General features: G+C 36.3%; 62 protein-coding genes and 2 pseudogenes (1 of these 64 running past the window's edge). 23 read left to right on the top strand and 41 right to left on the bottom strand.

From position 1 onward, the window contains the following. The 5 genes from rpoC to VJJ03_RS09230 form a co-directional block, all read right to left on the bottom strand. Positions 1-472: the 5' portion of a DNA-directed RNA polymerase subunit beta' gene (gene rpoC / locus VJJ03_RS09250; RefSeq protein WP_040358753.1), read on the bottom strand. Its footprint begins 3,812 nt before the window's first position; the window shows 472 of its 4,284 coding nt (coding positions 1-472); the start codon lies at positions 470-472; its stop codon lies off the left edge, out of view. 304 nt (positions 473-776) lie between these two features. Then, positions 777-2,435, bottom strand: coding sequence for a gamma-glutamyltransferase (ggt, locus tag VJJ03_RS09245; RefSeq protein ID WP_323975173.1), 1,659 nt, complete (start codon positions 2,433-2,435; stop codon positions 777-779). Between the two features lie 417 nt (positions 2,436-2,852). Then, positions 2,853-3,611: a hypothetical protein gene (locus VJJ03_RS09240; RefSeq protein WP_323975165.1), complete on the bottom strand. Its 759-nt coding sequence runs from the start codon at positions 3,609-3,611 to the stop codon at positions 2,853-2,855. Positions 3,612-3,670: 59 nt separating this feature from the next. After that, positions 3,671-4,423 carry a triose-phosphate isomerase gene (tpiA, locus tag VJJ03_RS09235; protein WP_323975163.1) on the bottom strand — a complete coding sequence of 251 codons (753 nt, stop codon included), beginning with the start codon at positions 4,421-4,423 and terminating at the stop codon, positions 3,671-3,673. Between the two features lie 132 nt (positions 4,424-4,555). After that, positions 4,556-6,301 (bottom strand): peptide MFS transporter, encoded by a 1,746-nt coding sequence (locus VJJ03_RS09230; protein WP_009401290.1) that lies wholly within the window; start codon positions 6,299-6,301, stop codon positions 4,556-4,558. A gap of 289 nt (positions 6,302-6,590) precedes the next feature. Between VJJ03_RS09230 and VJJ03_RS09225 the strand changes: the two genes are divergently transcribed. Continuing rightward, positions 6,591-7,688, top strand: coding sequence for a CapA family protein (locus VJJ03_RS09225; RefSeq protein WP_323975161.1), 1,098 nt, complete (start codon positions 6,591-6,593; stop codon positions 7,686-7,688). Positions 7,689-7,832: 144 nt separating this feature from the next. Then, positions 7,833-8,657 (top strand): dihydropteroate synthase, encoded by an 825-nt coding sequence (gene folP, locus VJJ03_RS09220; protein ID WP_323975159.1) that lies wholly within the window; start codon positions 7,833-7,835, stop codon positions 8,655-8,657. A 60-nt stretch (positions 8,658-8,717) separates the two neighbouring features. On the opposite strand, the gene VJJ03_RS09215 is transcribed toward folP, so the two are convergent. The 3 genes from VJJ03_RS09215 to VJJ03_RS09205 are packed head-to-tail and all read right to left on the bottom strand — an operon-like array spanning position 8,718 to position 9,952. After that, positions 8,718-8,975: a DUF6952 family protein gene (locus tag VJJ03_RS09215; RefSeq protein WP_323975157.1), complete on the bottom strand. Its 258-nt coding sequence runs from the start codon at positions 8,973-8,975 to the stop codon at positions 8,718-8,720. Beyond that, positions 8,956-9,270, bottom strand: a complete 315-nt coding sequence (locus tag VJJ03_RS09210) for a thioredoxin family protein (protein WP_323975155.1) — start codon at positions 9,268-9,270, stop codon at positions 8,956-8,958. Before VJJ03_RS09210 ends, VJJ03_RS09215 begins: the two co-directional genes overlap by 20 nt. 46 nt (positions 9,271-9,316) lie before the next feature. Further along, positions 9,317-9,952, bottom strand: a complete 636-nt coding sequence (locus tag VJJ03_RS09205; protein ID WP_009401296.1) for a peroxiredoxin — start codon at positions 9,950-9,952, stop codon at positions 9,317-9,319. Between the two features lie 241 nt (positions 9,953-10,193). On the opposite strand from VJJ03_RS09205, the gene VJJ03_RS09200 reads away from it, so the two are divergent. The 3 genes from VJJ03_RS09200 to VJJ03_RS09190 all read left to right on the top strand — a co-directional run bounded on the left by VJJ03_RS09200 (position 10,194) and on the right by VJJ03_RS09190 (position 12,803). Beyond that, positions 10,194-10,643, top strand: a complete 450-nt coding sequence (locus VJJ03_RS09200; protein ID WP_323975153.1) for a DUF2271 domain-containing protein — start codon at positions 10,194-10,196, stop codon at positions 10,641-10,643. A 137-nt stretch (positions 10,644-10,780) separates the two neighbouring features. Beyond that, positions 10,781-12,409, top strand: coding sequence for an acyl-CoA carboxylase subunit beta (locus VJJ03_RS09195; protein ID WP_009401298.1), 1,629 nt, complete (start codon positions 10,781-10,783; stop codon positions 12,407-12,409). Positions 12,410-12,485: 76 nt separating this feature from the next. Then, complete coding sequence (locus tag VJJ03_RS09190; protein ID WP_009401299.1) at positions 12,486-12,803, top strand: barstar family protein; 318 nt, start codon at positions 12,486-12,488, stop codon at positions 12,801-12,803. Between the two features lie 159 nt (positions 12,804-12,962). On the opposite strand, the gene recA is transcribed toward VJJ03_RS09190, so the two are convergent. Further along, positions 12,963-14,111, bottom strand: coding sequence for a recombinase RecA (recA, locus tag VJJ03_RS09185; protein ID WP_009401300.1), 1,149 nt, complete (start codon positions 14,109-14,111; stop codon positions 12,963-12,965). A gap of 84 nt (positions 14,112-14,195) precedes the next feature. After that, on the bottom strand, positions 14,196-14,708 hold the full coding sequence (locus tag VJJ03_RS09180) for an inorganic diphosphatase (protein ID WP_323975151.1): 513 nt from the start codon (positions 14,706-14,708) through the stop codon (positions 14,196-14,198). A 121-nt stretch (positions 14,709-14,829) separates the two neighbouring features. Between VJJ03_RS09180 and VJJ03_RS09175 the strand changes: the two genes are divergently transcribed. Further along, positions 14,830-15,783 (top strand): DUF438 domain-containing protein, encoded by a 954-nt coding sequence (locus VJJ03_RS09175; protein WP_323975149.1) that lies wholly within the window; start codon positions 14,830-14,832, stop codon positions 15,781-15,783. Between the two features lie 69 nt (positions 15,784-15,852). Beyond that, a complete protein-coding gene (locus VJJ03_RS09170) occupies positions 15,853-16,791 on the top strand; it encodes a polyprenyl synthetase family protein (protein ID WP_323975171.1) in 939 nt (312 codons plus the stop codon). Positions 16,792-16,807: 16 nt separating this feature from the next. On the opposite strand, the gene VJJ03_RS09165 is transcribed toward VJJ03_RS09170, so the two are convergent. The 3 genes from VJJ03_RS09165 to VJJ03_RS09155 are packed head-to-tail and all read right to left on the bottom strand — an operon-like array spanning position 16,808 to position 18,345. Next, on the bottom strand, positions 16,808-17,398 hold the full coding sequence (locus VJJ03_RS09165; protein ID WP_323975147.1) for a Maf family nucleotide pyrophosphatase: 591 nt from the start codon (positions 17,396-17,398) through the stop codon (positions 16,808-16,810). A 6-nt stretch (positions 17,399-17,404) separates the two neighbouring features. Beyond that, positions 17,405-17,746, bottom strand: coding sequence for a DUF2149 domain-containing protein (locus VJJ03_RS09160; protein ID WP_009401305.1), 342 nt, complete (start codon positions 17,744-17,746; stop codon positions 17,405-17,407). Then, complete coding sequence (locus VJJ03_RS09155) at positions 17,743-18,345, bottom strand: MotA/TolQ/ExbB proton channel family protein (protein ID WP_323975145.1); 603 nt, start codon at positions 18,343-18,345, stop codon at positions 17,743-17,745. Before VJJ03_RS09155 ends, VJJ03_RS09160 begins: the two co-directional genes overlap by 4 nt. Positions 18,346-18,560: 215 nt before the next feature. Between VJJ03_RS09155 and VJJ03_RS09150 the strand changes: the two genes are divergently transcribed. Both VJJ03_RS09150 and VJJ03_RS09145 read left to right on the top strand, forming a co-directional pair. After that, positions 18,561-19,298: an MlaE family ABC transporter permease gene (locus VJJ03_RS09150; RefSeq protein ID WP_040358757.1), complete on the top strand. Its 738-nt coding sequence runs from the start codon at positions 18,561-18,563 to the stop codon at positions 19,296-19,298. Beyond that, positions 19,299-20,063 carry an ABC transporter ATP-binding protein gene (locus tag VJJ03_RS09145; protein ID WP_009401308.1) on the top strand — a complete coding sequence of 255 codons (765 nt, stop codon included), beginning with the start codon at positions 19,299-19,301 and terminating at the stop codon, positions 20,061-20,063. Here VJJ03_RS09145 and gcvH read toward each other — a convergent pair. From gcvH to VJJ03_RS09110, 7 genes are all read right to left on the bottom strand, one after another. Further along, positions 20,060-20,446 carry a glycine cleavage system protein GcvH gene (gcvH, locus tag VJJ03_RS09140; RefSeq protein WP_323975143.1) on the bottom strand — a complete coding sequence of 129 codons (387 nt, stop codon included), beginning with the start codon at positions 20,444-20,446 and terminating at the stop codon, positions 20,060-20,062. The two genes, VJJ03_RS09145 and gcvH, sit on opposite strands and share 4 nt — an antisense overlap. Before the next feature lie 50 nt (positions 20,447-20,496). Next, positions 20,497-21,000 carry a hypothetical protein gene (locus VJJ03_RS09135; protein ID WP_323975141.1) on the bottom strand — a complete coding sequence of 168 codons (504 nt, stop codon included), beginning with the start codon at positions 20,998-21,000 and terminating at the stop codon, positions 20,497-20,499. 26 nt (positions 21,001-21,026) lie between these two features. After that, positions 21,027-22,718 (bottom strand): D-lactate dehydrogenase, encoded by a 1,692-nt coding sequence (gene dld, locus VJJ03_RS09130; protein ID WP_009401311.1) that lies wholly within the window; start codon positions 22,716-22,718, stop codon positions 21,027-21,029. A gap of 43 nt (positions 22,719-22,761) precedes the next feature. After that, positions 22,762-24,729 carry a protein-disulfide reductase DsbD family protein gene (locus VJJ03_RS09125; protein ID WP_323975139.1) on the bottom strand — a complete coding sequence of 656 codons (1,968 nt, stop codon included), beginning with the start codon at positions 24,727-24,729 and terminating at the stop codon, positions 22,762-22,764. A gap of 10 nt (positions 24,730-24,739) precedes the next feature. After that, entirely contained in the window at positions 24,740-25,432 is a 693-nt protein-coding gene (locus tag VJJ03_RS09120) for a porin family protein (RefSeq protein WP_009401313.1), read from the bottom strand. Positions 25,433-25,438: 6 nt separating this feature from the next. Continuing rightward, positions 25,439-26,176: a bifunctional demethylmenaquinone methyltransferase/2-methoxy-6-polyprenyl-1,4-benzoquinol methylase UbiE gene (gene ubiE / locus VJJ03_RS09115; protein ID WP_009401314.1), complete on the bottom strand. Its 738-nt coding sequence runs from the start codon at positions 26,174-26,176 to the stop codon at positions 25,439-25,441. Positions 26,177-26,319: 143 nt separating this feature from the next. Further along, complete coding sequence (locus tag VJJ03_RS09110) at positions 26,320-27,663, bottom strand: DUF5723 family protein (protein ID WP_009401315.1); 1,344 nt, start codon at positions 27,661-27,663, stop codon at positions 26,320-26,322. Positions 27,664-27,895: 232 nt separating this feature from the next. Here VJJ03_RS09110 and VJJ03_RS09105 point away from each other — a divergent pair, with 232 nt between their 5' ends. From VJJ03_RS09105 to VJJ03_RS09090, 4 genes are all read left to right on the top strand, one after another. Then, positions 27,896-28,495 (top strand): nitroreductase family protein, encoded by a 600-nt coding sequence (locus tag VJJ03_RS09105; RefSeq protein WP_323975137.1) that lies wholly within the window; start codon positions 27,896-27,898, stop codon positions 28,493-28,495. Between the two features lie 133 nt (positions 28,496-28,628). Then, on the top strand, positions 28,629-30,524 hold the full coding sequence (locus VJJ03_RS09100) for an ABC-F family ATP-binding cassette domain-containing protein (protein ID WP_323975135.1): 1,896 nt from the start codon (positions 28,629-28,631) through the stop codon (positions 30,522-30,524). Positions 30,525-30,591: 67 nt separating this feature from the next. After that, positions 30,592-31,683, top strand: coding sequence for a DNA polymerase III subunit gamma/tau (gene dnaX, locus VJJ03_RS09095; protein ID WP_009401318.1), 1,092 nt, complete (start codon positions 30,592-30,594; stop codon positions 31,681-31,683). A 254-nt stretch (positions 31,684-31,937) separates the two neighbouring features. Then, positions 31,938-32,255: a hypothetical protein gene (locus VJJ03_RS09090; RefSeq protein WP_009401320.1), complete on the top strand. Its 318-nt coding sequence runs from the start codon at positions 31,938-31,940 to the stop codon at positions 32,253-32,255. A 10-nt stretch (positions 32,256-32,265) separates the two neighbouring features. Here the strand turns inward: VJJ03_RS09090 and pepE are convergent, their stop codons facing one another. The 6 genes from pepE to VJJ03_RS09060 all read right to left on the bottom strand — a co-directional run bounded on the left by pepE (position 32,266) and on the right by VJJ03_RS09060 (position 36,303). Beyond that, positions 32,266-32,973 carry a dipeptidase PepE gene (gene pepE / locus VJJ03_RS09085; protein ID WP_040358759.1) on the bottom strand — a complete coding sequence of 236 codons (708 nt, stop codon included), beginning with the start codon at positions 32,971-32,973 and terminating at the stop codon, positions 32,266-32,268. A gap of 198 nt (positions 32,974-33,171) precedes the next feature. Then, positions 33,172-33,831: a spermidine synthase gene (locus VJJ03_RS09080; RefSeq protein ID WP_323975133.1), complete on the bottom strand. Its 660-nt coding sequence runs from the start codon at positions 33,829-33,831 to the stop codon at positions 33,172-33,174. Between the two features lie 10 nt (positions 33,832-33,841). Further along, complete coding sequence (locus VJJ03_RS09075; protein ID WP_009401323.1) at positions 33,842-34,459, bottom strand: 7-carboxy-7-deazaguanine synthase QueE; 618 nt, start codon at positions 34,457-34,459, stop codon at positions 33,842-33,844. A gap of 118 nt (positions 34,460-34,577) precedes the next feature. After that, positions 34,578-34,886, bottom strand: coding sequence for a preprotein translocase subunit YajC (gene yajC / locus VJJ03_RS09070; protein ID WP_009401324.1), 309 nt, complete (start codon positions 34,884-34,886; stop codon positions 34,578-34,580). A 13-nt stretch (positions 34,887-34,899) separates the two neighbouring features. After that, positions 34,900-35,340 carry a DUF1573 domain-containing protein gene (locus VJJ03_RS09065; RefSeq protein WP_009401325.1) on the bottom strand — a complete coding sequence of 147 codons (441 nt, stop codon included), beginning with the start codon at positions 35,338-35,340 and terminating at the stop codon, positions 34,900-34,902. A 30-nt stretch (positions 35,341-35,370) separates the two neighbouring features. Next, on the bottom strand, positions 35,371-36,303 hold the full coding sequence (locus tag VJJ03_RS09060; protein ID WP_009401326.1) for a transcription antitermination protein NusB: 933 nt from the start codon (positions 36,301-36,303) through the stop codon (positions 35,371-35,373). A 267-nt stretch (positions 36,304-36,570) separates the two neighbouring features. Between VJJ03_RS09060 and VJJ03_RS09055 the strand changes: the two genes are divergently transcribed. From VJJ03_RS09055 to VJJ03_RS09030, 6 genes are all read left to right on the top strand, one after another. After that, a complete protein-coding gene (locus VJJ03_RS09055; protein WP_009401327.1) occupies positions 36,571-37,137 on the top strand; it encodes a hypothetical protein in 567 nt (188 codons plus the stop codon). A gap of 94 nt (positions 37,138-37,231) precedes the next feature. Then, positions 37,232-38,191 carry a ribonucleotide-diphosphate reductase subunit beta gene (locus tag VJJ03_RS09050; RefSeq protein WP_009401328.1) on the top strand — a complete coding sequence of 320 codons (960 nt, stop codon included), beginning with the start codon at positions 37,232-37,234 and terminating at the stop codon, positions 38,189-38,191. Positions 38,192-38,227: 36 nt separating this feature from the next. Beyond that, positions 38,228-38,485 (top strand): hypothetical protein, encoded by a 258-nt coding sequence (locus VJJ03_RS09045; RefSeq protein WP_323975129.1) that lies wholly within the window; start codon positions 38,228-38,230, stop codon positions 38,483-38,485. 93 nt (positions 38,486-38,578) lie between these two features. Continuing rightward, positions 38,579-39,193 (top strand): 50S ribosomal protein L21, encoded by a 615-nt coding sequence (gene rplU / locus VJJ03_RS09040; protein WP_323975127.1) that lies wholly within the window; start codon positions 38,579-38,581, stop codon positions 39,191-39,193. Positions 39,194-39,234: 41 nt separating this feature from the next. Beyond that, a complete protein-coding gene (gene rpmA, locus VJJ03_RS09035) occupies positions 39,235-39,498 on the top strand; it encodes a 50S ribosomal protein L27 (protein ID WP_009401331.1) in 264 nt (87 codons plus the stop codon). Between the two features lie 106 nt (positions 39,499-39,604). Next, entirely contained in the window at positions 39,605-41,734 is a 2,130-nt protein-coding gene (locus VJJ03_RS09030) for a S9 family peptidase (RefSeq protein WP_009401332.1), read from the top strand. An 87-nt stretch (positions 41,735-41,821) separates the two neighbouring features. On the opposite strand, the gene VJJ03_RS09025 is transcribed toward VJJ03_RS09030, so the two are convergent. After that, positions 41,822-43,090 (bottom strand): O-acetylhomoserine aminocarboxypropyltransferase/cysteine synthase family protein, encoded by a 1,269-nt coding sequence (locus tag VJJ03_RS09025; RefSeq protein ID WP_009401333.1) that lies wholly within the window; start codon positions 43,088-43,090, stop codon positions 41,822-41,824. Between the two features lie 182 nt (positions 43,091-43,272). Between VJJ03_RS09025 and VJJ03_RS09020 the strand changes: the two genes are divergently transcribed. The 4 genes and pseudogenes from VJJ03_RS09020 to VJJ03_RS09005 all read left to right on the top strand — a co-directional run bounded on the left by VJJ03_RS09020 (position 43,273) and on the right by VJJ03_RS09005 (position 46,064). Then, positions 43,273-44,361 (top strand): YARHG domain-containing protein, encoded by a 1,089-nt coding sequence (locus VJJ03_RS09020; protein ID WP_323975124.1) that lies wholly within the window; start codon positions 43,273-43,275, stop codon positions 44,359-44,361. Positions 44,362-44,369: 8 nt separating this feature from the next. Continuing rightward, complete coding sequence (locus VJJ03_RS09015; protein WP_253908289.1) at positions 44,370-44,612, top strand: hypothetical protein; 243 nt, start codon at positions 44,370-44,372, stop codon at positions 44,610-44,612. Positions 44,613-45,189: 577 nt separating this feature from the next. Then, positions 45,190-45,780, top strand: a pseudogene (locus tag VJJ03_RS09010) (DUF2911 domain-containing protein). Next, the gene (locus VJJ03_RS09005) at positions 45,768-46,064 is read left to right on the top strand and encodes a hypothetical protein (RefSeq protein ID WP_323975122.1); all 297 of its coding nucleotides are present in this window, start codon (positions 45,768-45,770) and stop codon (positions 46,062-46,064) included. Before VJJ03_RS09010 ends, VJJ03_RS09005 begins: the two are co-directional and overlap by 13 nt. A 57-nt stretch (positions 46,065-46,121) precedes the next feature. On the opposite strand, the gene VJJ03_RS09000 is transcribed toward VJJ03_RS09005, so the two are convergent. The 14 genes and pseudogenes from VJJ03_RS09000 to imm9 all read right to left on the bottom strand — a co-directional run bounded on the left by VJJ03_RS09000 (position 46,122) and on the right by imm9 (position 57,360). Next, positions 46,122-46,523, bottom strand: a complete 402-nt coding sequence (locus tag VJJ03_RS09000) for a DUF4279 domain-containing protein (RefSeq protein WP_323975120.1) — start codon at positions 46,521-46,523, stop codon at positions 46,122-46,124. A 7-nt stretch (positions 46,524-46,530) separates the two neighbouring features. Further along, positions 46,531-47,334, bottom strand: a complete 804-nt coding sequence (locus VJJ03_RS08995) for a hypothetical protein (protein ID WP_323975118.1) — start codon at positions 47,332-47,334, stop codon at positions 46,531-46,533. Positions 47,335-47,363: 29 nt separating this feature from the next. Next, positions 47,364-48,338 carry a hypothetical protein gene (locus tag VJJ03_RS08990; RefSeq protein ID WP_323975116.1) on the bottom strand — a complete coding sequence of 325 codons (975 nt, stop codon included), beginning with the start codon at positions 48,336-48,338 and terminating at the stop codon, positions 47,364-47,366. A gap of 29 nt (positions 48,339-48,367) precedes the next feature. Further along, positions 48,368-49,141 carry a hypothetical protein gene (locus VJJ03_RS08985; RefSeq protein WP_323975114.1) on the bottom strand — a complete coding sequence of 258 codons (774 nt, stop codon included), beginning with the start codon at positions 49,139-49,141 and terminating at the stop codon, positions 48,368-48,370. Continuing rightward, entirely contained in the window at positions 49,138-49,641 is a 504-nt protein-coding gene (locus VJJ03_RS08980; protein ID WP_323975112.1) for a hypothetical protein, read from the bottom strand. The genes VJJ03_RS08985 and VJJ03_RS08980 overlap by 4 nt, the downstream gene beginning before the upstream one ends. 8 nt (positions 49,642-49,649) lie before the next feature. Then, positions 49,650-50,660 carry a hypothetical protein gene (locus VJJ03_RS08975; protein ID WP_323975110.1) on the bottom strand — a complete coding sequence of 337 codons (1,011 nt, stop codon included), beginning with the start codon at positions 50,658-50,660 and terminating at the stop codon, positions 49,650-49,652. 243 nt (positions 50,661-50,903) lie between these two features. Further along, the gene (locus tag VJJ03_RS08970) at positions 50,904-52,571 is read right to left on the bottom strand and encodes an RNA-binding domain-containing protein (protein WP_323975108.1); all 1,668 of its coding nucleotides are present in this window, start codon (positions 52,569-52,571) and stop codon (positions 50,904-50,906) included. 62 nt (positions 52,572-52,633) lie between these two features. After that, on the bottom strand, positions 52,634-53,653 hold the full coding sequence (locus VJJ03_RS08965) for a hypothetical protein (RefSeq protein ID WP_323975106.1): 1,020 nt from the start codon (positions 53,651-53,653) through the stop codon (positions 52,634-52,636). Between the two features lie 94 nt (positions 53,654-53,747). Further along, positions 53,748-55,031, bottom strand: a complete 1,284-nt coding sequence (locus VJJ03_RS08960; RefSeq protein ID WP_323975104.1) for a hypothetical protein — start codon at positions 55,029-55,031, stop codon at positions 53,748-53,750. A 228-nt stretch (positions 55,032-55,259) separates the two neighbouring features. Further along, positions 55,260-55,430: a hypothetical protein gene (locus VJJ03_RS08955; protein ID WP_323975102.1), complete on the bottom strand. Its 171-nt coding sequence runs from the start codon at positions 55,428-55,430 to the stop codon at positions 55,260-55,262. 94 nt (positions 55,431-55,524) lie between these two features. Then, positions 55,525-56,154, bottom strand: a complete 630-nt coding sequence (locus VJJ03_RS08950) for a hypothetical protein (protein ID WP_323975100.1) — start codon at positions 56,152-56,154, stop codon at positions 55,525-55,527. Positions 56,155-56,245: 91 nt separating this feature from the next. Then, positions 56,246-56,440, bottom strand: a pseudogene (locus VJJ03_RS08945) (IS982 family transposase); the annotation flags it as partial. 43 nt (positions 56,441-56,483) lie between these two features. Further along, on the bottom strand, positions 56,484-56,888 hold the full coding sequence (locus tag VJJ03_RS08940) for a hypothetical protein (protein ID WP_323975098.1): 405 nt from the start codon (positions 56,886-56,888) through the stop codon (positions 56,484-56,486). Further along, positions 56,869-57,360 carry an Imm9 family immunity protein gene (gene imm9, locus VJJ03_RS08935; protein ID WP_323975169.1) on the bottom strand — a complete coding sequence of 164 codons (492 nt, stop codon included), beginning with the start codon at positions 57,358-57,360 and terminating at the stop codon, positions 56,869-56,871. The genes VJJ03_RS08940 and imm9 overlap by 20 nt, the downstream gene beginning before the upstream one ends. Between the last annotated feature and the right edge of the window lie 68 nt (positions 57,361-57,428).

Here is a 57,428-nt window from a genome sequence, read left to right as displayed (position 1 = left end):
TCTGTAATGGATCTCCATCAATAGTTTTGGCAATACCTGGCTGGATTACTACATAACGCTCATAATAGATAATCATATCCAACTTCTTGGAAGGGAGTCCCAGCAAGTAACCTATTTTGTTAGGCAATGAACGAAAATACCAGATATGTGCAATAGGCACAACCAAGCTAATATGCCCTACACGTTCTCTACGTACCTTCTTCTCAGTAACTTCCACCCCGCAACGATCACACACAATTCCTTTATAACGAATACGCTTATACTTCCCACAAGCACACTCGTAGTCCTTTACAGGACCAAAAATACGCTCACAGAAAAGCCCATCACGCTCAGGCTTATGTGTACGATAATTAATCGTTTCAGGTTTGGATACTTCTCCCCTAGAGACCGCTAAAATACTCTCAGGTGAAGCTAGTCCGATAGAGATTTTATCAAATCTCATTACTGCATTTTTCTCTTTTACTCTTGCCATAGCATTTTTTAATAACAAATTTGTTCCCATTTGGACAAACACACGAAAAGAGGAGGCTACATAATCACTCGACTACGTTACCTTCTCCATCACGTTCCTTCCTCCTAAAGAGAAGGAAAACAAGTGTTTGTATGTGTTAGGAAAGTCAAAATAACTTCTATTGAACACTTTACCAAATTGCGGGCAAAGATACAAAAACTTTTTTATATTACAATTTTTTTGATGATTTTTCTTTAAAAACAAAATCATTAAATATTGTTAAAATCAGCTCTCTTCTCAAGAAATATCTTTAACCATAAGATCATTAAAACCCTATTGCCGTATCATCGCCACGAGGATCAGCACCTCCCTCTAAGGAACCGTCTCTTTCAACCAAGATAGCATCTACCTTACCGATAATCACAAAATTCTCTTCCTTAGGTTTATAACCCTTTGCCTTGAGCTTAGCTACCACTTTGGGATCAAAACCATTAGGTTCAAACATTACATCATCAGGAAGCCATTGATGATGAAAGCGAGGTTTACTTACAGATTCTTGCATGGTCATTCCATATTCGAAGACATTTAAGAGACATTGCAGTACTGAGGTAATAATAGTAGAACCTCCTGGTGTACCAATAACCATACGAAGTTTCCCGTTCTCTTCCACTATGGTAGGTGTCATAGAACTAAGCATACGTTTATTGGGTGCAATCGCATTTTTCTCAGAGCCTACCAATCCGTATGTATTAGGTTCTCCTGGCTTTATACTGAAATCATCCATCTGATTATTAAGAAAAAAACCTCCTCCTTTTACATACACTTTTGAGCCATAATTTGTATTAAGGGTAGTGGTTACGGCTACTGCATTCCCTTGTGCATCTACTATAGAATAATGAGTAGTTTCATCACTCTCATAACCTACTATCTTCCCATGAGCTATTTCAGCAGATTTGCTTGCCTTATCCCAAGAGAAACTTCTCATGCGTTCCTTAAGATATTCAGGAGAGAGGAGAATTTCTGTAGGAACTTTTACAAAATCAGGGTCTCCCAAGTAATAGGCTCTATCGGCATAAGCACGACGCTCTGCCTCTACCAAGAGCTGTATGTATTTTTCTCCATTATGAGGATATTTTCCTATGTTATAAGGAGCTACCGATTTTAGAATTTGTGCTAAGCAAATTCCACCACTAGAAGGTAGTGGCATAGAGGAAATAGTATAATTCTTATAATTAAAAGTAATAGGAGTACGCCACTGAGAATGGTAATTCTTTAGATCCTCAAGGGTTAGGATTCCTCCTAATTCTTGTACATAACTGACAATTCGCTTAGCCGTTTCTCCTTCATAGAACTCAGCACGACCTCCATCACGAATACGTTCTAAGGTTTGTGCTAACTGTTCATACTTAAAGCGCTCACCTGCTTTCCACCCTTTATCAAAAGGAGTTACATAGTTATTGGCTTTTCTAATTTCATCAACATTTTTCCCCATATAGAAATCAGCTTGCAAGGGCGTAATAATAACTCCCTTACGAGCCAAATCAATAGCTGGCTGTATGAGTTCTGCCATTGGAAGCGAACCAAATCTCTTATGTACCTCAAAGAGGGCATCAATAGTTCCTGGCACCCCTATTGCCAATGCCCCAAAAGTGCTCTTATCAGGAATTACCTTGCCATTGGCATCCAAGTACATATCACGATGTGCCTTACTAGGTGCTTTTTCACGATAATCTAGAGCTCCTTTTTCTCCATTGGCAAGACGATAGACCATAAAGCCTCCACCTCCAATATTTCCTGCATTGGGGTAAGCCACAGCTAAAGCAAGTTCAGTAGCTACCATAGCATCAAAGGCATTACCTCCCTTTTTTAGAATAGAAAGCCCTATCTGAGAGGCTTCCTCCTTGGCACTAACCACCATCGCATGTTTAGCTATTACTCCCTTTGCGGACTGCTGGGATATTTTTGAGGTAGTGCAAGCTCCCATGAGGAGAAGCACAAGAAAGAACAAAAATTTTTTCTTGAAAATCATATCCATTATATTTAAATTGATTGTGCAAATATAATGAATTTATCCATAATTCAGACAAAAGAGTATTATTTTTTATTTCAAAGGAGATCTTTTCTAGTTAATTCTTTATTCCAAGCGACACGGAATCTTACAGGCCTACTTTCCTTAAAAGAAAATTCAAATGGATCCACTGCAAAATAGCAATTTTCCTTAGTTTAAGAGGTTTTTAAGTAATTACCCTTAAGAGAGCAAGAGCAGATGTCTTTTCGAAATAGTTGTCTTATTATCCTATCTTCTTCTTTGATAATCATCTCTTTCTCATAGAATTTTGTCACTTCCTCTCTGGAGAAAGGAGTACAAAAATGCAGTGAATAATAATGATTTCACCACTAATTAATCTTTAAAAGCGTTTGGATATTTAGCTTTTATTTCTTTGATATATTCGCCCCAACCATACTTATAGTACTGAGGTGCAGGAGAGAATTCCCCAGCTCCCATATCCAAATCTCCTGCACAAGGAACACGATAATGACCCCAACTTACTTGCTGAGACTTATGTGTTTGCTTACTTGTCCAAGTTCCTATATAGGCATTATTCAGGTAAGGGTCTGCCATGAGATAGCCATCGTTATATTCTATTTTTCCCTTTTTGGAAAGAAACCACCATAGGAGTACTTTTCCCTTGAATATGCCCGTAGCGGGAAGATCTTCGTATTCGTCCAAAGTAAAATCCCCTACAGCCACGCCTTCCTCCTGTACACCACTATTTTTCGTATTGAGTTCTCCACTTGCATCCTCTGATTTACCTGAGACAAACTGGGTTAGGATTATACGTCCCTTGAATTGACGTATGTTCTTTCCTACACGTGTTTTCCCAGCTACTTCATACACCAAAGGATGCTTTGGGTCACGCTTAGCGGAAGAGAATATGACTACTAATCGTTTTTTATGGACCCCTATAGCTCCTAAATAATCCGTACTTTGGTCAAGAATAAGTGAAGAAAAATCCGCCTTTTGAATATCTATCTTAGAAGGATAAGTCTTATCATAGAACATCGTCATTTTCTGCAATACCTGCTCATAGGCACAAGGTTGTGCTATAGCACAAAAAGGGAGCAAACTTAACAGTAGTGTAAAAATCACTTTCTTCATATCTAAAAGTTAAAAAGGGACAGAGTTTTCTCTATCCCTTATGATAAGTCTTTCTTGAACTATTTCATAGCCTGAATAATAGTGATAAAATCATCTACTATGAGGGCAGCTCCTCCTATGAGTCCACCATCTACATCGGGGTTAGCAAAGAGAGAAGCAGCATTCTTAGCATTACAACTACCTCCGTAGAGGATGGAAAGATCATCAGCTACTGTTTTTCCATATTTATCAGCTACAATCTTACGTATAAAGGCATGTATTTCCTGTGCTTGTTCAGGAGTAGCTGTCTCCCCTGTACCAATTGCCCATACAGGTTCATACGCAAGTATGATACTTGTCCATGCTTGTTGTGGAAGATGAAAGAGAGCTTTTTCTATTTGACCTTTCACCACTTCAAAGTGCTTACCTGCCTTACGTTCAGCAAGCTTTTCCCCTATACAGAAAATAATACGGAAATGATGTGCTAAGGCTGTATCTACTTTCTTGGCAAGGCTCTCGTCAGTCTCGTTAAAGTATTCACGACGTTCGGAGTGCCCTAAAATGGTAGTCTTTATCCCAATAGCTTCAAGCATAGAAGCGGAGACCTCTCCAGTGAAAGCTCCTTTTTCAGCAAAGTGCATATTCTGCGCTGCTACAATAATGGGAGAATTTTTTGTTTTTTCCACTGCCAAAGCCAAATTCACAAAGGAGGGCGCAATAACCACCTCCGCATGAGTTTGCGGAAGCTTTTGTAACAAGGTATTAATGAGCTGAACAGATTGCTCGGCATCATTATTCATCTTCCAGTTTCCTGCGATTACTTTTTTTCTCATAAGTCTGTTATTAAAATAAATTGTTTGTTAGTCCTATCGTAAGGAGGTGTAAAGGTAGGATTTTTTTATTGAAAATGCAAAAAGAATAAGGACGAATTTTCATTCGTCCTTAATTCTCATTTAATTAAAAAATTATTTCACACCATGCATGAGTTTCTTAATCATAGGATGCAGAAGTATTACCAATATCCCTGCTGCTGTTGCTATCACAGCAAAGATAAGGAAGAAAGAACTTAATCCATAGTTCTGTTTTACATACTCTATTTGTCCTCCTAAGGTAGCGGCTATCTTCTGAGCAATGGCTATACCTAAGTACCACATACCAAACATGAAGGCAAGCATCCTTGCGGGTACTAATTTGGAAACATAGGAAAGTCCCACAGGAGAAATAAACAACTCACCTAAAGTATGGAACAAATAGGTAAGGATAAGGAATACTACAGAAATCTTAGCTCCATCACCCAAATCCACTGAACCTAACCATATTGCTAAATATCCAATAGCAACAAAGAACAAGCCAAAGCCATATTTATAAGCTGCAGGTGGATTGAACTTAGATTCCCATATCTTGGACACCGAAGAGGCTAAGGTAATAACAAAGAATGGATTTAGCACAGAGAACCATGATACAGAGATTTCAGAATCTGTTTTAGCAAACTCGCTCTTAAGCATATATACCACTACTACCCAAATCAAAAAGAAGCAAAGAAGAAGAATCATATTGGTAATAGGAATGCGTTTCCATGTAGCTATAGCAAGTTGCATCAGCACATAAGAAATAATAATCAATGGTACTACTATAATAAGACTATTGATAATATTAAAGGTAAGCAATCCACTACCACTAAGACTCCTATCCACATGATCACGAGCAATAATAATCAAAGAAGAGGGTGCCTGATCAAAGGTAATATAGAAGAACATAATAAAAATTGCTAAACTCACTACCGCTAACATTCTGCTACGTACAACCCCTTCGTAACGCATGATACGAGAGAAAAGTACATAGATAAATAAGACTAAAGTAATGATAATAAAGAGTGTTTGCCCTCTCATAAAAGAGCTATCCGCCCACTTGAAGACATCAAATATCCCATTCTTAGACAAAGGGTCATTGAAAGCATAGGTAAGTCCTAATATAGTAACAACAACAATAAGAATACTATCTACAAGAGTAAAAGGATTACGTTTATCAGTATCTACTTTTTGTTCCTGTTTATGAGGTTCTTCCTTCTTAAGTACCCCTAAATCACCCATAAGGTTCTTAGCAAAGATAAACTGAAGAGTACCCAATGCCATAAAAATACCAGCTAAGCCAAAGCCCCAACTCCAACCTTGAGTCATGGCAAGATAACCACAAAGCATAGTACCAAAGAAAGAACCAGAATTCACGCCCATATAAAAGATAGTATAGGCACTATCCTTCTTATCGGCATGCTCCTTGAACATTTCCGAAAGGATAGAAGGTACATTAGGTTTAAAGAACCCTACCCCAATAACAAGGCAGGTAAGTCCCAAAAAGAACATAATAGGGGTTGATAGGAATAGACATAATTGTCCAAAGGTCATCACTACTGCCCCCGTAATTACGGCATTACGTGCTCCAATATACCTATCGGCGATAATACCTCCCAAAACAGGAGTAAGGTAAAGAAGCATCGCATACGTACCATAGAGTGATGCCGCTTGTTCAGGGGTCCAGCCCCAACCTCCCTTGGGATCACCAAAGAGAATTTCGGCAGTTAAGAATTGCACCAAGAGTACTCGCATCCCATAAAAAGAGAAGCGCTCCCACATCTCAGTAAAGAACAAAAAGAAAAGCCCTGAGGGTTGCCCCAGTACTTTTGTGTCAAAATAATGTTTCTTTTGCTGTTCCATAGTATTTATAATAAATAATTTGCTGTTTCTTATCTTTTACTGATTTATCTGCAACACTTTTGCCTAAAAATCCCTTATGACAGACTTATTCTTTGCATTTTTGATAATATTCCTTTTCTGTAAGAAGCTGTCAATTACCACTTTGCTATTAAAAATAAGTCTTTCAAAAACGGTTATAAAATTAAATCTTTTTTTTGAATTTTCCTAATCTTTATCTGTAAAATTTATTCTTTTACCTTTTAAGAAAAAATTGTACCTTTGCACATATTATCTAAGTCATCCTTTTCTGATGAAAAAAATAATTTATATTTTTCTCCTATTCTCCTATTCTCCTCTCTTTCCTCAAGAGAAAGATACACTTTCATTACTCTTTGTGGGAGATATCATGGGACATTCTCCACAAATCCACTCAGCTTACAATAACCAAACTGGACGTTATGAGTATGACCCTGTTTTTGCTAAGGTAGCCCCCATTTTTAAGGAAAATGACTTTGTCATTGCTAATTTAGAGGTTACTCTTGGAGGAAAACCCTATACAGGTTATCCTACTTTTTCCTCTCCAAATGCATTAGCAGCAGCTTGTTATAATAGTGGGATCAATGTAATGGTAACGGCTAATAACCATTCTTGCGATCGTGGTCTGAAAGGGATTACTAATACCCTTTACCAATTGGATTCCTTAGGTATCAGGCATACAGGCACCTTCTATGACCTAATGGACAGGGCTCGAAGAAACCTCCTTGTCCTAGAAAAAAACCACATCCGTATAGGTATTCTTAACTATACCTATGGTACTAATGGTTTACCTATCCCCAATCCTACTCAGGTGAACCTGTTAGATACGTTACAAATTAAGAATGATATTTATCATGCCCAGAAATTAAACTTGGACAAGCTCATCACGGTAGTACACTGGGGTATTGAATATGCTAATAAGCCTAATAAAGCTCAAAAAGATATGGCTGATTTCCTCTTCAAAAATGGTGTAGACATTATCATAGGAGGACACCCTCATGTACTACAACCCATGGAAATACGTCCCTGTAAAGCCCCTTACTCTGACCAATTTATCACCTATTCTATAGGAAACTTTATCTCCAACCAGCGAAAACGTCACACCGATGGAGGAGTAATGGTCAAACTTACTTTAATAAAGAATCAACACAAACAAACCTATTTCTCTGCTCCTAAATACTACCTCACTTGGGTACATATTTATAACAAAGAAGGAAAAGCCCACTATGAGATTCTTCCTTGCACTCAAGTAGAAAAGGAAAATTTTAAAGGTATGTCCTTAGAAGCTATAAAGCAAATGAAAATTTTTATAGAAGATTCTCGAAAGCTATTCAAAGAGAATAACTCAGGGGATATTTTTGAAAAAAAATAGTCTTTAATGACCCTTAATAGAAGTTTACAAGGAGAAAAAACACTACATTATATATAGATTTATAAAACTACATATCAAAAAAGATATCTTTCAATAACTTCACAATCTTACACATCTGTTTGAATTAAAACTAAATACTAAATAATGCAAATTAATTGTAAGGGTGAATTAATCACCTTTGATACTCCTAAAGTAATGGGAATACTGAACATAACCCCAGATTCTTTCTATGCAGGGAGTCGTACCCAAAGTACAGAAGTACTCAAAAGAACAGAAAAAATGCTTTTAGATGGGGCTTCTTTTATAGATATTGGTGGATATAGCTCTCGCCCCAATGCACAAGAAGTTTCTCAAGAGGAAGAGATCCAACGGGTAATCCCTGTAGTGAAAATGCTTGTGGAACATTTTCCTGATATTCGTATTTCGGTAGATACCTTTCGTAGTGAAGTAGCACGACTAAGTCTTGAGACGGGAGCCTGCATCATCAATGATATTGCTGCTGGACAAATTGAGGCTACCATGTGGGAGGTTATACAGAAATATCAGGTACCCTATATAGCTATGCACATGCGAGGTACACCACAGACTATGCAAAACTATACCCAATATGAAAATCTTACTAAGGATATTCTCTTCTATTTCTCCCAAATAAAGGATAAAGCACGTAAGTTGCAGATCAATGATTTAATCATTGATCCAGGTTTTGGTTTTTCTAAAACTCTTGCCCAGAACTATGAACTTATGCAACATCTGTCTCTTTTTAGGGAACTGGATTGCCCTATCTTGGTAGGTATTTCTCGCAAATCCATGATATACAAGCTCTTCAATTCTTCTCCTGAAGAGGCTCTCAATGGAACTACTGTATTGAATACTTTTTCTTTGCTTCAAGGAGCAGATATTCTCCGCGTGCATGATGTAAAAGAGGCTATAGAATGCATAAGAATTATAGAAGAACTAAGAAAAAAATAGAAAAGAGGCTGTCCCAAGAAAAAGTCTGGGAAGCCTCCTGTAAAGAACTAATTTTTAAATTTATTTATCTATGGTACCAAGTACCCGCCGCATAAAAGCATTAAGAGCATCCTTCTGAGGAGTACCTTCTTTGATAAGCTTTTGTACCTCCAAAGCTCCATACATATTAGAGAGAAGTTCTCCGATAACATCTACCTCTTCCTCTTTAAGGGAAGAAAGCTCAGTGAGATACTCTAATACTTCTATTGTTTCTATCAAATAATCCTCATCATTAACCTCAATAAACTGAGTAAGGTGCTTAATTACTGGTAATTTCATCAATCAATTCATTTAGTACCTCTTGTTTATTGGTTTGTACGTCTCTGACAAGCTGTCCATCTACAAAAATAGCAAAGGTAGGTAGGTTAGTTACATTAGCGAGTTTACGAGATTCTGGAAATTGCTCTGCATCTACAATCACAAAGGTAATATCCTCTCTCTCTGAGGCAAGTTTCTTAAATTTGGGCTTCATAATACGGCAATTCCCGCACCACGAAGCGGAGAATTGTACCGCCACTTTTTTAGTAGCTTGTACTATTTCTCCTAAAATATCAGTGGTGAGTTCTACTAACATAATTTAATAAAGAGATATAATATTTTTTTGTTTTTAGATGTGAGAACTAATGTTTAGCTAAGTATTCTGCTGTGCTCTTCCTATCGGCAGTCATAGCATCTTTGCCTTCTTCCCAATTAGCAGGACATACTTCTCCAAACTTTTGTACATGTGTATAAGCATCAATAAGTCGTAGGTATTCTTTAACATTACGTCCTAAAGGCATATCATTCACACTTTCATGGAATATTTTCCCTTGTTCATCAATAAGGTAAGTAGCCCGATATGCTACATTAGAACCTTCAATAAGATAAGTTTCTTGTTCTTGGTTATATACATGCTCTGCGTCCAGAATCCCCAGAGCATTAGAAAGATTACGAGTAGTATCGGCAAGGAGAGGATAAGTAACTCCTTCTATTCCACCTTGATTTTTCGGGGTATTAAGCCAAGCAAAATGTACTTCACAGGTATCCACGGAAGCACCTATAATAATTGTATTACGCTTTTCAAATTCAACTCGTAACTCCTCAAAAGCATGTAGCTCTGTAGGACATACAAAGGTAAAATCCTTAGGATACCAGAAGAGAACTACTTTTTTATTCTTCTTAGTGGCTTCTTCTAAGATATTAATTCGAAGATTATCACCCATTTCTGACATAGCGTCAACGGTAATATTTGGAAATCTTTTTCCTACTAATGACATATTTCTCTTAATTTAAAATAAACTATATTTCTACTTTTTTTCAGTGGCAAAAGTATAAAGAAAAACTATAGTATGTCTACTATCTTAATCGTTTTTTTCTATAGTAGAATAAGTTTTCACAATACTTGAAACTCTTGAAATTGTTAAAATTCATCATTCCTAATTCTCATTAAACAAGAATTACTATCTTTGTACTTTTAATTTTTTAAACCTTTATATTATGATAAGGAAAATATGCTTTATGTTATTTACATTTCTTTCGCTATCTCTTTTAGCACAGGATAAGTACAAGTGTATGATACAGATGACCAACTATACAGGAGAATCCGCTTATATGGTAGTTTCTTTGATTGATCCAGAGGGAAATTATCAAAAGACTCTTCATATTTTTGGAGACAATGGTAAGTATTATGACTCTCTTAAAAAGTGGTTTGGTTTTTATTCTTCCAAGAAAGAAAAAGTAGATGCTATTACAGGAGCTTCTATTACTCAAGGTGATCGTAAGACTATTGTACTAAACCTTGAGAGAAGCCTATTGGACAAGGGATACAAAATTCGTTTTGAGTCCGCCGTAGAAGACCAATATTACTACACTACTGATGCGGAAGTACCCTTTTCCTCAGAGGGTTTGAAAAGTAAAACAGAAGGAACTGGATACATACGCTATGTACGCTTTATTGAAGTCAAGTAACTCCTTCTCTTAACCTATTGAAAATAAAATATTTGATTTTCATTTAGAAAATAGAGCATTTTTTAACAAAAAAAAGAGACTTAATCACTTGCAAAAACAATAAAAATTCCTAATTTTGCAATCTCTAAAATTTCCAAATGAATATAGCCTTTAATAAGAATGAAGATTATAACAAGCTTGCTCGTGACCAAGTTCGTCAACGATGGGAGCAAATAAAACTTGGAGGTGGAGAAAAAGCTATAGAGAAACTTCATTCACAAGGTAAGCTAACTGCACGCGAGCGTATTGATTACCTATTGGACAAAGATAAATCACGTTTGGAAATAGGCGCTTTTGCAGCAGAGGGCATGTATAAGGATTATGGAGGTTGCCCTTCTGCAGGAGTTATTGTAGAAATCGGTTATGTGAAGGGTAGGCAGGTGATTGTCGTTGCTAACGATGCTTCAGTGAAGGCAGGTGCTTGGTTCCCAATGACTTGCAAAAAGAATCTTCGCGCACAAGAGATATCAATAGAAAATCGCTTGCCTATCATCTATTTAGTAGATAGTGCAGGCGTTTTTCTTCCTTTACAAGATGAAGTCTTCCCTGATAAGGAACACTTTGGACGTATTTTCCGTAACAATGCACAGATGAGTAGTATGGGAATTGTTCAGATAGCAGCCATCATGGGAAGTTGTGTAGCAGGAGGCGCTTATCTGCCTATTATGAGTGATGAAGCTCTGATAGTTAACAAAACAGGAAGCATATTCTTAGCAGGAAGTTACTTAGTGAAGGCTGCCATAGGAGAGAATATTGATAACGAAACACTTGGAGGAGCAACTACACATTGCCAAATTAGTGGAGTTACAGATTATCAATGTGAAAATGATTATGATGCCTTAAAGGTTATTAAAAATCTTGTTGACAAATTAGGAGACGCTCCTAAAGCCGGTTTCAATAGAATAAAGAGCGCAAAACCCAAACTCAAAGAAACGGATATCTATGGTATTCTGCCCTATGATAGGTCTCTTCCTTATGATATGAAAGAAATTATCCTTCGCATAGTGGATGACTCCGAGTGGGAGGAATACAAAGAAGGTTATGGAAAAACAATCCTTACAGGTTATGCCCGCATAGATGGCTGGGCTGTAGGGATTGTAGCTAACCAACGAAAGGTGGTAAAAACAAAAAAAGGAGAGATGCAGGTGGGGGGAGTTATTTATTCCGATAGTGCTGATAAGGCAACTCGCTTTATAGCTAACTGTAACCAAAAGAGGATTCCTTTGGTATTTCTACAAGATGTTACCGGCTTTATGGTGGGTAGTAAGTCCGAACATGGAGGAATTATTAAGGATGGAGCAAAGTTAGTAAATGCAGTTGCTAATTCTGTGGTTCCAAAATTCACTATTATTATAGGCAACTCCTATGGTGCTGGTAACTATGCCATGTGTGGCAAAGCGTATGACCCTCGCCTTATTGTTGCCTACCCCACAGCTCATATAGCAGTAATGGGAGGGGTACAAGCTGCTAAAGTACTCCTACAGATAGAAACAGCAACCCTTAAGCGTAGAGGAGAGAGCCTTTCACCTGAGAGAGAAACTCAGTTATTGGAGGAGATACAATCAAAATATGAAGCACAAACCACACCCTATTATGCCGCTGCACGCTTGTGGACAGATGCTATCATTGATCCTTTAGATACACGAAAATGGATCTCCCAAGGGATAGAGGCTGCCAATAACGCCCCTATTGAGAAGAATTTTAACTTAGGAGTAATTCAAGTATAATAATTAGAATAAATAAGACAACACAACATTTTTCTAACATAAAAACACTTTTTTATAAAAATACTAATTAATAAAAATGAGTACCTACATTAGAAAAAATGCTTTGGAATTTCACATTGATTTGCGAAATGTACATGATGAACGCACTTTTTTGATGAGAATGAAAGAAGGCTTCTCTTTTCCGGATTATTTCGGATACACTTTGGACTGTTTGGATGATTGCATGCAATCCTTAGACTGGATAGAACATAAGCATGTATTGGCAAAGTTCTATCACCTGGAGGATGTGAAAAAGCACAATGAAACCTTGTATGGGGAAATCGTCAATAGTCTTAATCTTTATCGTTCTTATTGGACTGGGAATAAAGAAAAGAACGTTCAATTTGAATATTAATCCTTACGAGAGATCGCTATCCAAAAAGTATAGTTAACAATAATCCTTACCTCCTGTAGGAGGTAAGAGGAAGAGTATTTGCAGTTTTTTGGACAGTTTTTTTCTTCAAATAGAACTAACTACTTAAAAATAAAGCAACCTATATAGGTTGCTTTATTTTTATTTATCATCTTCTTCCTCGTCAAAGGCTTCATCATCAGGTTCATCATATTCAGATTCATCTTCCTGATCTTTACTCTTGGATTTTGTCTTTGTTTTTTTCTTAACAACTACTTTTCCTTCCCTAACAGCTTCTTTAATTTTATTTTCTATCTCTTCTGCCATTTCAGGATTATCCAAAAGTACTGTCTTCATAGCCTCTCTCCCTTGAGCCAAACGTGTACCTCCATAGCTATACCATGCCCCACTTTTAGAAAGAATATCATAATCCGTTCCCCAATCTATAATTTCTCCTGTTTTTGAAATTCCCTCTCCGTATATAATTTCAAATTCAGTATTTTGGAAAGGAGGGGCTACTTTGTTCTTTACTACTTTTACTCTGGTAAGGCTTCCATAGGCTTCTCCTTCTTTATTTTTCAAAGGAGAAGGTTGTCGGCGTACATCCACTCTTACAGATGCATAGAATTTTAAGGCATTTCCTCCAGTAGTGGTCTCAGGATTTCCAAAGGAAACCCCTATTTTTTCCCTGAGTTGATTGATGAACATCACCACACAATTAGCCCTACTAATACTCCCTGTTATTTTACGAAGCGCCTGAGACATAAGGCGTGCATGTACCCCCATCTTGGATTCTCCCATATCTCCTTCAATTTCCACTTTAGGAGTAAGGGCTGCTACAGAGTCCACCACAATAATATCCACTGCTCCTGAACGAATAAGATTGTCCACAATCTCCAGAGCTTGCTCTCCATTATCAGGTTGTGAAATAATGAGATTATCTATATCTATTCCTATTTTCTTAGCATACCCTGGATCAAAAGCATGTTCTGCATCAATAAAGGCAGCTGAACCTCCTTTTTTCTGAGCCTCTGCAATAGCATGCAAGGTAAGGGTAGTTTTCCCTGAAGATTCCTGACCGAAAATCTCAATAATACGTCCACGAGGATAACCTCCTACCCCTAAGGCTATATCCAACCCTAAAGAGCCAGAGGGGATTACCTCTACCTTCTCAGCAACCTTATCGCCTAAGCGCATTACGGTTCCCTTTCCAAAGGTTTTATCAAGTTTCTCTAAAGCAAGTTTTAAGGCTTTGGCTTTAGCTTCTTTATCCTTGATTTCCTCTACTTTTTCTTTTTCTTTTTTTGCCATTGATTTTTAATTTTTTAATAACCTTAAGGCAATCTTTAAGCTAATTATCTTCTGTAGCAAAGATTTCCATACATTATGAGGAAGTTATAATACAAACTTCTTAGCAGATTGCCTTTGATAACGTTCTATGCATGCTTCGTATACTTCAAGTGCTTTTTCTGCATTTCCCCATCCTCTTACCTCTACCTTCTTGTTTTCAAGGTCTTTATACACCTTAAAGAAATGTTCTATCTCCTTAGTCAGATGAGGGTTTACTTCATTAAGTTCATTAAGAAATCTTACCATGGGATCCGCCTTAGGAACACAAAGAACCTTTTCATCTCCTCCTTTTTCATCGGACATATAAAGGATTCCTACAGGTTTAACTTCTACTACACAACCAGGAAAAAAAGGGATAGTAGAGATAACAAGTACATCCAAAGGATCTCCATCATCGGCAAGGGTCTCTGGGATAAAACCATAATCCGTAGGATATACCATAGAGGTATGGAGCATTCTGTCAAAACGCATTTTGCCTAACTCAAAATCATATTCATACTTATTTCTACTTCCTTTCGGGATTTCAATAAGCACATCAAAAGTTGTCTCTTTTGTCATCTTTTATATTTCTTTGAAAATTAAAGAGCAAAGGTATATATTTTTTTTTTATTATCAAAACAAATATTATGTTTCTTTGCCCAGAAAAAAGTTGTATATTTGCCCCATAATTTTGTAAGATATGTATTCAGAACTTTCAGAAGGACACCCCATACGCACCTACTTACATGAGACAGAACTTATTGAAAACCTATTAGATGAGATCATGCGTACTGATCCCTCTGAGGATTATCAGAAGTTCTACAACCTTTTCAATCAGCTTTCCACTGTTGAAAAGCGCTTCCAGCGTAAAGAAAATCAACTCTTTCCTTTCTTAGAGCAACGCGGTTGGACAAATCCTTCACAAAATATGTGGTCATTCCATGATACTATTCGTGATATGTTTCGTTTAGTACGTAAGAACTTGGAGGAAAAGGACCTTGTAGGCGCTAAAAACAATATGGTATATGTAGAAGAAAATTTGCAACGCTTACTCAATATAGAATATAACATCCTTTTTGCACGTGCTTTGGATATTCTTTCTGAAGATGATTGGATAAAAATGAGACAAGGAGAAGAGGAAATTGGTTGGATGCTCCCGACCCCTCCTCCTCCCTACCCTAATGAATCCACCTATATACATCCTTCTATGGACACCACTCTACGTACTGATGTTGTCTTTGATGAAAAGGCACAGCATTATAATGAAGGATATATGACCATAGAGCAGGTAAACTTACTGCTAAAGACTCTTCCTGTTGATATTACTTTTGTAGATGAGCATGATAAGGTTATCTTCTATAATCGTGGAGAAGAGCGCGTGTTCCCTCGTAGTGCAGGTATTATAGGTCGTGAAGTCAAGTTCTGTCATCCTCCAAAGAGTGTAGGAACTGTACTCAAAATAGTAGAAGCTTTCCGTAATGGCACTCAGAATGAAGCTAATTTCTGGTTTAACTATCGCGGCAGGCTTATTTATGTGCGCTATTTTGCTGTACGTGATGCACAGAAGAATTATAAAGGGGTGATAGAGATGTCTCAGGATATTACTGATATCAAAACCATCGAAGGAGAAAGGCGCCTTTTAGAGTGGGAGTAAATAATCTTTTTTATATTTTCAACCTTGGCAAAAATCATAGAACAAATAAAAGAACCCATCGCTCAGGAGATGGCTACCTTTGAGGACAAATTCAGACAATCTATGTCCTCACGGGTTGCTCTACTGAACCGTATTACACACTATATCGTAAATAGAAAAGGAAAACAAATGCGCCCCATGTTTGTTTTCTTAGTAGCAAAACTCATCTCCAATGGTATTATAAACGAACGCACTTACAGAGGGGCTGCTGTAATAGAACTTATTCATACCGCAACCTTGGTGCATGATGATGTAGTAGATGATAGTAATAAACGACGCGGTTTCTTCTCTATCAATGCATTATGGAAAAATAAAATTGCTGTTCTGGTAGGTGATTATCTTCTTTCTAAAGGACTTCTGTTATCAATAGATAATAATGATTTTGACCTGTTGAAGATTATTTCCGTCGCCGTACGTGAAATGAGCGAAGGAGAGCTCCTTCAAATGGAAAAAGCCCGCCGGTTGGATATTACTGAAGAAGTATATTATGAAATCATCCGACAGAAAACAGCCACTCTTATTGCTGCTTGTTGTGCTATGGGTGCCTGTTCTGTTGCTCCTGAGGATACTACGCTAATAGAAAAGATGCGACTCTTTGGAGAATGTGTGGGCATGGCTTTCCAGATAAAAGACGACCTTTTTGACTATACAGAAGAGGCTATTGGAAAACCTACAGGTATTGATATTAAAGAGCAGAAAATGACCCTCCCCCTTATTTATGTATTGAATACAGTGAAAGAAAAAGATCGCCACTGGCTCATTAATAGTATTAAGAACCATAATACAGATAAGAAACGGGTAAAAGAAGTCATTGCCTTTGTAAAAGCTCATGGAGGTATAGAGCGGACTCAAGAGAAAATGAGAGCTTACCAAAGAAAAGCACTTGCTATTTTAGATGATTTTCCTACTTCTCCCTTCAAAAAAGCTCTCTTACAAATTGTGGACTACGTAATTGAACGAACAACATAATATAACCCTCACATTTTCAATTTTCTATCATATCCATTAGTTCTCTGTAGAACAAATAGGTGGGGAATCCTACTACATTATTATAGGAGCCTTTAATTTGAGTGATTCCTACGGCTCCTATCCATTCTTGAATTCCATAACTACCAGCCTTATCAAAAGGATGATAATTAGTTAAATAGTAGTTAATCATCTCAGAGGTAAGAGGAGCAAAAGTTACCTCAGTAGTATCACAAAAGATTTTCTGTTTGTCCTTCATCGTAAGGCATACAGCCGTAATTACCTCATGTGTTTTCCCAGAAAAAGCAGTAAGTGTCGCCAAAGCATCTGCATAATCCCTAGGCTTACCGATAGCTTCACCTTCAAACCAAATAAGCGTATCAGCAGTAATCAAAACCTCCTTATTCCTAAGTTCCTTAAGGAAGGGTACTGCCTTACTCCTAGCTATATAGAGGGGAATTTCTTCTCTACACAATTCAGGAGGATAATGTTCCTCAATTTCTTTGATGCGTACTTGAAAATCAAGCCGTAACTCTCTTAAAAACTGTTGTCTACGAGGAGAGGAAGAAGCTAAAATAAGTGTATAATCCTTTAATTTATCTAATAACATGATGCATTAATCTGGAACAAAAATATTTTCACCATCCTCATTTTCATAAAGTATTCCCAAGCGTTTACCCTTTTCTTTAGAAGAACCATCAGAGGGAGAGCCCCCCTTAGTTGTCTTGTATTTAGTAATTTTTTCTCCTTTTTTCTGAATAATTTCCATATCATCTCCGTTCTTATTCACAATCGTAAAATCTCCTCCGGTAAAGAAAGCCGAGAGATTTAGGTTCATTACCATGGAAACCATCAATGCTACAGAGAAGACCATAGCTACATCAAAGAGATTTACTACCACACTTAGGGGATCTGCATCATCATCCTTGAAAGGCATTGTTCTACGCGTATTTCTCATTTCTCAATAAGTTGTTGGTTATAGGTACGAGTAATATAATCCAATTGGTTCACCTCCTTAGCATACCAGCGTTGCTTGAACTGAAGGGTTATCAGCCCTACCAGGCTCACAACAAGCCCTACTACAGTAGTGGCAAAAACCACCTGCATATTGGATGCCATCTTGGAAATATCCCCTTGAGAAAGTCCTGTAAGAGCAGGGCTCATAGCAATAAGCGTCCCGATAAGCCCTAATACAGGACCTACTTTTGCTAATAATTTGGAAGTAACTATATCTTTTTCCGCTTCATTCTCAAAATTAGTTATCATATAATCAGTATAAGCATCATCCGCAGGATGTTCTAATATTTTACGCAAGTACTTTACAAACAATGAATTATCCTTCTTTGGTAGTACCTTATGTAATTCAACTACCGACTCAGGAGTAAGACTCTGAAGTACAGGGCGAAGCTGCCTCTCATTCTTATACTTAGTAATATACTGATTGTAAAAGCTGCCTACCAATAGTAAAGCACGTACAAAAAGTACCAATAGCACAATAATATCAGGAATAAGGAGGCTATCGGAAACCAAAAAGAGGATTTGTGAAATCTGATCCATATCTATCATTTTTTTGCGGAGCAAAGATACGAAATTAATTCTATTTTTTGTTTTTACTTATTCTAAAAAAATATTAACTTATCTCTTTTTTTACAATAGGATGTAATAGCTATGAAAGCATTTGTAACTTAATGAAAACAAGAGAAAAGGAAATTTTTCACTTTTCATTTTTCACTATTCACTTTTTTTGTACCTTTGCCCTTTCAAAGAACAAGATGAAACACTTAGAAGCTATCGGGCGCTATTTCCTGATGATATATGAAATATTTCGTAAGCGAACCAAATGGTCTATAATGAAAAAGCTCATTATGAAAGAGATAGATGACCTTATGTATAGTTCATTGGGGATTATTGCCTTTATTTCGCTATTTGTAGGAGCTGTAATTGCTATACAAATGGCACTGAATATTGATAATCCTCTTATTCCTAAGAGTTTGATTGGTTTTGCTACACGTCAGACCATTGTACTGGAGTTTGCTCCTACTTTCACCTCTATCATTGTAGCAGGGAAAGTAGGTTCCTTTATCACTTCCAGTATAGGTACTATGCGGGTTACCGAACAGATTGATGCTCTAGATATTATGGGGGTCAATTCACTGAATTATCTAATCTTCCCTAAAATTATTGCTTTGCTTTTGTATCCCTTTGCTATTACTATGGCAATGGCTTTAGGTATCTATGGAGGATATATAGCAGCTACTGTAGGACACTACGCCACTTCAGCAGAATTTTTAGAAGGTTTAAAACTTCAATTCCGTTCCTTTGATATTACCTACGCACTAATTAAGAGTGTTATCTTTGCCTTCGTGCTGGCGACTATCCCTGCTTATCATGGCTATTATATGAAAGGAGGTGCCTTGGATGTAGGAAAGGCTAGTACAGTATCCTTTGTATGGACAAGTGTTGCCATTATTATTATTGATTTTATCATCACTCAAATACTTCTTACATAAATGATTGAAGTACAGAATATAAAAAAATCCTTTGACGGAGTGGAAATTCTCAAGGGAATCTCTGCAACCTTTCATAAAGGAAAAACGAACCTCATCATCGGACAGAGTGGTTCTGGGAAGACTGTTTTTCTTAAAACTCTTTTGGGACTTTATGCACCTGATAGCGGAAACATTATTTATGATGGGGTCAAATACACCGATATGAACAAGGAGCAGCGCCGGAAGTTACGACAGAAAATGGGCATGGTTTTCCAAGGAAGTGCCCTCTTTGACTCCATGACAGTGGAAGAGAATGTAATGTTTCCCTTACAGATGTTCTCCTCCCTCTCCTCAGCAGAGATGAAAGACAGGGTGGATTTCGTTCTGGATAAGGTAAATTTAGTAGATGCCCATCACAAAAAACCTTCTGAAATATCAGGAGGAATGCAAAAACGTGTGGCTATTGCTCGTGCGGTAGTCAATGAGCCCAAATACCTATTCTGTGATGAACCCAACTCAGGATTAGATCCCAAAACAGCCATTGTAATAGATAACCTTATCCACACAGTAACCGAGGAGTTCAATATCACCACCATTATTAATACCCATGATATGAATTCAGTGATGGAAATAGGCGAACAGATTATCTTCCTTAAGAATGGCTACAAAGAATGGGAAGGCAGCAAAGATACTATCTTCAAGACAGATAATGAAGCGGTTACCGACTTTGTATATTCCTCTGAACTCTTTAAAAAAGTACGGAAGATGTATTTAGATAATGATTAATCATTATTAGCGTTAATTATTGCCTGGTATGCCTCCGCTGTAAGAAGGGTATCCCACTGCTCTATTTGGGTAGGTTTTATTTGGAGAATCCATGCTTGGTAGGGAATCTTATTAATTTGTTCAGGCTTGCGGACGAGTTCTTTGTTGAAGGCAACAATCTCCCCAGAGAGGGGCATATACAGGTCAGAGAGGGTTTTTACCGCCTCTATAGTGCCAAATATCTGATCCTTTTCGAGTGTTTGCCCCTCTGTTTCTACCTCTACATATACGATATCACTGAGTTGTTCTTGAGCAAAATCAGTAATCCCTGCATAATACACTTCTCCTTCTTGTCGCACCCATAAGTGCTCCGGAGTATAACGAAGATCTTTAGGAAAAAACATATTAATTTTAGTTTTTAAGTTTTGAATTATTTAGTCATGAAATAAGTTCTTTACTTCTTATAATTATAGTTTCTTGTATATACCCAAAGAAGAGAATTGTTTTCATTGGAGACTCCTACTTCTATGAAAACATCCTCCCTTTGAAGTTCTTTGCTCAGAAAAAAAGGTTTTGCTTCTTCCCACTTTTGGGTTAAAATAAACTGTTCTCCCTTGCCCTTGTAAGAAAGACTATACTGAATATTGTTTGTAAGACGGAATTCTTGAATCTCATCAGAGATACATTGTACCGATTCCTCTTCATATTCTCCCTTTTCGCTTTGCACATAAGCTCTTAGTATATCACAACAATTTCCTTGTATGAAATAATCATTTCCCTCTTTACGTAATCGAATATGTGTTAACACTATATGTCGGGTTGTCCTGTCCATAGCTATATCTTTATCACAATAACACTCCTGGTGGATAGCCTGTTTGTTTTGCGGTAAGAGATTCTTTCTTTGCGCATGACAAGAGAAGAGTAACCCAAATAATAAGAATATTATTCTTTTTTTCATAAGTATTAATCATTGATAATTAATCCCTATTTCCAATCTTTTTTCTTAGAGGTCTTCCCAATACCTGAGTTAAAGCTATTGGTAGGATCCAGTTCCTTATAGAAGTTCTTAAGGGAATCCTTGGCGTGATATAGGTGACCGACATTATGTTCGGCGGGATATTCCGCTCCTCTCCTATCAAGTATCTTAAGCATTTCTTCCTCTATCTCCTCACAATTATAGCCTTTCTTAATCACATAATCCTGATGGAAAACATGACACATAAAATGTCCATAGTAGAGTTTATGTAGGATCTTGTTGTCTAATTCGGCAGGGAGTTGTTCAAACCAGTTCTCCTCATTGCGCTTAAGAGCTATGTCCAAAGCTACAATATCCTCTACTTCTTTTTCATGTACGGAGCGGTAACGAATGGCTGCTGATGCTACAGCAAAACGCAAGAGCATAGCTGCTTGGGCAAGCTTAGCATCACACTCAAAATAAGCTCCTTTATTCTTATCAGCAAAGTATTCCTTAAGGTATTCTCGAGCTTCTTCTACCCCTTTTCCACCCATTTTTAGAATAAGGTGGTGTTCATATTGATTACGATAATCCCACATAATCTGAGGTAAATGCTTAGGCATAAGTTTAGAGGTACCCTGTAGGAATTTTTCACTAAAATGATGTGGCATAAAAGGGAGTTTTTTTGCCACACGGTCTGCCCATGCTTTAAGAGAAAAGAGTTTAGGTAGGTACTCAGTACCTACATGCTTGATGTACCAGAAAGTATCCTTACCATATTTAGCAGCAATGTCAAATGCTGTACGGTGAATATACTCTCCGGAGATAGGAATCTGCTCAAAGGTTCCAAGCATGTGTCGGCGTAGCTCAGTGAGTACCTTAGTGTCATTAGTACCAATGTAGAACACTGCTGTATGCTCTTCGGCAGGGAAAGTATCTACACGCACGGCAAAGATCGCAAGGCGACCTGCACTTCCTGAAGCTTCATATAGACGAGCAGGGTCAGCGTTAAAGCGAGCAGGAGTATCAGCATCTATCTGACGAACATGATTACAATATTCATGATCATGCCCTCTTTTCCCAGTGTCCTTGATATCCTTATTTTGGTATTTCCCCTCCTGTAGGTTAGTGAGTATCTCCTTAGGAGTCTCCCCTAAATCAATTCCCAAATGATTGATAAGCTCCAGTTTCCCATCAGCATTACGCTGAGCATAGAGCGCCATCTCAGTATAGGCAGGACCTCTCTGTACAAGAGAGCCTCCTGAGTTATTACATACTCCACCAATCACTGAAGCTCCTATACAAGAAGAGCCAATCACCGAATGAGGTTCTCTCCCATAAGGCTTAAGTTCCTGTTCTAAATGATTCAATGTAGAACCAGGTAAGCATACCGCTTGTTCTCCATTGAGGATAAGTTGAATATTATCATTACGCATAGTATTGATAATCACTACATCACGGTCATAATCATTTCCAAAAGGATTAGACCCTCCTGTAATTCCTGTATTTGCAGCTTGAGAGATGACAATTACATCTGCATCCATACAAGCTTCAAGGATTTGCCATTGTTCCCACAGAGTAGCAGGGCGCACCACCGCCAAAGCATTTCCTGTCCCAAATCGGTAACCAGTGCGATAGCGTTCTGTCTGTGAAGGGTTTGTAATCACATACTTACTCCCCACAATCTGACGTAGTCTTTCTAATAAATTTTGTGTATTCACAATTTACAAATTGTTAACAATGTAATATTTAATAAATTGATAATTAATTAACCATTGATTTAATTCCTTTTTCAAGCCATTCTTTATAAGTTTCTGTATCCACATATTGTACTGGGGTAGAGAGAAGTTCTGTATTAGGTGAAAGGAGGACATAATATGGCTGGGAAGCCGTAGAGAAATTCACCTCTTGAAAAGTTGCCCACTTATCCCCTATAGTCTTTATATACTCCACACGACCGTTGCGATGCTTAAAATCAAATTGCTGTTCCTTAGGGAGTTCCTCCTTATCATCCACATAAAGAGAGATAAGAACATACTGTTGCATAAGTTGCTTCACTTGAGAGTCCGTCCATACATGTTCCTCCATTTTACGGCAATTCACACATGCCCATCCTGTAAAATCCAACATCACTGGCATATTATGTTCCTTAGCATACGCCATTCCTTGATAATAGTCCTTAAAGACAATCTGTCCACTACTTTGCTCTTTAGGGAAGAAGGCATAAGATTCTGGGGGAGGGAAACCACTAAGTATACGCAAGCTATTCTTTCCGAAAAGTCCTAAAAGCAGATATATAGAAAATAATCCCGAAAGTACCCCTATAAACAAACGACCTTTGGAGTATTGTAGCAATGATTTTTTAGGTCCATCATGAGGAAAACGAATAAAACCAAAGAGATATAAGGTGAGTAAGGCAAAAAGAATAAACCAGAGCCCTACAAATATTTCTCTTTTAAGCAATCCCCAGTGCTCTACCAGGTCAGCATTAGAAAGGAACTTAAGTGCAAAAGCCAATTCTAAAAAGCCCAAAAATACTTTAGCAGTGGTCATCCAACCTCCTGATTTGGGTAAAGAATTCAACCAAGAGGGGAAAAGAGCAAAGAGTACAAACGGTAAAGCCAAGGAAAGCCCAAAACCTGCCATTCCTAAAGTTAGTTGAGTAGCTCCTCCTGAGGAGAGTGATCCCGCCAAAAGTGATCCTAAAATAGGTCCCGTACAAGAGAAGGAAACTATGGCTAAAGTTAGTGCCATAAAGAAAATTCCAATAATTCCCCCTATATTAGAAGCATTATCCATCTTATTCCCCCATGATGCAGGCAACGTAATTTCATAGAATCCAAAGAAGGAAAAAGCAAAAAATACAAAAATTACAAAGAAAATTACATTCAACCATACATTGGTAGAAATAGTATTGAGAATTTCGGGATCTATATTATCCAAAAAGTGAAAGGGAATACTTAAAAGCACATATATCAATAGGATAAAAAGCCCATATAGAAAAGCATTGAATATACCTTTTCTACGTGTTTTGCTCTGCTTAGTAAAGAAAGAGACTGTAAGAGGTATCATAGGAAATACACAAGGAGTAAGTAAGGCTATAAAGCCTCCTAAGAAGCCTAAGATGAATACTGTCCAGTTGGATTCTTTTTTTGTTTCCTCAATAAGTTCTTTGTTCTTGAGAGGGAGCTCGAGATTTTTTGCCAAATCCTGACTACGTGCATCTATGTGTTTTTCTTCTACTTGAGCCACAGATCCATCCAAAGAAAAGGCAAAATCCTCCTTGAGGTTGATACATACATCTATACAAGCTTGGCAGAAGATTTCCCCTTTGATATACTTTACATTAGGATCAGTAAGCTTAACTTTTTGAGTGATTTTTATATTTTTCTCAAAGAAAAGTTCGTTCGCTCCAAAAACATCATTAAAAGCTTTCTGTAGACCTTCCTCTTGAGATTCTCCCATAAGCTCTATTCCCTGTGTTGTATAGGTAATGACCATAGGAAGGGCTCCTCCTTCTGGATTTTTCTGAGAATAAACATGCCATTTTGGAGCAATTTTCCCACTAAAAGTAAGCAAATATTCTGTATCAGAAAGTCTCTCCTGAGAGAAAGACCATTGTACAGGATTTTCATCACGTTGTTCAAAGGGTTTACTCCCAAAAGAAATTTGGGCTTTAGCCATAAAACTCCATAATATGGAAAAGAATAAAACAAAACTACTTTTTTTCATATAAATTAAGTTATTCAAATGTAAGATTAATCATTATCCCTCGTGTATAGAGTCCCTTTATATTACTTGTCCAGGGACTGGCAGGGTCATTATCCCAAATAAGTTCATTATTAATAGAAAATAACCCACGTATAGAGGGGGTAAAACGAAAATGAGGTGTATAAAAATCAATTCCGAAACCCAACTCATAAAAGAATATTGTGGGATTCACCCGAAACTTTCCTTCACTATTATCTGCATGAGATCTGTTATTAGCACTAAGATTCAAAGTCATAGAAGCTCCAGCGGTTATATAAGGCTTAAAGTTATACCATCTCTTAGCACCATATTTCAAGAGAACAGGAACATAGATATAAGTAGAATTAATATCCCTTATACGTTCATTATCATTGGTAAAATTAGGAAATTCCAAATGCCGCTTATTATAGATAAGACCCGGTTCAAAACGTAGGCTCAAGTGATCCACAAGACGTAAATCCCCTGTAAGTCCCACATTAAAACCTGCTGATTTTTTCGTTTGGATATCTATAAGATTATTAGTAGTATAGTCCAATTTCTGATAATCCAAACGGAAATCTAATGAGTTAAGTCCAAAATAATAACCCCATTGGAATTTTTGATAATCAAAATCCTCTAAATTAGTAATAGGTTGTGCCTTTGCAAAGAAAGGTATTACAAATAATATTCCTATAATTTTCTTCATATATACTTATTTATCAGCTATATATATAGTAGCTACGCCTAACGTTTGGGGCTTGTAGATAACCTTTGAAAAGCCTATTTCTTTAGAAAGAATCTGTGACAATCTTTCTCCAAAGGGAAACTTAGCAGCGGACTCTGAGAGATAAGCATAAGCATTTTGGTTCTTTGCTAAGAATTTTCCCATGAGAGGGACTATAAATTTTGTATATAACTTATATCCCTGTTTGTAAGGAAAACGAGTGGGAACAGAGGTCTCCAAAATAACCAATCGTCCTTTAGGACGGAGTACTCGCTTAATCTCAGTAAGTCCTTTTTCAAGATTCTCAAAATTACGAATTCCAAAAGAAACTGTTACAGCATCAAAACTCTCATCAGCAAAAGGTAGGTTTTCGCTATCGGCTACCTGCATAGTAATACGATCTGATAAGTTCAACTCTTTTACCTTCTTCTCTCCCACTGAAAGCATTCCTTGAGAGATATCTACAGCAATAATATGTGCTTTAGGAATCTTAGAGAGTTCTATAGCCAGATCTCCCGTTCCTGTAGCTACATCAAGTATTGTGCCAGGTTTTATTTGAAACACTTTTTCTCTCACATGTTTTCGCCAAGAAATGTCCATACGCAGGGTCATTACCCTATTGAGCCCATCATAGGAAGAAGAAATAGTATCAAACATTTCTTGTACCTGTACTTTTTTCCCTTTATCTGAATTCTTATCTGGAGTTACTATCTCTTCTTGTTTCATAAATTTCAATTTAGGCGCAAAGATACAAATTAATGATTAATTGTTAATTATCAATTATTAATTTTTTAGGATAAAGAAAAGGAGTACTCTAAGAAAGAGCACTCCTTGAGTTTTTAATTATGCCGAAAAAAATAAAATTTTCACTATTCAAAAGCTCCACCAAAACGAATACCAAAAAAGAAATTCAGCTCTTTAGCATTGTTCTTAGCTATCAAATTAGTCAAAATACTACGAGATCCGAAGAACAAAGGTCCTAAACGAACCGCTGTTCCTACATTAAATTTAGATACTGAATTAATACTCATAGGCAAATAAGCGCCAAAAGTATTATTTTCCCAACGAGGAGTTAGCACAAAGTCATTTGCATAACGTGCATTATACTCATTTTTCTTTACTACATTGAACTGGCTGGAAAGGTTCAAATATACTCCTTCTATAAAGCGGTAATCCAAATTGATATTCAGTGTAGTAGGCAAAGAAGAGGCAAAAGATTCTCCCTCTTGTGTTCTTTTCAAAGCATCTGACATTTTATCAAAACTATCTTGCATATTTTCAAGATTAATATCTTGATTATGAAGAGTGTATGTAAAAGAGTTTTTATTTGTCTTGTACTTGAGACGTCCTAAATCTAACAAGGAAACCCCCACCTTAAAATCGTAAGGAATATGTCCGTCGCAATTAGGACAACCATCTTGGCTATATTCATACACAAAACCGAGGTCAAGTCCTACAGTAGAAGCCTCTGATTTAAAGAGGTCTCCTAACGAACCATCATTAATTACATTCAGACCACCACTCCTTACCTCTGCATATCCATTCCCTACATGCATAATAACATCACCATTCTCTCTGCGAAGAGTTACATTATCACTGTTAATTCCTGAAAATCCCATACGGAAACTACCTGAACCTTGTACATACTTAAGAGTTGCTCCCACACGCATAAGATTATAACCATCATTATATAGGGTATAAGCATAAGTGGCTCCTATCTCCATAAAGGCATTGACCAATAAGTTCATATCATTAATACTCTTCACCTTATAGTAATCCGAAGGATTGGTAGGTAGTTCTAAATTCTTAGCTGATAAAAATGCCTGTAACATCTTAGCATCTACGCCATCGACACTTGCCATAGCTCGTGCACGAGAGAAAAGCCCTACTGCATGTTTCTTATTGATACGATATAGAAAGGAAGGACCTAAAATATCCGCTTTAATGTTAGCATCAATTACATTATTCAACCCCTTAGAGAAATCCTCAAGGGACTTTGTCAAATTTGGAGAAAATCCCATAGTATTATTTCCCATATCAGCATCTACAGATATCAGATTGGCATCCCAAGGACGTGCTCCAAGTACATTAGCGGGATTAGAAATGGGAGTTAGTGTGCCTCCATATACGCTGGTTCTTAATCCCGAAAAAGATTGTTGTGCAAAGCCCTGATAAGTGGCTAAAACAAGCAACGAAAGACAGATTCTTTTCATATTTATAATCTATTTTTTCACGGGGCAAATGTACAAAAATAATGATTAATTATTAATTTTTAATTATTATTTAACGTTTATGGTTGTTAAAATCCAAATATAATAATTTTACCATGTTTATTATACATTCTGGAAAAATTAATGCTTAAAGATATTTATTAAGAAATAAATCTATTTAGCATTGAAAATAGAAAATATTTATTACCTTTGCCTATTCTTAAATTGATTCAATATGAATTTCTTAAAATTAGCACAAACTCGCTATACTACTAAAACTTATAGCAATCAACGCATTCCAGAGGAAAAAATCCAAGAATTAAGAGAAATTCTACGACTTTGTCCTTCCTCTATCAATAGCCAACCATGGCAGTTTGTATTTGTGAGTGATGAGAAACTTAAGAACGATGCTTTTGCCAAAGTTTCTTTCATCAATGAACAACGTGTAAGAGAGGCAAGCCATCTGGTAGTATTCAGGGTAATAGCCAGTGAAGAACTCTTTGAGGAAAAATCTAAAAGTTTCCTTTCCGAGACAGGAGCCAATTTCTACCGACAAACAATAAAAGCTAAAGGAGAAGCTTTCGTTCGGTCATGGCTTGCCCACCAAGTGTATATTGCCTTAGGTTATTTCCTTTCTGCTTGTGCCTCTATAGGGATTGACTCCACTCCTATGGAAGGTATTCTTCCTGAAGAATATGACAAGATTCTCCAAGAGAACGATTATCGTACGCTTTTTGCTGTAGCTATTGGCTATCGTAACCCTGAGGATAAAAATCAACCTTCTTTTACCCCTAAGAAACGATTACCTTTAGAAGAAGTAGTAAAAAATAAATAAAATTAAGGTTAGTACAATAAGGCTGTTTTTTTATCAGCCTTATTTATTTTTGTCCCAAAGAAATATACTTAATATTCATTAGCCTTTGATAATTATTTCCTATCTTTGCCCCTACTTTTTAATCTTATAATAAATGTTGAATGTCAGTGGCTTATCTATTTCATTCCAAGGAGAAACACTCTTTTCGGAAGTAGCTTTTATGCTCAATGGAGGCAATCGTGTAGGAATCATTGGAAAGAATGGAGCTGGAAAATCCACTTTGCTTAAAATTCTCTCCGGTCAGTTACATCCCGATACGGGAACTATAGCCTTGGAGAAAAACACTAAAATAGGTTACTTAAGGCAAGATATTGACTTTGTTGCAGGGCGTACCGTCCTTGAGGAGGCATACCAAGCCTTCTCCAATCTCATTGATTTGGAAGCAGAAATGGACGCTATCCATTTGGAGATGGCAGAGCGCACCGATTATGAAAGTGAGAGTTATAATAAACTGCTCATACGCCTACATGACATCACTCATGAATATGAAATTCACGGAGGTTACTCCTACAAAGGGGATACGGAACGTATCCTGACGGGCTTAGGCTTTTCTAGAAAGGATTTCACCCGCCTAACCGATAGTTTCTCAGGAGGTTGGCGCATGCGAATAGAACTTGCCAAACTCCTTTTGGAAAAAAATGACATTCTTCTCTTGGACGAACCTACCAACCACCTGGATATAGAATCCATTATATGGTTTGAAGGATTTCTTAAGACTTTTCCTGGAGCAGTGGTGATCATCTCCCATGACAAGATGTTCTTGGATAATGTAACCAATCGTACTATTGAAATAGTAGCAGGACGTATCTATGATTATCCTAAACCTTACTCTGCTTTCTTGGAACTAAGAAAGGAGATGATAGCCCAACAGCTTTCCGCTCAGAAGAATCAAGAAAAAATGATTCAACAAACGGAAAAACTTATTGATAAATTTCGTGCCAAAGCCTCTAAAGCTTCCATGGCACAATCACTCATCAAAAAATTAGAGCGTATTGAACGCATTGAGGTAGATGAGCAGGATAATTCTGTAATGTCCGTACATTTTCCTATTTCCCAACAACCAGGCAAGGTAGTTCTGGAGATAAACCATGTGAGCAAGAGCTATGGAGCAAAGAATATTTTAAAGGATGTAAATCTCCTGGTAGAACGAGGAAGTAAAATAGCCTTTGTAGGACAAAATGGTCAAGGGAAGACCACTCTTGCCAAAATGATTATAGGAGAGATTCCCTTTGAGGGTAATATTCGCTTAGGTCACAATGTGGAAATTGGTTACTTTGCTCAAAACCAAGCCCAGTATTTGGATGGTGAACTCACCTTACTTGATACAATGCTCAATGCTGCCAATGACTCCAATCGCACTAAAGTACGGGACATATTAGGGGCTTTTCTTTTCCGTGGCGATGAAGTGGAGAAGAAAGTAAAAGTCCTCTCCGGGGGCGAACGTAACCGTTTAGCATTGGCAAAAATGCTCCTTTCTTCTTTCAATGTTCTGGTAATGGACGAACCCACTAATCACTTGGATATTGCCTCCAAAAGTGTCCTCAAACAAGCCTTACAACGCTTTGAGGGAACACTGATTATTGTTTCCCATGACCGTGATTTTCTTACTGGACTCACTGAAAAAGTATATGAATTCAAGAATCATAATATCAAAGAGTATTTAGGAGATATTGACTTCTACTTAGAGCAAAGAGCCGTTTCCTCCTTCCGAGAAATAGAAAAAGGTGAAGAAGTGAAAAAAAATGCTTTGGTAGATAAGGGAAAAACTTTATCCTATGAAGAACAAAAAGAACGAAAAAAACTCACAAATCAACTTAGTAAAGTAGAAAATCAGATTAGTAACTTAGAAAAAGAACTTGCCCTATTGGATGAACAGTTACAGAGTGTATCTCCCACAGCCTCTCTCTTAGAAGAATATGGACAGAAGAAAGAAGCCTTAGATACTCTTATGGAAGAATGGGAGAAAATTTCATTAATGATTAATGACTAATCAAAAATAACTAAAAAATTCATTCTCGATCATTAAAAACTAATTATTATTTTCGTATCTTTGTCGCATGAATCCATTTATAGTATCTGCACGTAAATATCGCCCACAGACATTCAAGGATGTAGTGGGTCAACAAGCCATTACTGACACTCTGGAGAATGCTATCGCTAATGATCACTTAGCGCAAGCCCTACTTTTTACAGGTCCTCGTGGAGTGGGCAAAACTACTTGCGCCCGTATCCTAGCAAAGAAAATCAATGAAAAAACAACCTCTACTCAAGAGGAAGATAATGATTTTGCCTTTAATATATTTGAGTTGGATGCAGCTTCTAATAATAGTGTAGAAGGGATCCGCTCCCTTATTGAACAAGTACGTATCCCCCCTCAGGTGGGAAAGTACAAAGTATATATCATTGATGAGGTACACATGCTCTCTAATGCTGCTTTCAATGCTTTTCTTAAAACATTGGAAGAACCCCCTGCACATGCTATTTTCATCCTTGCAACTACCGAAAAACATAAAGTAATCCCCACTATTCTCTCCCGATGTCAGATATTTGATTTCAAACGGATTACTATAAATGATGCTCGTGAATATCTTAAGTATATTGCTAAAGAACAAGGATTAAATGCTGAAGATGAAGCCCTACAAATCATTGCTCAAAAGGCAGATGGTGCTATGCGCGACGCTCTTTCTATTTTTGATAGGGTCGTGAGTTTCTGTGGGAAAACTATCACCCGACAGGCTGTTTCAGAAATACTTAATGTATTGGATTATGATACCTATTTCAAAATTACCGACCTTATCCTACAAAATAACATCCCACAACTTCTAGTAGAATTCAATGGTATTCTTGCTCATGGTTTTGATGGACAACATTTTATAGCAGGATTAGCAGGGCATTTTAGGGATTTAATGGTTTGCAAGAATAGCAAAACCATTGCTCTTATGGAAGTAGGTGAAGAAACCAAAAGGAAATATGCAACCCAATCCGAACAATGTGATTTTCCTTTCCTTATAAAAGCTTTAGAAATTACCACCAAATGCGACCTAGAGTACAAGACAAGCCGTACCCCTCGCCTACTGGTGGAACTTACCTTAATGCAACTTGCCTCATTAACCTTTGAAGGGGATAAAAAAAAAATGATGGATATATAATTCCTGTTGCTTTCTTTCATAAAACCACAACACAAGAGACTGTAAATAAAGAAGATACATATAATATTTCAACAAAAGAAAACAGTTCCTCCACAACGGTCTCTCCTCCTGAACATAGTGTCTCGGCTACTTCTCTCAAGAGCATTCAACTTAAGCGTGAAGCAGCTAAAGTACGTGATGACAAAAATATACACGCACAAAACCTTGCTACCGATGACTATTCATCAGATGATTTTGCGCGTGTATGGCAAAACATGTTGACTATTTTAGATAAAAGAGGAGAACACCTCCTTATCACTAATTTGGGCAAAAATACGCCTACTATTAAGGATGATATGATCCAATTAGAAGTAGCTACTGATATTGCACAAATAGAAATCCTCTCTCAACAAAAACGATTGCTTGCCTATATTTGTAAGTCACTAAACAACTATAATATTTCACTACAGATTACTGTAAATAAAGAAAATACCTCCAATATTGCTTATACTCCTGAGGAGAAATACAAAGCATTAAAAGAACAAAATCCTTATTTAGAAACCTTTATTCGGGAATTAGGCTTACAATTCTGATAATTTCTCTTTATTTAAAAAAGGAAAGAGGTTTTTTACCATCCCATTCATAAGGCTTTTTACCTTGCTCAAAAATACGAGCTGTAAGTTTGCCCTTGAGTGTAAGTTTACCATTTTCTATTACAAGCCAACTTCCTTCACGTAAGCCAATAACAGGAGTCTCATTTAGTACATGAAACTCATTGATACGGGTTTCACGGGTTTCTCCCTTATGCTTGCTCTTAGGATCTGGGTCAAGGTAATGTGGATTGATATTGAAAGGCACTACCCCTAAAGTTTTAAAACTGGGTGGGTAGATGATAGGCATATCATTTGTAGTTTGCATACTCTGCCCTGCTATATTGGTTCCAGCACTAGCTCCCATATAAGGAGTTCCATTATTAACGGCTTCACGAAGAGGTTCTATTACTCCATTCTCATAGAGCTTAGTCACAAGTAAAAACGTATTCCCTCCTCCTGTAAAAATAGCTTTGGCTTTTCTTACTGCTTCTGCAGGATTCGAAAAAGTGTGTATTCCCACGACCTTCTTGCCAATGGTGGCAAAAAATGTTCTTGCCCTTTCAGTATATTCATCATGAGAGATACCACTGGGACGTGCATAAGGAATAAATAGAATTTCATCTACCCCATCAAAGAAGCGTACAAGTTCTTCTTTCAAATAGGATAAATAAGTACCTCCGTAAACAGTTGAAGTACTGGCAAGTAGAATTTTTTTCATAGGAGTTTGCGTTTGGTTCTCTTGAGGATTATTCTCTAGAGAGATTCTCTGTGCACTAACAAAATTACCTACTAAAAATATAAGTAGGGAGAAAATCATTTTTTTCATATTTCAAAATCTTTTAGATATGTTTAACTTCTACAAAACTACGTTTTTTTTATGATTTACCCAAGAGAATCACTTAAAAAGTATCTATAATTATTTCTTCGTTAAAATAATCAGTTCATTATTTAATTCTATTTTTGAAAAAACTAAGATATTATATTCCTCCTTAAGAATATGCATAAAACTCCTATTTCTCTGAAATTCTTGCTTATTCTTCACAATTGTATTAAACAGAATTATCCCTTCTTTGTTTATGATGTTATTAATTTGATTAAAGAATAAAGGCTCAAAAAGGAAGTTAGGCATTCTATCGTCTTGAAAAATATCTACTATTACCAAATCATACCTATCGTGTGTTCTTTTTATATAATCCTGTGCATTCTCTATAAATATCTGCAGGTTTTTTATCTCTCCCAAATGGAAGTATTGCTTTCCTATCTCTATTACCTCTTTATCTATATCTACTCCATGTATTTCTCCTTGAAAATTAACCTCTTCTACTAAGGTCTCCACTACGCTTCCTGCCGCCAAACCTAATACAAGCACCTTTTCTTGGCTGCGAATAAGGTCAAAACCTATCTTATGGAGTCCAAAGCGCAATACACGTTGGAGACTCCCATAAGAATAATCAGTATTAGGAGAATTAAGTATTTGTTTTCCATTGAGAAGTGTTACAGAAAGCAATCCACTTATAGTTGATTCTTTCTGGAAGAGAGAGAAAGGAAGAATATAACTAAAAATACGTTTGAACATTATATATCATTTAAGGAATATTCAAGTATTTATGCATCTGCAAGGAAATTTTCCATTGAGGATGTTCCATTACATATTCTACCATCTTAGGAATCATTTTCTCCCTTCTACTCCACTCAGGTTGTAGGTAACGGATACAATCCGTACGAGTGAGAACGGACATTTCCTCCGCAAAAAGGAAGTCATGCTGATTATAAATAATCATTTTTAGTTCATTGGCTTTTTGGTGAATTGGTGGAAGTGGGCGCTTATTCTTTTTGGGAGAGAGACATATCCAATCCCAAACACCTGTAAGAGGGTGAGCACCAGAGGTTTCTATATGAGTACGAATTCCTTTACTTCTAAGAAGTTCTGTCAGAGGATCTAAGTTATACATCAGGGGTTCTCCCCCTGTAATAATCGCTATTTTTGAGAATTTAAAAGCTTCTTCTACCATTGTTTTAATGGGAACTAGTGTATGTATAGAGGCATCCCAACTTTCCTTAACATCGCACCAATGACATCCTACATTACAACCTGCTAACCTAATAAAATAAGCCGCTGTTCCCTTATAAAATCCTTCTCCTTGAATAGTATAAAAAGACTCCATCAAAGGAAGCACTTCCCCTCGTGTTATAAGTTCTTGCATTTAATTTATAAGTGATTCTAAATAAATATTCAGGACTTAGATATTGAGTAAAAGGTAAAAAGTAATAGAATTTATTACTTTTTACCTTATTACATACATAAGATTACTTGTCTTTAGATTACTTATCTTCTGTTTGTTGTATTCTTCGAGAGTAATCCAAGGACACGGCTGTGCGTTCAAATTTAAGCTTTCCAGAAAGGGTTTCTATCACTACAGACGTATCTGTAAGTTCCACTATCCTCCCATGTAATCCACTCTTCATAATTACCTTATCTCCCTTTTTAAGTGATTCGTAGAATTTCTTTTCTTGTCGTTGTCTTCTCATAGAAGGAAATATCATAAAAGCAAACATGATAACGACCATTATCAGGATAAAAAGGAAATTACCTCCTCCCCCCTGAGGAGCTGCTTGTAATACTATATTCATAAAATCTGTGTTATTATTCTTTTACAAAAGCCTTAATAGTAAGGAGTTCTGTACCTTGTTCTGTATTAGTGGTAAGGGTGACTGTCTTAGAGATAGCATCCTTGCCTGAACCATTATATACTACTTTTATTGCTCCTTTCTCTCCTGGTGCAATAGCTTCTTTAGGATATTCTGGAACAGTACAACCACAACTACTGGTAGCATTGGTAATTACTAAAGGTACTTTTCCTGTATTTTTGAATTCAAAGGAGGTTTCTACTTGCACATTCTGTTTGATTTCTCCAAAATCATGAGTAGTTTCTTCAAATTTTATTACGGGAAACTGATTTGCTTGTTCTGCTGTCCTTTGAGCTTCTTCTAAGTTACTTTGCTTGATCTTACTGGCAGCATTTGTACCATTTTCTGAGCAAGAAGCCAATAAGGCAATTCCTGCTAAAAAAAATATTTTTTTCATAAAATCCTTTTTTTTATTAATTCTTTATCATTATAAAAGTCCTCTACCTATTTTTTTGAGTTTTCCTTCTTGTATGAAATCCTTAGAAAGTGTATCCAAAATACCATTTATAAAAACACTACTCTTAGGGGTAGAATACTCTTTAGCTATCTCCACATATTCATTAAGTGTAACCTTTACAGGAATACTAGGAAACTTAAGAAATTCTGTAATTCCCATCTTAATAAGGATAGCATCAATTTCAGCAATACGCTCTGTATCCCACTGGGGAGTTTTTTCCACTAAATATTGATGAAACAACTCATCATTTAATATCGTCTTCCTTAAGAGTTCCTTTCCAAACTCCTTATCAGACTCATCTTTGAACAAAGGGGGAAGGAGATTTGCTTCTTTTCCCTGTGAAAGTCCCTTAAGAAGCTTTACTATCAAGGTATTCACTATAGGAAAATCGTCACTCCATGTAATTTCCTTATCTGATAAAAAGTCAAAAAGTTCTTCATTTGGAGCAATCACTTCTGTGTAAAGTTCCACCAAAAATTGTCTATCTTTCTCAAAAGTCCTTTCAAGAGCCATTTGTCTTCTATATATTTTGCTCTCTACTAACTTATTGTATAAGATGTTCACATACTCATTATAGGTATACCAAGATAATTTCTTTTCCTGTTCAATTGCTTCATTCAATTGCTTATTAGTTATAATAAGTTGTAATGCTTTATTCTCAGAAAACAAAGTATGTGAAATGTCCTCATTACGGATAAACTTGCTTTGGAAGAGAAGCTGCATTTGCTTAGAACGCTCATAAAGGGCTACCCACAAACCCATTAATATAATATATAAGCTATACATATTATCCATACTTGCTTGCAGGAAAGTTTCCTGACGCTGCAAGTTATGATTTTCTTCCTGATGCAGTGCATAAATGCACTGCATTACCTTTACACGAATGTGCCTACGTGTGAGCATAAAGAACTTTAATTAATTGCAAATTTACCGGCAAAAGTACATATTTATTTTTATATAACTCTTACTTTTTTCTTTTTTTTACTACAAAAATAGTATCTCGCTGATTTTTAATAAGTAGTACTCTAATAAAGAATAGGAGACAAAAAGTTATTAACAATCTTATGTGGAAAAAATAAGTCTTTTGTTTATAAGTATTTATGACATCATCCTCTTTTTTTGTTGCAAAACCCTACTTAAAGTTCTAATTTTGCACATAATTTTTTCACTATGACACAAACTGACATTGGCCAGATAGAGACCCTTATCCGTGAGGGTCACAAGCTAGAAGCGGTAAAGCTCTTGATGGAGACGGCTCATTTAGGTCTCAAGGAAGCCAAGGACATCATTGATGACTTTTTCTTAGGCAAGCAAACCGACCTGCAAGCAGCGGTCACTCAGTCCAAGACTCGCTCCTCGGAGAACTACGAGAGCATCAGTGCCACCTCTGATCCCGATGGATCCAATGTACATTTCTTTTACCAAAAAGGCAATGTTAAGGAAGAGGTAACCCCAGGTCACCCTATGTGGGAGCGTGTCAGAAGTTACTACACCATTGCTTGGGATCAAGCCCCCGAAGAGGTCAATAAGGCACGCGAACCTCTCTTCAAGGCTGTCTTAGATTTGGAAGCCAAAACTGGCTACATTCCCAAGAAAGGAACCCAAACCACCAGTTCCACCGAGAAAAAGGACTCTTTATTCATCAAGAAAAGCCCCTTTGACTTTTTTAAATGGTACTTTTACTTTTTCATCGCCGCTATTATAATCTATATAGTATATCTAATCATTGGTGATTAGTGCCTGTAGGAACAAAGTCTGTGAAAGCGGAGTATGTGAGGCAATTCGCCCTCTCCTCATTATTCATTAATCATTATTCATTAATTATAAAAAAATGGGAATATTTGACAAAAGAGAAAATTACAAGCCCTTTGAGTATCCAGAAGTGATGAAATTCGTGGATATGATGCACCAGACCTTTTGGGTGCACTCTGAAGTAGAATTTACCGCTGATATACAAGATTTTAAGTCCAATCTCAGCTTAATAGAAAAAGAAGCCGTAAAACGTGCTTTATTGGGGATTGCACAGGTAGAGGTAGCTGTAAAAACCTTTTGGGGAGACCTCTATGACATTTTCCCAAAACCAGAATTCAACGGGCTGGGAGCTACTTTTGCCGAATGTGAGTTTCGCCATTCAGAAGCCTATTCACGATTATTGGAGGTATTAGGCTACAACAATGAGTTCGAAACACTTCTGGAAGTACCCATCTTCAAAGAAAGAAATGGTGTGCTTAAGGAATATTTGGCAAAGAACCGAGAGAATGCTATGGAGCGTATCCTTTTCTTTACCTTAATTATTGAGAATGCCTCCCTCTTTAGCCAGTTTGCAACTATCCTTTCCTTTACCCGCTTTAAAGGATATATGAAGAATGTAGCCAATATTATTGCATGGACTTCCATAGATGAGCAAGTGCACGCCAATGCAGGCATCTATATTCTCAAGACTATTTTCGAGGAAAATCCAGAGTTCCGCACTAAAGCAAAAGAAGAGGCAACTCAGTTCATTCGCGAATATATTCTCTTGGAGGATAAGATGCTGGACTGGATTTTTGAGGAAGGTGAACTAGATTTTTTCACCAAGAAGGATTTAGCTAATTATATGCGCTATCGCTTGGATGATGCCCTTACCCAACTGGACTTAGGCAAACCTTTTGGTATCACGGCTGAAGAAGCAAAACCCATGCTGTGGTTTGAGGAAGAGGTCTTCGTAAACGAACTTGATGACTTTTTTGCCAAACGACCTACCGCTTATACTAAGCACGATAAAAGTATTACCGCTAATGATTTATTTTAGTACTTAATTAATAACAAAATCTAATCTTTTACCAAAATGCATCTAACCAAAGAAATCAACCAAGAAATCAACCTTATCAATACCGACTACTTTACAAAAGGAGAATATATCTATATGGCAATGGGGCTGGTTGGCAATCACCGTGTATGTATCGCTGTCGCCTATAAAATAGACTATTGTATTAAGAAAGCCTTACAATTCACAGAAGTAGATCCTAATGTAAAGTTTACTCATATTAACAAAGTGAAAGTAGGAGAGAAAGAGGCAGAAAAACGGTTTGAATGGGAATCTTGAAAAACTAATTTATTTTCCTGCAAAAAAGTTTGGCTATTTTTGAAAAAAGTCTTACTTTTGCGCCCAAATTTAATTAATTAAAAGCAACCGAATATGTATGCAATTGTAGAGATGGCAGGGCAACAATTCAAAGTTAGCAAAGACCAAAAAGTATTTGTTCACCGCTTGGAAAATGCCGAAGGAAGTGAAGTTATCTTTGATAGAGTACTTCTTTTGGATCAAGATGGAACCATTACCATTGGCGCCCCCGCTATAGATGGAGCTTCTGTGCAAGCTAAAGTTTTACGTCATGTAAAAGGAGACAAAGTTATTGTTTTCAAAAAGAAAAGACGCAAAGGTTATAAAGTAAAAAATGGACATCGTCAATCTTTTACTGAAATCATGATAGAAGAAATTCTTGCCTCTGGTGGAAAAAAAGTTTCTGCAAAGGAAAGTAAATCTAAAAACACACCAAAGGATGATCTTAAAAAAGTAGAAGGTATTGGTCCTAAAGCTGCTGAAGCCCTAGTAAAGGCAGGGGTAGATACTTTTGACAAACTCTCTAAAAAATCCGTGGAAGAAATTCATGCCATCCTTATGGAGGCAAGTAATACCTTAGCCCACCTTGATCCTCAAACATGGGCTCAACAAGCTCGCCTTGCTGCTGATGGCAAATGGGACGAACTTAAAAAATGGCAAGATGAACTTAATGGAGGAATTGTAAAATAATTGTATAACCCACTTGAATATCAAGTACTAAATTAAATAATATGGCTCACAAAAAAGGTGTCGGTAGTTCTAAGAATGGTAGAGAGTCACACTCTAAACGATTGGGTGTGAAGATATATGGAGGTCAACTTGCGGTAGCAGGTAACATTATCGTTCGCCAAAGAGGAACTGTACATATAGCTGGAGAAAACGTATATATGGGTAAAGACCATACATTACATGCCGCTATAAATGGAATTGTAAGATTCCAAAAGAAAAAGAATAACAAATCTTATGTCTCTATTGAACCTTTAGCAGAAGCATAAGACTTAAAGTAATTTCTTTTTAACAAAAAAGCAGTGAGATTTATTCCCTCACTGCTTTTTTTATTATGAAAAAAAACGTAAATTTGTAGCTCTAAATTTATATAAAATGAAAAAAATAAGTTTCCTCATCGCTTTATGTCTCCCTTTTGTAGGATTCTGCCAGAAGCAAACAATAGCGACTGACCAAGCCGCTTATAATTATTCCTTACGGGTTAAGCGCTTATATGACTTGCGCTGGATAGAAGGAACCGATAATTACATGTACTACAAGGATGGCAATTTTGCTATTTTTGACAACAAAGGAGTAGAAGCAGCCTCTATTAATGTTAAAAAATTATCTGAAACATACAGTTTGCAAGGATATCCCTCCATTGTTTATGTAGATAGTAATCAATTAGTAATTACAAATGGCAACAAATATCATATCTATGATTATTTAATTGAGAAACCCCTCTTTACCATTACACTTCCTGAAAAAGCAGAGAATGCAGAATATAATCATGCACAAAGAGCTGTTGCCTATACTTTAGATAATAACTTGTTCGTAGCCACAACTTCTGAATCACGTATTCCCATTGCTGTTTTCAAGGATGAAAATATTATCTCAGGACAGTTCATCCACCGAAATGAATTTGGTATTCAAAAGGGTATCTTCTGGTCTCCTAATGGAAACTATATTGCTTTCTACCAAAAAGATGTCAGTCAAGTAACCAATTACCCTCTAGTGGATATAACTACCACTCCTGCTTCCCTAAAAAGTATTAAATACCCTATGGCAGGAGGAAAAAATGAAATCGCTAAAGTAGGTGTATTTGATCTTTCTAAAAGAACTACTTCTTATCTTAAAGTAGATAACCACGATGCCCATTTCCTTACTAATTTAGCTTGGACACCTGATGAAAAACAAATTCTTTTAGCTGAAGTCAATCGTGGTCAAAATCACTATGATTTAAATACATACAATCGTGAAACAGGGGAAAAGGCACAAACTCTCTGGCAAGAGAGCAATTCTCGATGGGTAGAACCTGAAACAGCCGCCATCTTCATCCCTAATAAGCCTAACGAATTCATCTGGCTTAGTGAGAAAGATGGTTTTATGAACCTCTATATAGGTGCTACCAACTCCACCAAATCACGCCAGCTTACTTCTTTCAAATGGGTTGTTCAAGAAGTTTTAGGATTTGATACTAAGGGGGAAACTGTATTCATTAAAGGAACAGGAGAAGATCCTCGTGAAGGACATATTTATAGTGTAAACATCAAAAAAGGAACTGTAAAAAATATCACCCCTAAAGGAGGAGTCCATAATGGAATGCTAAGCCATAGCGGACGCTATTTATTAGATATCCACAGTGCCTTAAATACCCCCTATAATGTCTCCTTAGTGGATATTCATAAGAACACCTCTAATACCTTCTATCAGGCAGAAAATCCTTTTGAAAAATATGACTTAGGAACTGTAGAGTTTCTTACTCTCAAAGCAGATGATGGCACTCCTCTGTATGGAAAAATGGTAAAACCTCGTGATTTCGATCCTAATAAGAAATACCCCGTATTAGTATATGTATATGGAGGACCTCATGCTCAGTTGGTTGTTAATGAATGGGCAGGAAGCACTTATACATGGATGTTAGCCATGGCTCAAAATGAACAATATCTCATCTTTACTTTAGATAATCGTGGCTCTGAAAATCGTGGATTTGCTTTTGAAAGTGTAATTCACCGTAATTTAGCTACTTATGCTATGAAAGACCAATTAGTGGGAGTAGAGTATCTAAAATCTCTTCCTTATGTAAATAGCAATCGCATGGCCGTCTATGGTTGGAGTTTTGGAGGATTCCTTACCTCTTCTCTCATGTATCGTTATCCAGGCGTTTTTACTACCGCAGTCGCAGGAGGAGCTGTTATTGATTGGAAATACTATGAAGTAATGTACGGAGAACGCTATATGGATACTCCCGAAGAAAATCCAGAAGGTTATGAAGATACTCGTGTTACCAATTATATTAAGAACTTAAAAGGAAATATCCTTTATATTCATGGATATATAGATGATACCGTGGTTCCACAAAACATGTTAGCAATTTCCTTAGCTGCTATTAAAGAAGGAAAGGTCATAGACTCCTTCCTCTACCCTCTGCAAAAACATAATGTACAGGGGCCTAAACGTATTCATCTTTCCAAAACTATTGTTGAATATATTCTCAAGAATAATGTAGAAAAGGCTAAAAATTAATTTTCTTCATATTTGACCTATGTAAAGAGGCTGTCCCTGTTTGCAAGGACAGCCTCTTATCTTCTATAAAATTAATTATGATTCTATTTATTTAAAGGCTTGTTTAAGATCCCCTTGCAAGTCCTCAATATCCTCCAAACCTACAGAAAGGCGGATAAGGTCGGGAGTAACTCCAGTAAGTGCCTGATCAGCCTCACTCAACTGCTGATGGGTGGTACTGGCAGGGTGAATGATAAGTGACTTAGTATCACCCAAATTTGCTAATAAGGAAAATATCTTGACATTATTCACTGTCTTTTTGGCTGCCTCAAATCCACCTTTAAGTCCAAAGGTAACCAAACCACTCTGTCCTCCTTGCAAATATTTATTGGCTAATACTCTATAAGGGCTATCATCTAATCCAGGATAATTAACCCATGCCACCTCAGGCTGTTCCTTAAGCCATTTGGCTAAGGCAAGTGCATTCTCACTGTGTTTCTTCACTCGAATAGGAAGGGTTTCCAAGCTCTGTAATATTTGAAAAGCATTGAAGGGACTTAATGTGGCTCCTAAATCACGTAACCCTTCAATACGTACCTTAGCAATGAAAGCCAAGTTGCCCAAAGCCTCATGTAGTACCAGTCCGTGGTACCCCGCAGAAGGCTCTGTAAATTCAGGGAACTTACCACTACTCCAATCAAAATTACCCCCATCAATGATAGCTCCTCCAAGAGAAGTACCATTACCCCCAATATATTTAGTAAGAGAATGAACCACTATATTAGCTCCATGCTTAATGGGATTAAGTAATATAGGAGTAGCTACTGTATTATCTACTATTAGAGGAATTCTATGCTTATAAGCTACCTTAGCTATAGCTTCTATATCTAAGACATCTAATTTTGGATTTCCAAGACTCTCTATGAAAATAGCTCTAGTATTCTTCTGAATAGCCTTATCAAAATTCTCTACCTGTCTAGGGTCTACAAAAGTAGCAGTAATCCCTAAGCGTGGCAACGTTACATTGAAAAGGTTATAAGTCCCTCCATAAAGACTATTAGAGGAAACAATATGATCTCCTGTACGCAAAAGTGTCAAAAAAGCAGTGGTAATAGCTGCCGCTCCCGAAGAAGTAACCACAGCTCCTACACCACTCTCTATGGCAGCCAAGCGTTGTTCTAAGACATCATTGGTAGGGTTGTTTAGTCTCGTATAGATGTATCCAGGAACCGAAAGATTAAACCTTCCTGCAGCATCATCTGCATCTTCAAATACATAGGACGTTGTCTGATAGATAGGCACCGCCTGAGCACCCTGGTGTGCTAATGGGGCATACCCTGCATGTAGGGCATTGGTAGATTGTTTAAATGTTGTCATACTTTTATATTTTCTATTACAATGATTAAATTCTATTTTAAATTTCAGTTGTGTTTTTTTATTCGTAAATAAAGCACAAAGATAGAAAATATTTTTTATATCACCAAAGGAAAAAAGATTTTTTTTATAATAAACAAAATATACTTACCTTTGTATCTCTATAACCCTATAACTCAAAGTTCATGAAGTGGTTTTTACTCTTATTAAGCACTGCCCTTTACGCCAATGACGGAGCTTTTTTCGGTTCGGGCAATCACTTGGTTCCTATCATGGAAACTGATATTTCCGTACAGAAAGAAATTCTATATCTCAAAAAGATACAGAACAAATATATAGAAGTCTCCGTCTATTACGAGTTCTTCAACCCCAAGGAAGACAAGGAAATCACCGTAGGCTTCGAAGCCGAAAGCCCCGATGGCGATGTAGATGGTGCCCCTAAAAACGGACACCACCCTTATATGTTTGATTTTACGGTAAACCTCAACAATGCCTTCCTCCCCTACCAAATCGCCTATATAACCGATTCCCTCTATGCCAAAGGGGGAAAAATAAAGAGCATAGACCTCAACACCTTCGATGGAAATAAGGACGGCAATTATATTGATTTCAGGTACGTCTATCACTTCAAAGCCAAGTTCAAAAAGGGCGTGAATATCCTAAAGCATACCTACAAATACAACATCTCTGGCGGCATCGCCTACAACTACCACTTTGACTATATCCTTACTGCCGCCAACCGCTGGGCGAATAAGCGCATAGACGACTTTACCCTTATCATTGATATGGGTGCTTTCCAAACTGCCTCCATAGAACGCACCTTCTTCAAAAGTGGCAAAGAATGGCTTCTCAGCGGCATAGGGAAAATCACTGAAACAGCCCACAAAGGACCTGGAGACGGTACCGAGCTGAATACTACCAACTTCTATATACAGCAGGGGTTACTCCTTTTCCAAAAGAAAAATTTCACCCCCAAGGGAGAACTCCATATCTATGATTGGGCACTATGGGTACATCAGAATGCGGGCTTCCCTATTGACTACCCCTTTACCATTGACCTACCCAACTTCAAATACGAAACAGAACCCAAAACAGAAGAAGAAAAGCGCCTCCTACGCAACCTACCCTTTGCCCGCCGAGGCTATATCTTTAAGGACAAGACACTACAAGCCTTCTATAACAAACAGGATTGGTACCAGCCTAACCCCAGCTATATCCCTGAAGTCGAACACTTGACCCCAAAGGAAAAAGAGCTAATCAATAGCCTAAAATAAAACTGATGATGAAAGAAATACTCATAAGTAGCGATGGTAATTATGAGTATTTGGTCGCTGAAATCTATATTGAAGGCAAATATATCGCGCTTGTTAGCTACGATGAGGATCATAATTTTTTCGTAGAAACGCCTACCATTAATCGAAGCAATGAGGAAATAATAACCCATAAGGTAGAATACAATACCTTTATCGAACTATTAGAGGATGCTAAGAATAGTTTAAAAGGAAAATATACTCAAAAAACTTAAAAAATTAGAAAAAAACACCTAACAAAGAAATTAGAAAAATCTAATTGTCAGTTATGAAAATAGAAGGATGAGAATGCCATGTGATTTCATCAAGATTTACAATGATTAAAATAAAAGAAATCACAAGAGGGCAAATTATCGTTTTTTATAAAGGCCAGTATTACAAAATCTTAGGAAAAGGTTTGTTACTGACCGAAAGGAATAGTTATAGTTATGTCATCTATTGTAATTCCATAGATAATACGCTTTTCCTTACAGAGCAAGAGGCTATATTACAAGTTATTATAGATTATTTCTCAAACAAAGAACAAAAGGTAATATGTGGATAAAAAAAGAAATAACCTTCCAAAATTCAAAACTTATTATCGAATTGAATTTTACTTATCATCGTTGGTCTCTTTGAAGTGGCTTTTACTTTCTGCTTAAGCAAAGGAAAAGAAATGTATATTCTTCCTCACTACGCTGATAGACTCTGTAATGGGACTAAAATCCAATAGCCAGCAGTCAGTGATAGACTGAGAACTACTTTTTTGAAAATTTTTACTTTTTATTTTTTATCTTTCACCTAAAATTTGGCATGTTTTTTGTCATTAGGAAGGCGAAAAATAAACTTAATGAGAAAGATATTTATTATCACCAGCATGCTATGTTCTTTTATGAAACTATGACACAAATTAAGCTCCCTCAACCCAGCGTAAAGGGTAGCATAGGCCAAATGGTTGGACTTACCGAAGTGGAAGTGAGCTACACTCGTCCTGCCAAACGAGGAAGAAAAATATTTGGAGGACTCGTCCCCTATAACCGCGTATGTCGTACAGGAGCCAATGAAAACGCAACTATCTCCTTCAGTGAAGATATCTCTATTGAAGGGAAAATACTTTCCAAAGGGAAATACGCCCTCTATACCAAACCCGAAGCAGACAAATAGACTTTCTACTTCTATAAGAAAAATGATAACTGGGACGTTCCTCAACCATGGGAAGAAAGCCAAATCGCCCTACAAGCTGAAGCAAGACCTATTCCTTACCCTATGGGAACTGAGTACCTGACTATAGAACTAAATCCTATCAATTATAATGACGGAAAAATAGTGGTACGCTGGGATAAGACCTTAGTAGAACTTCCTTTCCATACCCATATACCCAAGAACAATCAATGGAGAACATAGCCGACAAAATCACACCTAACTCCTCTGCTCGTGATTACTACGAAGCGGCCAACTACCTGCTTACCTCCAACGGAGACCTCAACAAGGCTAATGAGTTCATCACCAAGTCCCTAAGCATGCAAACCGATGCTCCTTACTATATGTATCGCGCGCAGGCTGTGATTCTCTCTCGCTTAGGAAAAACCAAAGAAGCTATCAAAGCTGCCGAAACCTCTCTACAAAAAGCCAAAAAAGAAGGCAATGAGGACTATGTAAAAATGAATCAAGACTCCATTTCCCAATAGAAGAAGAAAAGGAAATGATATTAATGACTAATATCTTAGTGTATGAGTTATTAGCCATTATTTATACATATCAATATCTATCCAAGCATTAAGCCTATGGAGTATATCAAGTATTTTGTTATCAAAAACTATAGCAGGGCAGCTCTCCTGAGGACTCATTTCTACACAAAAAAGTAATTTTGAAGTAAGAGCAAACGCTTTAATAAAGGAAGCTAATTCTTCCAAACAAGGCATTACCTGAGCGGCAAACACCTCCAAATTATCTTCGATAAGAAGAGTTTCGAGAGGAGCAAAGTTATATTCCCAAAAAGTTTCCTCACTGACACGATATTTTAGCTGGTCTCCCTTATAAGCAGTTTGAGTAGGTAGAAAACCCATGATATTGGTTACCTTATCCACATCAAAATAGTCTCCATATATACAAAAGGAAAGGCGAATAGTGGTTGGCTGGTATTTCATTAGTTGGTTATTGGTTATTTACTGACGACTGATTTTTGATTCCTATTCTAACATAGGTGCGCTTATCAATATCTTCCGAGAAGTATCTGCATATAGTAGGCATATACAGATACCCATCATTACTAAAAAACTCAGGTTCTTTTTCATCATAATCAAGTAGCCAATAATGAGGCTCCAGAGTAATAAGTTTTTTAAAAGTAAAAGAACGCTTCTTTTCTACTTTATAGAGCGTTAGGATTATTGAAAAATAATCGCTATATACATCTACTACATACTTGCCATCAGGTGTGGGGAGAGGATTGCGCCCCATTTCTGTCTCTACTCCTGTTTGCTTATCTATAAAAAGAGCTTCCCAGCTTCTGTAGACAACACGCGACACTACATATTGCTCTAAGTCAGGTATTTCACCTAAATAGAGATAAAATGTAACTTGTGTATCTTCTGTAGGCCCTTCATCTACGAATGTTACTATTTGCTTTTTACAAGGAAGGGTCATTACTCCTGATTCTTGCTTAATGGCCAAGCTATCTTTCTTGAGAAAATTATAACGATGCTTGAGTGCTTGCTGATACACCTGCCGAGGTATCCTTTCTATCGTAAAAAATTTACCAAAAGTAGTAGTATCTGATATTTCACCTCTTCCATCGTTGATAGCCTCCAAAAGCTTCTTTTCTGTAATATCAAGTAAATCTTCTACAAGTGGCCATTCTGGTTCTTTTACAAGTATATCCTCTTCTACCTTTTGTTGCCTTTGAAAGAGGTTACAGCTGGTAATACTTAGTATTAAAATAAGAGAGATAAAATATTTCATAGATTAGTTATAATACTGTTTACGGATTTCTAATTCTTAATTCCTATCTTGATATACATTCGTTGTTTGTTAGGATTATTATGCTCGTCAAAGAAATTATTCACCACGTTCATAGGCGCATACAAATAGTCATTTTTACTAAAGAAAATAGGTTCTTTATCAAGATCATAGACATCCCAGCTCTTCGTATATCCTTCTACTAAGGTGTCTATTTTCAGCGGTTTTATATGTTCTATACGATACAAAGAAATAAGCCTATCCCTATCATAGTAGTCCCTACCTATATTGATGATATACCTCTTATCAGCAGAGAGAAAGGGAAATTTCTCAAATCTTCTTTTCTCCCCCGTGGTCTTATCTATCAAGATATAAGCCAATGATCTTTCAGTATCTTCCAATACCACATACTGATCAATAGCAGGTATATTGCCTAAATAGGTATAGATCATATCAAAATGTTTATCCGCAAGTTCAGATATATCATCTTTTAGATAAACCGTCCTCTGTTTGCACACAAAAGTAAGTTTGCCTTTCTTTTTTACAATCGCAAGTGTATCTCTTTGAAGGAAATCTACTTTATTTTTCAAGGCTTCTTGATATTCTTCAGAAGAGACTTGATTTATATTCAGACACTTAGAGATAGTATCAGAAATATCTCCATAGATACTCTCTACAAGTACCTCCCCTGTCATTTTGGACTTCAGGGCTTCCCAATCTCCCATGTCTTCTTTTTCCACATAGCCTCTTTTCGTTTTATAAAGTTCCTTTCCTTCGGCTATAATCTCCAACTTATCCCCCATTATGCAAAAAAGCGATGGTATAGAGTCTGTCAAACTAGCATATCTCGTTGTTACATCTTTAATCACATACAACTCTTTCTCCACAGGCACAAACACTTCATCTTTCCAGAAACTCGCCACACTTTCCCCTGCCGGCTGTTGTTTTTGGAAAAGGTTACAGCCAGCAAGCAATAGTGTTAAAATAAAAGAGATAAAGTATTTCATAGATGAGTTATAATACTATTTACTAATTTCTAATTTCTAATACCTATTTTAATATATTCTCGTTGATTGTAATTTTCTTTAAATGTTATAGATATATACAGATAGTTGTTTTTGCTAAAGAATATTGCTTCTTTTTCATTGTAATCAATTGTCCAATATTGAGGGCTAACAGTAATAAGTTCTTTTAAAGTGAATGAGTTTGCTTGTTTTACTTTATAAAACATTAAAAATGTTCCCAAAACATCGCTATGCGTCCCTATTACATAGTTTCTATCAGGTGATAAGAGCGGTTCGCCTTCCATTTTAGTCTGATTACCTGTTTGTTTATCAATAAAAAGGGTTTCTTGATCTCTATAAACAGTATATCTCACTACATATTGATTTAAATCAGGCATTTCACCTAAATAATCATATCTTTCAGCATCTCCAAACTCCTCTGATGCTTCTGTATCTTCAAATGTAATAGTTTTATTTTTACAAGGAAGCTCAATCACACCTTCTTGTTTTTCAATTCTTAAATTGTCGTTAGTGAGAAAATAATAGCGTTGTTTCAATGCTTGTAGGTATTCCTGCTTCGAAACCTTTTCTATAGTAAAATATTTCCCAAAAGCCTTAGTATCAGAAGTGTCTCCCATTGTCTCTAAAAGCTCTTTTTCTGTAGGTTTAACCTCTTTAGCAGAAGTTTCTGTTTGTATTTGAGGTTCTTCAGTAGGAGCAGCACTTTCCTCTGCCGGCTGTTGCCCTTGAAAGAGGTTACAGCCTGCAAACAATAAGATTGATACATATAGTAGTAAGATTCTCATTTCTTAATATATTTTTTAGTTCCTTTTTCTACTAATATCTCTTTATAAGTTCCACTCTTTGTATAAAAAGTAAAGATTATAGCCGTCATTACATAATCCTTACAACCTTTACAACACTTTTTTATAAGATTATCTTCCAAAATGTCTGCTACAAAAATATGATCTCCTTGTTTGAACTCAAAAGCCGTATATTCACGATATAGGAGAAAATCATCCCCATTAGGAATACAACAATAACGGTCATATACTTTGCGCCTCATCTTCTTATCAAGATGTTTGGCTATATGTTCATCTATAAAAAACTGACTTCCCTTAAAGCAACCTTCTATTACTGAGGCTTTAAAAGACTTGCGAACATAGGTTACTTTTTCAATTGCTTCAGTAGGAATCTTCTCATCAAAGCAAATTCGCTCCCCATCTACAAAGGTAACACACCGCTGCTGACTATAAGTATTTCCTACCCATAAAATCCCTAAAAAGTAAAATATCCATCTTGCCATAGTAACTATTATTTTATTTTGATTCTCAAATACTTACAAAGCTCACCTGGTTTATCGTATTGATAACTATCAGAGAGATCCATTGCCACATATAAGTACCCGTCTTTGCCAAAGAAAGTAGGTCGTTTTTTATCATTTTCATAAGCAATCCAATAGCGAATCCCTGCCACTGTCACAAGCTCAATTTTAAAAGGGTCCTTGCTTAGTACCTTATATAGTGCAATAGCCGTAGGACCTCCCATTTCTGTCTCCCCAAGAGTAATGATATACTTTCCATTGGGCGAAAGGTATGGGTAACTATCTATTTCTGTTTTATGACCTGTTCTTTTATCTATAAAAAACTTATCCCACGTTTCGTCATAAGTGCCTGCTATAAGGTATTGGTGTATTGGTTTCATATCGCCCAAATATTCATATTCTTCCCTATCTGCCTCTGGTTTTAGTGCTGAATCCTTAAACTCAACAAGAGTATCTCTACAAGATAGTGTTAGAATCCACTTTTCCTTCTTAATAGAAAGAGTGTCCTTTACTAAAGGAAAGTATCCTTCACTCAATGCTTTTTGATATTCTTCGTGAGAAATCAAATCAATGGTAAAATATTTGGAAAGAGTAATCCCTTTTTCTTCTTCTATAGTACCATCTTCTTGCTTCTTACCTATTAAATAAACATCTTCTAAGCCTTCCTTAAAGCGGATATCCTCATAGCTTCCCATATCTTCCTTGCGGAGATACCAATCCCAATTGCTTTTTATCTTATAGAAATGCTCCGATTCCGCTTCTATCTTAAAAAGATTTCCAAAAGAATGCACCTCCTCTTCGGGATCACTATGAATATCTGGTACTATATATCGCAGTGCTGTAGGAACAATCACATACAACTCCTTCTCCACTGGCACAAAGACCTCTTCTTGTTGTTGCTTTTCCTCTACTACAGCACTTTCCCCTGCCGGCTGTTGCCCCTGAAAGAGGTTACAGTTGGTAGATAATAATGTCAAAAAGAATATGATAAAATGTTTCATTAGTTGGTTATTTGTTATTAATCAGTATTTCACGATTCATTCTCACTCAGCGTAATGATGAATTGAGGGGGCATAACGAAAGACTTAGACTCCATTCATTTTTTTATTATAGGGCTATAAATAGGATCTTTGGGTATTGTTCTCTGTTTTTTTTCCTCTGTGTATTCCTATTGCTTTACTATTTTTATTTCCGTAGTAAAGCTTTTTGTTGTTGAAAAACAAGAACTTATATTTCTCTCTTTACTACTCCTTTACTACTTCCACCCATTTAGGTAATGAGCGTGTGCCTATATTTTTAATCAAATTCCTTTCTTTAAGATTTTGAATCATATTAGAGAGTCTTCTTTTTTTCTGTTGATCTGAAAGATAATTAGGAAGTTTGTTTAACAATAAGGTGTCTATTTCCTTTCGAGTAGCAAAGCCATGTGTATTTATATGTTTGAGAATAAATGTTTCTAATATTTCATTATCTAATCCTTTATTAAGTGTATATTCTGCTTTTTCATCCAATATAGTAGCTATTTCTTCTGAGATATAAAATTGAGGCTTTCTACCTTCTATCAAATGTTTTTGTTTAAGTCGTTTTATAGCATTGTCGCTAATGGGCTGATTCTTCTGAACTTTATCTATTAGAATCACATCTGTAAGTTCTAACAAATCTCCCTGCTCTATCAGTTTCTTTGAGTAATTTTCATCAATATAATGACCATATATTTCCAATACCACTTCTTTGTCTGTACTCTTAGAATGATCAGGAAGAGGGAAATATCTTTTCTTTTGTGACAAAAGCATTTTATAGATACCATACCCTACTGAATCTATCATATTGAGATTTACCATAGCATTCACTAAGAATTTATTTCTATAATGTTTAGGTGTTTTATTCCCTAAAAAATAATCTTCAGCTTTCCCTTCAAAGAACTCTCCTGCATTCTCAAAGATAAGTTTGTTTATTTTTTCAGTTACTATAATTCTTGAATTAAGAAAATAGTCTTGGTGTGCAATACAATTATTCAAAGCCTCAAGTATTACCTTATTATCATATTTCGGAACTTCTACCGAAATAAGTTGATTATCAGGAAAAAATCTATAAGGAATATTTCTGATACGCTCTAACACTGAATTTACAGTAAGAAAAAGAGGCATTCCAAAATGTTCGTAGGCTTTCTCTTCTGTATCCAATTTCCAAGTAATTTGAGCTACCTTTGGAGAAATGAAATGAGCAGCACTTGCCTTACCCAATAGAATAAGAGCTGTATTAGTGATTTTTCCTTCTATTGTTACATTTAGTCTATCTAAAAAAGTAGTATCTGTCCAAGAGTCTATTTCATCATAAAATGGCTTATTGCTGTTTTTCTCTTTATATAATTGCCTAGCTTTTTGTATAGCTTCTTTTCCTAGATCATCTATCGTGGCTCCTTCTACTATTTCTGCACTCCAATCTGTATGCGACAATAATATTTTCCAATAGTGATCAGGATATTTCTTTAATTCTGTAAGTGACGAACTTATTCGTATCCATGCTATCTTTTCAAATTCTACAGGAGTATTAGAGGCTTTAGGCACACGAAAGATCTCCAGTTTCTTCCCTTGATAATCACATACAAAATGTTCGAAGTATATTGATGGAGATAAATTATGGCGTATATAAAAATCCAAATCACTTCCTTTCTCTTTTCTATTAATATAGCTAAAATTGGTTCCTACCACCTCCAATGAACTATCTTTTACTCCAAAAATAAGATACCCATATGGACGATGTGCTAGGTTTGCAGCATTAGACAAGGCAGAAATATATCTCCCTAACCGTTGATTATCTGTAACATCCCCTTCTTTAAACTCTAACCAACTGAGTTCTCTCCCTTCTCTCAACAGGTCATCTACTAATTTTATAAGCTCTTGATTTTCCATGACTTATTACTATTTTATTAATCACTTACAATTCATTACCAACGTGGAATATGTTGAGTCTGCTACTTTATTTTGATTCTTACATACTTACAAGGCTTATCCTCCTCTTTATAATTATGTTCATAGCTATCTAAAGCATCCATGGCAACATACAAGCACCCATCTTTGCCAAAGAACGTAGGTCTATTTTTAGATGCTTCATAGGCTATCCAATAGCGAATCCAAGCGGATACTACAAGTTCGATAGTAAAAGGGTCTTTGCTTAACACCTTATATAGCGCAATAGCAGTAGCCCCTCCCATCTCGGTCACCCCTAAAGTGATGATATATTTTCCATCAGGCGAAAGATAAGGGTGGCTTTCTATTTCTGTCTTGTGCCCTGTTCTTTTATCTATAAAAAACTTACCCCCAGCCTCATAGTAGTAACCTGCTATAAGATATTGGTGTATGGGCTGCATCTCTCCCTCGTATTCAAAGACTTCCAAATCATCTTGGAGCGTCATTTCTACATCCTTAAGCTTAACCACAGTATCGCTACAAGGGAGTAAGAGTATCCCCTCTTTCTTTTTTATGGCAAGTGTATCTTTTAGCAAAGGAAAATATCCATTTTTCTTTGCTTTTTGATATGCTTCGTAAGAGATTAGATCAATTGTAAAGTATTTGGAAAGGGTAGTCCCCTCTTTTTCATCTACAAAAGTCTCTCCCTCCCATTTGCCTATAAAATGGACATCTTCTAATACTTCCTTGGTGAATTGGATATCCTCATAGCTTCCCATATCTTCCTTGCGAAGATACCAATCCCAATTGCTTTTTATCTTATAGAAATGCTCGGATTCCGCTTCTATCTCAAAAAGATATCCAAAAGAATTCACTGCTTCTTCGGGATCACTATGAATATCTGGTACTGTATATCGCAGTGCTGTAGGGCTAATCACATACAACTCCTTCTCCACTGGCACAAAGACTTCTTCTTGTTGCTGCTTTTCCTCTACAACAACACTTTCCCCTGCTGGCTGTGCTCTTTGAAAAAGGTTACAGCTTGCCAATAATAATGTTACGAAGGATATTACAAAGTGTTTCATGGGTTAGTTATCTATTATTTGTCAGCATTTCACCATTCATTCCCAGTGTGGTGATGAATTGAGGAGTAAGTTACAAATTGGCGCTTGTTAAGACCTATTCATAATAGGTAAAGTTTCTCTCTATAAGATAATCTAAACTATCTCTAAAGAATTTAGCTTCATAGATGCAGTTGTTATACTTATCATATTTGTAAATACTTTTACCTATAGTTTCTATGGCTCTCTTTCTTATGTTGTAGACTTTGGAAAGTTCCATCGTACAATTCCCCTTTTCATCATAAGTATAATAAACGCCTTCTTGTAGCTTTCCATCGGGAGAGAATTCCTCTTGCTGGGTCGTTTTTCCATTTTCTTCTCTCCAGAAAGTAATACTTTTAAGCGCCTCTTGTACATAAGTATATCTTTCTTTCAATTTCTTATCCTCATAGCAATAAGAAGTAACCACTTTGACATCCTCCACACCTGTGTATTGCTCTTCTACGAGATTACCATTCGCATCATAGATATAATAAGTGATGATCTCATTTTCCTTTCTATCTTTTTCTCCTGAGTGAGTTTCGTAAGAAGTTTCCTGCCACACTTTTCCGTTAGAGAGATAGGCAAAGGTACCAAAATAGTGTCTGTTTCCTTGTTCTATCCTTTCCTTTGTAAGAAGTTGTCCTTTATCATCATAGGTATAATAGGTTGTTGTATTCTCTTCTTTATTGGTCAGATTTTTGTATTCCTCTTGGGTTTGGGTCAGATTTCCTTTGGTATCATAAGTGAAAGTCATTTTAGCCTGTAGTTTATTTCCAGCATACACTGAAATACTTTCTTTTTGGTCTTTGTGATTGAACTTAGTAATATCCTTGAATACATTCGTTTTTTTCTTATCAAAACTCGTGTTCATAACCGTTTCCCTCAAGGCTACTTCTTTCCCTTTATAAGTATACGTTTCTAAGGAATGTGCTACTTCCTTTTTGTCTTGATATTGGAAACTTTCTATACGTGAAGGTAGCCAAAGATTGTTATAAGTAAAAATCCGTTTGTACTTTACATTGCCCAAGGTATCAAGTGTTTGGTACTGAGTAATATTGCCTTCTTTGTCAAAGCTATATTTGCAATGTTCGTTCTTGCTATTGGACTCTTCATCATTAGGGAGTCTTTTCTTTTCTACCCCTTCGGATACTTCTTCGCCTATATAATAGATTCTCTCCACGGATTTTACACGCCCCTGAAGTGTGCCTCCAAAAGCTTCTAATTGTTCCTCCGTATATTTGCCTTCATCCTTCTCTTGTGCAGAAAGAGAAAAGCAAGCACAAAAAAGTAATGTTATAAAATAGTGTTTCATGGTTAAAATAGGGTTTAAAGCGGTATCTAAACTAATGGGTTCTTTCATAATTCTGGTTTTAACAAATATGGTTTATTCTTCTTTGTCATCAAAAAGCTACACGCTATTTTTTTTATAATAGGTACAAGCCAAACGCTCACACCAGCGAAGGCTTTTATTTTTCTGCAAATATACAAAATTAATACCTAAATAGGCGAATTACTTCACCTACTCCTTGATCAGAGCATTTTGATATTTTGGGGTTATGTATTAAAGCCCTACCACACCCTTAGTTCCTTACCAACTCGTAATAGGTCGGCGTATATTCTCCCAAAAAGGAGCTAAATATTCATTGTAAAAACACAACTTTGTTAAGTTGTCTCCTTCAATACTAATTCCTAAAGCAGGGATAACCATCCAATGACCATGATATAATACTTTCTCGGTGCTTATAAGTCTTTGTATCATTCTCTCCGAGAAAATCCATGTTTCACATATCCAACTGTGAGCACTTGCTGGCTTTGTGGGAGAAAAAATATAATTTGCTTACATCGAACTCACGTTATTTTAATGTTATTTTTCTATACTCTAAAAGTCTCTTGTCTTTAATGTCATTCCCTCTATCAAAAACTAATTGAAATCCTTCAACCCTAATTTTCCCAGAAGGAGTCATAATAATAGAATCTTTGTTTTTCATAATTTCAACTTTATTCCCAAAGAATCTTTTAGGAGAAATATCTATTTCTATATTTTTTTCTCCAATTAGGTACTTTTTTACCAATATATGAAAGTTATAAAAATCTGTGCTACAATAATTATAATTATCAATTATAACTAAAGGATATTTTTCTTTAGAAAAAGATAAAAAGTTATCCAACCAAGTATTTTTATCTTTTCTTATTTCTAATGGCTCTTTGTTTAAAATAAGTCTATATTCCATAGTATGATTATCTCCTTCTGAGGGTGGAAAATTTGCCATAAAAATAGCCTCTACCTCATCCCACTTAATAATTAGGTCGTAAGAAGATAAATGTAGCGTAAAAAATGAATCATTATAAGATATTCTTCGTCTACTTTTATAAAATTTATCAGATATTGGGACTCCTTTATTTAGTGTATATAATAAAAGAAAGAGAATAATCAATATAATAAAAAGTATAAAAGCAGCAGCATATTTTTCTATCTTTATCAAAAAAATGAATACTAAAAAAAATATGAGCACAAATAATAGAATAGTTGCATTAAAAAGTATCATAAAATATATTCTTTACCCGTTGTGCATTTTAAATGATAGAGGCTTTTAGGTTATGAGTTTCTCTATATAATATAAACCTATTGATATATTGTATCAAGGTTAAAGATGTTATCCTACTGAATATCCGTGTTTTAGAACCTTCAAATAATTTTGCATAATTACGTTTTATCATAAATTAATCACATAATTGGGAAAATAAAGTCTCTATCCGTTTTCGTTTTTTAAAATCAAAATGCACAACGGGTTGTCTATCTATTCCTCCTCGCCTATACGAATTGCACTTTTGAATAGTCTTTTATTACAATAGTAAGCTTCTCTATAGTACTACAAATTTGTTTTTCACTAAATAGTCCTTCTACTTTTAGCAAATTTGTTGCTACCTCTTCTTGGTAAGAAAGTTCTTTTATTTCTTCAAATCTTTTCTCTGGATATAGAACTTTTAAAATATAGAAAAAGTCAAAGGAAACCTTTTTCTCTAATAGTTCTTTTGTTGTAACTGCTATTGATAAAACACCTTTCTCTATTGAAAAATTAAAGATAAGCCCTACTTCTGGATGGATACAGGTCAAAGATGAAAACAACAAACCTCCATCTTCGACAAGTTCATTTCTATACCCTTTATCATATAATAGGCTATATTCTTTACGTATTTTATTTCTTATATGTAACATCATTCAGGAATATAATCTTTTTCCCATTACACCTAATACCTTTTGTAAAAGCCAAACGAATGGCAAGCTTACTACTCTCCAATATATATTCGCACAGACTGCTATAATTTTCAAAATTAGGTTCTAATACATAAAAGTTCTTATCATTCAGTGGCACATAAAAAGCCTCTTCTACTTTTTTAGAAACCCCATACGAAGCCTCCTTCTCATTAGGTATGGCAACAGAAATAGAAAACTCAAATTCCTTATCCGAAGGGTAACGCATTGCCCGTTTAAAGACACCTATTCCATTAGTGGCGCGTAGAGTTACCCTTATCAAAAGCCTCCAATCCTCTAAATCTGCAACATTAACACCCCAAATAATAGATTTTACATACTCATTTAATTCCTCTCGCACAGAGTCTATATCCACATCCTCACTCAAACGAGGGATTTCAATCTGTAAACAAACTTTAACTTCTTCGGAGGTGATTTAAAAAGTATGATGAAGTAAAAAGTTGACAATTAGAGCAAAAAGTTGTATTTTTGTTGTGTGAAAAT

The organism is Capnocytophaga sp. G2 (genome assembly GCF_035282625.1).
Lineage (GTDB): Bacteria > Bacteroidota > Bacteroidia > Flavobacteriales > Flavobacteriaceae > Capnocytophaga.
This window is presented reverse-complemented; position numbering and strand designations above follow the sequence as displayed.

Coding starts and splice junctions, on each gene's coding strand:
- VJJ03_RS09045 (WP_323975129.1), top strand. CDS start 38,228: ATGCATCTAACCAAAGAAATCAACCAAGAAATCAACCTTATCAATACC.
- VJJ03_RS09080 (WP_323975133.1), bottom strand. CDS start 33,831: ATGTTCAAACGTATTTTTAGTTATATTCTTCCTTTCTCTCTCTTCCAG.
- rplU (WP_323975127.1), top strand. CDS start 38,579: ATGTATGCAATTGTAGAGATGGCAGGGCAACAATTCAAAGTTAGCAAA.
- VJJ03_RS09105 (WP_323975137.1), top strand. CDS start 27,896: ATGAATTTCTTAAAATTAGCACAAACTCGCTATACTACTAAAACTTAT.
- VJJ03_RS08960 (WP_323975104.1), bottom strand. CDS start 55,031: ATGAAAGAACCCATTAGTTTAGATACCGCTTTAAACCCTATTTTAACC.
- recA (WP_009401300.1), bottom strand. CDS start 14,111: ATGGCAAAAAAAGAAAAAGAAAAAGTAGAGGAAATCAAGGATAAAGAA.
- yajC (WP_009401324.1), bottom strand. CDS start 34,886: ATGAATATAGTATTACAAGCAGCTCCTCAGGGGGGAGGAGGTAATTTC.
- ubiE (WP_009401314.1), bottom strand. CDS start 26,176: ATGAAACAAGAAGAGATAGTAACTCCAGATAAGAATTCAGATAAAGGG.
- VJJ03_RS09225 (WP_323975161.1), top strand. CDS start 6,591: ATGAAAAAAATAATTTATATTTTTCTCCTATTCTCCTATTCTCCTCTC.
- VJJ03_RS09175 (WP_323975149.1), top strand. CDS start 14,830: ATGTATTCAGAACTTTCAGAAGGACACCCCATACGCACCTACTTACAT.
- VJJ03_RS09030 (WP_009401332.1), top strand. CDS start 39,605: ATGAAAAAAATAAGTTTCCTCATCGCTTTATGTCTCCCTTTTGTAGGA.
- VJJ03_RS09230 (WP_009401290.1), bottom strand. CDS start 6,301: ATGGAACAGCAAAAGAAACATTATTTTGACACAAAAGTACTGGGGCAA.
- VJJ03_RS08990 (WP_323975116.1), bottom strand. CDS start 48,338: ATGAAATACTTTATCTCTTTTATTTTAACACTATTGCTTGCTGGCTGT.
- folP (WP_323975159.1), top strand. CDS start 7,833: ATGCAAATTAATTGTAAGGGTGAATTAATCACCTTTGATACTCCTAAA.
- tpiA (WP_323975163.1), bottom strand. CDS start 4,423: ATGAGAAAAAAAGTAATCGCAGGAAACTGGAAGATGAATAATGATGCC.
- VJJ03_RS09210 (WP_323975155.1), bottom strand. CDS start 9,270: ATGTTAGTAGAACTCACCACTGATATTTTAGGAGAAATAGTACAAGCT.
- VJJ03_RS09240 (WP_323975165.1), bottom strand. CDS start 3,611: ATGAAGAAAGTGATTTTTACACTACTGTTAAGTTTGCTCCCTTTTTGT.
- VJJ03_RS08970 (WP_323975108.1), bottom strand. CDS start 52,571: ATGGAAAATCAAGAGCTTATAAAATTAGTAGATGACCTGTTGAGAGAA.
- VJJ03_RS08980 (WP_323975112.1), bottom strand. CDS start 49,641: ATGGCAAGATGGATATTTTACTTTTTAGGGATTTTATGGGTAGGAAAT.
- VJJ03_RS09050 (WP_009401328.1), top strand. CDS start 37,232: ATGGGAATATTTGACAAAAGAGAAAATTACAAGCCCTTTGAGTATCCA.
- VJJ03_RS09200 (WP_323975153.1), top strand. CDS start 10,194: ATGTTATTTACATTTCTTTCGCTATCTCTTTTAGCACAGGATAAGTAC.
- VJJ03_RS09170 (WP_323975171.1), top strand. CDS start 15,853: ATGGCTACCTTTGAGGACAAATTCAGACAATCTATGTCCTCACGGGTT.
- VJJ03_RS09180 (WP_323975151.1), bottom strand. CDS start 14,708: ATGACAAAAGAGACAACTTTTGATGTGCTTATTGAAATCCCGAAAGGA.
- rpmA (WP_009401331.1), top strand. CDS start 39,235: ATGGCTCACAAAAAAGGTGTCGGTAGTTCTAAGAATGGTAGAGAGTCA.
- VJJ03_RS09055 (WP_009401327.1), top strand. CDS start 36,571: ATGACACAAACTGACATTGGCCAGATAGAGACCCTTATCCGTGAGGGT.
- VJJ03_RS09135 (WP_323975141.1), bottom strand. CDS start 21,000: ATGAAAAAAAGAATAATATTCTTATTATTTGGGTTACTCTTCTCTTGT.
- VJJ03_RS09020 (WP_323975124.1), top strand. CDS start 43,273: ATGAAGTGGTTTTTACTCTTATTAAGCACTGCCCTTTACGCCAATGAC.
- VJJ03_RS08955 (WP_323975102.1), bottom strand. CDS start 55,430: ATGATACAAAGACTTATAAGCACCGAGAAAGTATTATATCATGGTCAT.
- ggt (WP_323975173.1), bottom strand. CDS start 2,435: ATGGGAGCTTGCACTACCTCAAAAATATCCCAGCAGTCCGCAAAGGGA.
- VJJ03_RS09060 (WP_009401326.1), bottom strand. CDS start 36,303: ATGCTCACACGTAGGCACATTCGTGTAAAGGTAATGCAGTGCATTTAT.
- VJJ03_RS09075 (WP_009401323.1), bottom strand. CDS start 34,459: ATGCAAGAACTTATAACACGAGGGGAAGTGCTTCCTTTGATGGAGTCT.
- VJJ03_RS09120 (WP_009401313.1), bottom strand. CDS start 25,432: ATGAAGAAAATTATAGGAATATTATTTGTAATACCTTTCTTTGCAAAG.
- VJJ03_RS09205 (WP_009401296.1), bottom strand. CDS start 9,952: ATGTCATTAGTAGGAAAAAGATTTCCAAATATTACCGTTGACGCTATG.
- dnaX (WP_009401318.1), top strand. CDS start 30,592: ATGAATCCATTTATAGTATCTGCACGTAAATATCGCCCACAGACATTC.
- VJJ03_RS09065 (WP_009401325.1), bottom strand. CDS start 35,340: ATGAAAAAAATATTTTTTTTAGCAGGAATTGCCTTATTGGCTTCTTGC.
- VJJ03_RS09160 (WP_009401305.1), bottom strand. CDS start 17,746: ATGAGAAATACGCGTAGAACAATGCCTTTCAAGGATGATGATGCAGAT.
- VJJ03_RS09195 (WP_009401298.1), top strand. CDS start 10,781: ATGAATATAGCCTTTAATAAGAATGAAGATTATAACAAGCTTGCTCGT.
- VJJ03_RS09025 (WP_009401333.1), bottom strand. CDS start 43,090: ATGACAACATTTAAACAATCTACCAATGCCCTACATGCAGGGTATGCC.
- VJJ03_RS09110 (WP_009401315.1), bottom strand. CDS start 27,663: ATGAAAAGAATCTGTCTTTCGTTGCTTGTTTTAGCCACTTATCAGGGC.
- VJJ03_RS09015 (WP_253908289.1), top strand. CDS start 44,370: ATGAAAGAAATACTCATAAGTAGCGATGGTAATTATGAGTATTTGGTC.
- VJJ03_RS09090 (WP_009401320.1), top strand. CDS start 31,938: ATGTTGACTATTTTAGATAAAAGAGGAGAACACCTCCTTATCACTAAT.
- VJJ03_RS08995 (WP_323975118.1), bottom strand. CDS start 47,334: ATGAAATATTTTATCTCTCTTATTTTAATACTAAGTATTACCAGCTGT.
- VJJ03_RS09100 (WP_323975135.1), top strand. CDS start 28,629: ATGTTGAATGTCAGTGGCTTATCTATTTCATTCCAAGGAGAAACACTC.
- VJJ03_RS09215 (WP_323975157.1), bottom strand. CDS start 8,975: ATGAAATTACCAGTAATTAAGCACCTTACTCAGTTTATTGAGGTTAAT.
- VJJ03_RS09145 (WP_009401308.1), top strand. CDS start 19,299: ATGATTGAAGTACAGAATATAAAAAAATCCTTTGACGGAGTGGAAATT.
- gcvH (WP_323975143.1), bottom strand. CDS start 20,446: ATGTTTTTTCCTAAAGATCTTCGTTATACTCCGGAGCACTTATGGGTG.
- VJJ03_RS08965 (WP_323975106.1), bottom strand. CDS start 53,653: ATGAAACACTTTGTAATATCCTTCGTAACATTATTATTGGCAAGCTGT.
- VJJ03_RS09165 (WP_323975147.1), bottom strand. CDS start 17,398: ATGTTATTAGATAAATTAAAGGATTATACACTTATTTTAGCTTCTTCC.
- VJJ03_RS09150 (WP_040358757.1), top strand. CDS start 18,561: ATGAAACACTTAGAAGCTATCGGGCGCTATTTCCTGATGATATATGAA.
- VJJ03_RS08985 (WP_323975114.1), bottom strand. CDS start 49,141: ATGAGAATCTTACTACTATATGTATCAATCTTATTGTTTGCAGGCTGT.
- VJJ03_RS09190 (WP_009401299.1), top strand. CDS start 12,486: ATGAGTACCTACATTAGAAAAAATGCTTTGGAATTTCACATTGATTTG.
- VJJ03_RS08940 (WP_323975098.1), bottom strand. CDS start 56,888: ATGTTACATATAAGAAATAAAATACGTAAAGAATATAGCCTATTATAT.
- VJJ03_RS09155 (WP_323975145.1), bottom strand. CDS start 18,345: ATGGATCAGATTTCACAAATCCTCTTTTTGGTTTCCGATAGCCTCCTT.
- pepE (WP_040358759.1), bottom strand. CDS start 32,973: ATGAAAAAAATTCTACTTGCCAGTACTTCAACTGTTTACGGAGGTACT.
- VJJ03_RS09125 (WP_323975139.1), bottom strand. CDS start 24,729: ATGAAAAAAAGTAGTTTTGTTTTATTCTTTTCCATATTATGGAGTTTT.
- VJJ03_RS09005 (WP_323975122.1), top strand. CDS start 45,768: ATGGAGAACATAGCCGACAAAATCACACCTAACTCCTCTGCTCGTGAT.
- VJJ03_RS09000 (WP_323975120.1), bottom strand. CDS start 46,523: ATGAAATACCAGCCAACCACTATTCGCCTTTCCTTTTGTATATATGGA.
- VJJ03_RS08975 (WP_323975110.1), bottom strand. CDS start 50,660: ATGAAACATTTTATCATATTCTTTTTGACATTATTATCTACCAACTGT.